This window comes from Lysinibacillus xylanilyticus (assembly GCF_001708185.1).
GTDB classification, from domain to species: domain Bacteria; phylum Bacillota; class Bacilli; order Bacillales_A; family Planococcaceae; genus Lysinibacillus; species Lysinibacillus xylanilyticus_A.
The window spans coordinates 1-57,671 of sequence record NZ_MDDN01000013.1; the positions used below are offsets into that span (position 1 = coordinate 1).

40 protein-coding genes, 1 rRNA gene, 1 pseudogene and 1 riboswitch (1 of these 43 running past the window's edge) are annotated in these 57,671 nt (G+C 37.6%); of the genes and pseudogenes, 14 read left to right on the forward strand and 28 right to left on the reverse strand.

Translation table 11 applies throughout. From position 1 onward, the window contains the following. The 10 genes from BFJ97_RS18215 to hutH all read right to left on the reverse strand — a co-directional run. Nucleotides 1-74: ribosomal RNA gene (locus BFJ97_RS18215) — 16S ribosomal RNA — on the reverse strand; the annotation flags it as partial. 660 nt (nt 75-734) lie between these two features. Beyond that, a complete protein-coding gene (locus BFJ97_RS18220) occupies nt 735-2,588 on the reverse strand; it encodes an SLC13 family permease (RefSeq protein WP_083227095.1) in 1,854 nt (617 codons plus the stop codon). Nucleotides 2,589-2,961: 373 nt separating this feature from the next. After that, entirely contained in the window at nt 2,962-3,576 is a 615-nt protein-coding gene (nadD, locus tag BFJ97_RS18225) for a nicotinate-nucleotide adenylyltransferase (protein WP_068986074.1), read from the reverse strand. Nucleotides 3,577-3,601: 25 nt separating this feature from the next. Next, the gene (locus tag BFJ97_RS18230; RefSeq protein WP_068986075.1) at nt 3,602-5,059 is read right to left on the reverse strand and encodes a nicotinate phosphoribosyltransferase; all 1,458 of its coding nucleotides are present in this window, start codon (nt 5,057-5,059) and stop codon (nt 3,602-3,604) included. Between the two features lie 23 nt (nt 5,060-5,082). Continuing rightward, nucleotides 5,083-5,634 carry a cysteine hydrolase family protein gene (locus BFJ97_RS18235; protein ID WP_068986076.1) on the reverse strand — a complete coding sequence of 184 codons (552 nt, stop codon included), beginning with the start codon at nt 5,632-5,634 and terminating at the stop codon, nt 5,083-5,085. Between the two features lie 133 nt (nt 5,635-5,767). Next, nucleotides 5,768-6,568: an NUDIX domain-containing protein gene (locus BFJ97_RS18240; RefSeq protein WP_068986077.1), complete on the reverse strand. Its 801-nt coding sequence runs from the start codon at nt 6,566-6,568 to the stop codon at nt 5,768-5,770. A 312-nt stretch (nt 6,569-6,880) separates the two neighbouring features. Further along, complete coding sequence (gene hutI, locus BFJ97_RS18245) at nt 6,881-8,167, reverse strand: imidazolonepropionase (protein WP_068986078.1); 1,287 nt, start codon at nt 8,165-8,167, stop codon at nt 6,881-6,883. Next, nucleotides 8,164-9,834 (reverse strand): urocanate hydratase, encoded by a 1,671-nt coding sequence (gene hutU / locus BFJ97_RS18250; RefSeq protein ID WP_068986079.1) that lies wholly within the window; start codon nt 9,832-9,834, stop codon nt 8,164-8,166. The genes hutI and hutU overlap by 4 nt, the downstream gene beginning before the upstream one ends. 15 nt (nt 9,835-9,849) lie before the next feature. After that, on the reverse strand, nt 9,850-11,178 hold the full coding sequence (locus BFJ97_RS18255) for a YjiH family protein (protein ID WP_068986080.1): 1,329 nt from the start codon (nt 11,176-11,178) through the stop codon (nt 9,850-9,852). A gap of 112 nt (nt 11,179-11,290) precedes the next feature. Further along, nucleotides 11,291-12,805 (reverse strand): histidine ammonia-lyase, encoded by a 1,515-nt coding sequence (hutH, locus tag BFJ97_RS18260; RefSeq protein ID WP_068986081.1) that lies wholly within the window; start codon nt 12,803-12,805, stop codon nt 11,291-11,293. A 204-nt stretch (nt 12,806-13,009) separates the two neighbouring features. Here hutH and BFJ97_RS18265 point away from each other — a divergent pair, with 204 nt between their 5' ends. Beyond that, the gene (locus BFJ97_RS18265; RefSeq protein ID WP_068986082.1) at nt 13,010-14,464 is read left to right on the forward strand and encodes a response regulator transcription factor; all 1,455 of its coding nucleotides are present in this window, start codon (nt 13,010-13,012) and stop codon (nt 14,462-14,464) included. Nucleotides 14,465-14,793: 329 nt separating this feature from the next. After that, nucleotides 14,794-16,299 (forward strand): catalase, encoded by a 1,506-nt coding sequence (locus BFJ97_RS18270; protein ID WP_068986083.1) that lies wholly within the window; start codon nt 14,794-14,796, stop codon nt 16,297-16,299. Between the two features lie 162 nt (nt 16,300-16,461). On the opposite strand, the gene thiC is transcribed toward BFJ97_RS18270, so the two are convergent. From thiC to BFJ97_RS18290, 4 genes are all read right to left on the reverse strand, one after another. Continuing rightward, a complete protein-coding gene (gene thiC, locus BFJ97_RS18275; protein ID WP_068986084.1) occupies nt 16,462-18,240 on the reverse strand; it encodes a phosphomethylpyrimidine synthase ThiC in 1,779 nt (592 codons plus the stop codon). Between the two features lie 142 nt (nt 18,241-18,382). After that, nucleotides 18,383-18,497, reverse strand: a riboswitch (TPP riboswitch). A 122-nt stretch (nt 18,498-18,619) separates the two neighbouring features. After that, nucleotides 18,620-18,910 carry a hypothetical protein gene (locus BFJ97_RS18280; protein WP_068986085.1) on the reverse strand — a complete coding sequence of 97 codons (291 nt, stop codon included), beginning with the start codon at nt 18,908-18,910 and terminating at the stop codon, nt 18,620-18,622. A gap of 134 nt (nt 18,911-19,044) precedes the next feature. Next, complete coding sequence (locus BFJ97_RS18285) at nt 19,045-19,974, reverse strand: AEC family transporter (protein WP_068986086.1); 930 nt, start codon at nt 19,972-19,974, stop codon at nt 19,045-19,047. Between the two features lie 200 nt (nt 19,975-20,174). Further along, a complete protein-coding gene (locus tag BFJ97_RS18290; protein ID WP_068986087.1) occupies nt 20,175-22,277 on the reverse strand; it encodes a methyl-accepting chemotaxis protein in 2,103 nt (700 codons plus the stop codon). 242 nt (nt 22,278-22,519) lie between these two features. Here BFJ97_RS18290 and BFJ97_RS18295 point away from each other — a divergent pair, with 242 nt between their 5' ends. Further along, nucleotides 22,520-24,694, forward strand: coding sequence for a hypothetical protein (locus BFJ97_RS18295; RefSeq protein ID WP_068986088.1), 2,175 nt, complete (start codon nt 22,520-22,522; stop codon nt 24,692-24,694). 55 nt (nt 24,695-24,749) lie between these two features. Here BFJ97_RS18295 and BFJ97_RS18300 read toward each other — a convergent pair whose 3' ends face one another. After that, nucleotides 24,750-25,898: a response regulator gene (locus BFJ97_RS18300; protein ID WP_068986089.1), complete on the reverse strand. Its 1,149-nt coding sequence runs from the start codon at nt 25,896-25,898 to the stop codon at nt 24,750-24,752. A gap of 210 nt (nt 25,899-26,108) precedes the next feature. Here BFJ97_RS18300 and BFJ97_RS18305 point away from each other — a divergent pair, with 210 nt between their 5' ends. Further along, nucleotides 26,109-29,090, forward strand: a complete 2,982-nt coding sequence (locus BFJ97_RS18305; protein WP_175401805.1) for a hybrid sensor histidine kinase/response regulator — start codon at nt 26,109-26,111, stop codon at nt 29,088-29,090. A 148-nt stretch (nt 29,091-29,238) separates the two neighbouring features. Here BFJ97_RS18305 and hepT read toward each other — a convergent pair. Both hepT and mntA read right to left on the reverse strand, forming a co-directional pair. Then, nucleotides 29,239-29,519: pseudogene (gene hepT / locus BFJ97_RS18310) on the reverse strand (type VII toxin-antitoxin system HepT family RNase toxin). A 104-nt stretch (nt 29,520-29,623) separates the two neighbouring features. Then, entirely contained in the window at nt 29,624-29,908 is a 285-nt protein-coding gene (gene mntA, locus BFJ97_RS18315; RefSeq protein WP_254660202.1) for a type VII toxin-antitoxin system MntA family adenylyltransferase antitoxin, read from the reverse strand. A 429-nt stretch (nt 29,909-30,337) separates the two neighbouring features. Here mntA and BFJ97_RS18320 point away from each other — a divergent pair, with 429 nt between their 5' ends. From BFJ97_RS18320 to BFJ97_RS18335, 4 genes are all read left to right on the forward strand, one after another. Continuing rightward, nucleotides 30,338-31,642, forward strand: coding sequence for a hypothetical protein (locus tag BFJ97_RS18320; RefSeq protein WP_068986091.1), 1,305 nt, complete (start codon nt 30,338-30,340; stop codon nt 31,640-31,642). Between the two features lie 407 nt (nt 31,643-32,049). Next, the gene (locus tag BFJ97_RS18325) at nt 32,050-32,304 is read left to right on the forward strand and encodes a FeoA family protein (protein ID WP_068986092.1); all 255 of its coding nucleotides are present in this window, start codon (nt 32,050-32,052) and stop codon (nt 32,302-32,304) included. After that, nucleotides 32,301-33,026, forward strand: coding sequence for a FeoB small GTPase domain-containing protein (locus tag BFJ97_RS18330; protein ID WP_068986093.1), 726 nt, complete (start codon nt 32,301-32,303; stop codon nt 33,024-33,026). Before BFJ97_RS18325 ends, BFJ97_RS18330 begins: the two co-directional genes overlap by 4 nt. After that, a complete protein-coding gene (locus BFJ97_RS18335; RefSeq protein ID WP_068986094.1) occupies nt 32,998-34,395 on the forward strand; it encodes a nucleoside recognition domain-containing protein in 1,398 nt (465 codons plus the stop codon). Before BFJ97_RS18330 ends, BFJ97_RS18335 begins: the two co-directional genes overlap by 29 nt. A 354-nt stretch (nt 34,396-34,749) precedes the next feature. On the opposite strand, the gene BFJ97_RS18340 is transcribed toward BFJ97_RS18335, so the two are convergent. Beyond that, a complete protein-coding gene (locus tag BFJ97_RS18340) occupies nt 34,750-39,063 on the reverse strand; it encodes an S-layer homology domain-containing protein (protein ID WP_068986095.1) in 4,314 nt (1,437 codons plus the stop codon). A 282-nt stretch (nt 39,064-39,345) separates the two neighbouring features. Here BFJ97_RS18340 and BFJ97_RS24325 point away from each other — a divergent pair, with 282 nt between their 5' ends. Continuing rightward, a complete protein-coding gene (locus BFJ97_RS24325; RefSeq protein ID WP_139114482.1) occupies nt 39,346-39,672 on the forward strand; it encodes a hypothetical protein in 327 nt (108 codons plus the stop codon). A 299-nt stretch (nt 39,673-39,971) separates the two neighbouring features. Here BFJ97_RS24325 and BFJ97_RS18350 read toward each other — a convergent pair whose 3' ends face one another. Further along, complete coding sequence (locus BFJ97_RS18350; RefSeq protein ID WP_068986097.1) at nt 39,972-41,540, reverse strand: sensor domain-containing diguanylate cyclase; 1,569 nt, start codon at nt 41,538-41,540, stop codon at nt 39,972-39,974. 541 nt (nt 41,541-42,081) lie between these two features. Here BFJ97_RS18350 and BFJ97_RS18355 point away from each other — a divergent pair. Both BFJ97_RS18355 and BFJ97_RS18360 read left to right on the forward strand, forming a co-directional pair. Beyond that, entirely contained in the window at nt 42,082-42,984 is a 903-nt protein-coding gene (locus BFJ97_RS18355; RefSeq protein WP_068986098.1) for a CAP-associated domain-containing protein, read from the forward strand. Between the two features lie 379 nt (nt 42,985-43,363). Further along, nucleotides 43,364-44,548, forward strand: a complete 1,185-nt coding sequence (locus tag BFJ97_RS18360; RefSeq protein WP_068986099.1) for a CaiB/BaiF CoA transferase family protein — start codon at nt 43,364-43,366, stop codon at nt 44,546-44,548. A 249-nt stretch (nt 44,549-44,797) separates the two neighbouring features. On the opposite strand, the gene BFJ97_RS18365 is transcribed toward BFJ97_RS18360, so the two are convergent. The 3 genes from BFJ97_RS18365 to BFJ97_RS18375 form a co-directional block, all read right to left on the reverse strand. After that, nucleotides 44,798-46,273: a hypothetical protein gene (locus tag BFJ97_RS18365; RefSeq protein WP_068986100.1), complete on the reverse strand. Its 1,476-nt coding sequence runs from the start codon at nt 46,271-46,273 to the stop codon at nt 44,798-44,800. Between the two features lie 669 nt (nt 46,274-46,942). After that, a complete protein-coding gene (locus BFJ97_RS18370; RefSeq protein ID WP_068986101.1) occupies nt 46,943-48,301 on the reverse strand; it encodes an acetamidase/formamidase family protein in 1,359 nt (452 codons plus the stop codon). A 291-nt stretch (nt 48,302-48,592) separates the two neighbouring features. Then, nucleotides 48,593-48,820: a hypothetical protein gene (locus BFJ97_RS18375; RefSeq protein ID WP_068986102.1), complete on the reverse strand. Its 228-nt coding sequence runs from the start codon at nt 48,818-48,820 to the stop codon at nt 48,593-48,595. Nucleotides 48,821-49,004: 184 nt separating this feature from the next. Here BFJ97_RS18375 and lepB point away from each other — a divergent pair, with 184 nt between their 5' ends. Then, the gene (gene lepB, locus BFJ97_RS18380; protein WP_068986103.1) at nt 49,005-49,547 is read left to right on the forward strand and encodes a signal peptidase I; all 543 of its coding nucleotides are present in this window, start codon (nt 49,005-49,007) and stop codon (nt 49,545-49,547) included. A 446-nt stretch (nt 49,548-49,993) separates the two neighbouring features. Here lepB and BFJ97_RS18385 read toward each other — a convergent pair whose 3' ends face one another. The 3 genes from BFJ97_RS18385 to BFJ97_RS18395 form a co-directional block, all read right to left on the reverse strand. Next, on the reverse strand, nt 49,994-50,608 hold the full coding sequence (locus tag BFJ97_RS18385) for a PH domain-containing protein (protein ID WP_068986104.1): 615 nt from the start codon (nt 50,606-50,608) through the stop codon (nt 49,994-49,996). A gap of 256 nt (nt 50,609-50,864) precedes the next feature. After that, nucleotides 50,865-51,899 (reverse strand): DUF4179 domain-containing protein, encoded by a 1,035-nt coding sequence (locus BFJ97_RS18390; protein WP_068986105.1) that lies wholly within the window; start codon nt 51,897-51,899, stop codon nt 50,865-50,867. Next, nucleotides 51,896-52,462 carry a sigma-70 family RNA polymerase sigma factor gene (locus tag BFJ97_RS18395; RefSeq protein WP_254660203.1) on the reverse strand — a complete coding sequence of 189 codons (567 nt, stop codon included), beginning with the start codon at nt 52,460-52,462 and terminating at the stop codon, nt 51,896-51,898. The genes BFJ97_RS18390 and BFJ97_RS18395 overlap by 4 nt, the downstream gene beginning before the upstream one ends. A gap of 245 nt (nt 52,463-52,707) precedes the next feature. Here BFJ97_RS18395 and BFJ97_RS18400 point away from each other — a divergent pair, with 245 nt between their 5' ends. After that, nucleotides 52,708-53,430 carry a response regulator transcription factor gene (locus BFJ97_RS18400; RefSeq protein WP_068986107.1) on the forward strand — a complete coding sequence of 241 codons (723 nt, stop codon included), beginning with the start codon at nt 52,708-52,710 and terminating at the stop codon, nt 53,428-53,430. After that, nucleotides 53,427-54,815: a sensor histidine kinase gene (locus BFJ97_RS18405; RefSeq protein WP_068986108.1), complete on the forward strand. Its 1,389-nt coding sequence runs from the start codon at nt 53,427-53,429 to the stop codon at nt 54,813-54,815. Before BFJ97_RS18400 ends, BFJ97_RS18405 begins: the two co-directional genes overlap by 4 nt. Before the next feature lie 24 nt (nt 54,816-54,839). Here the strand turns inward: BFJ97_RS18405 and BFJ97_RS18410 are convergent, their stop codons facing one another. The 3 genes in view from BFJ97_RS18410 to BFJ97_RS18420 are tightly spaced (at most 1 nt apart) and all read right to left on the reverse strand, a layout consistent with a single transcriptional unit that may run on beyond the window. Further along, nucleotides 54,840-55,202, reverse strand: a complete 363-nt coding sequence (locus tag BFJ97_RS18410; RefSeq protein ID WP_068986109.1) for a YxeA family protein — start codon at nt 55,200-55,202, stop codon at nt 54,840-54,842. Between the two features lies 1 nt (nt 55,203). Further along, nucleotides 55,204-57,072 (reverse strand): ABC transporter permease, encoded by a 1,869-nt coding sequence (locus tag BFJ97_RS18415; RefSeq protein ID WP_068986110.1) that lies wholly within the window; start codon nt 57,070-57,072, stop codon nt 55,204-55,206. Continuing rightward, a protein-coding gene (locus BFJ97_RS18420; protein ID WP_068986111.1) for an ABC transporter ATP-binding protein crosses the window boundary here: on the reverse strand, nt 57,059-57,671 show its 3' portion. Its footprint extends 155 nt past the window's final position; 613 of the gene's 768 nt are visible here — the last part of the coding sequence; its start codon lies beyond the right edge, outside the window; it ends in the stop codon at nt 57,059-57,061. Before BFJ97_RS18420 ends, BFJ97_RS18415 begins: the two co-directional genes overlap by 14 nt.

A 57,671-nucleotide genomic window follows, 5' to 3' on the forward strand; every position in this document is an offset into this window, starting at 1 on the left:
TCTGTCCGCTCGACTTGCATGTATTAGGCACGCCGCCAGCGTTCGTCCTGAGCCAGGATCAAACTCTCCATAAAAAAGAAATTTGATTAGCTCAAATTGTTTTGCTGGCATCATGTTTGATGTCCAAAATTTTGTTTCGTTCACTAACTCAAGGTTAGCTACTAAAAACTTTATTGATTACGTTTTGCTTGTTCAGTTTTCAAGGTTCATTTCGTCACCATTTCGCAACAGCAACTCTTATATAATATCACGTTATCAACTAGATGTCAACAACTAATTTATTTAATTTAATTGTTTTTCAGTAGTTGTCTTAACGACTTGTATAATACTACACTCTTATTTTAAAAAGGTCAACACCTTTTCTAAAAAAACTTTATACTTTTTCACTTCATCGAAAAACTTCCTATATAATGCTCGCAAAAAAATATAGTAATCAATTATGCCTCGGCATAATTGCGTCGGAAGCTTTAACTTCTTTCAGCGGATGTTTGGACACCCGCTGAAAAGTGACTTAAAATTGCATTCATCTCACCACCTATAGAGGTGGGAGACTTCTGTATCTGACTCTTTGCTTTCGCTACAAACGACATTTGCTGAAAGAAGTTAAACTCTTCATCTCAAGCAAATTCAATTTTAAATTCCTGTCTAAACTAGAATTCTATCATAACCTTAATAAAAAAAATAATAGATATTAAAAAAATTGAACAAAAAAACTCGGTATAGAAACCGAGTTTTTAAAACGGAAAGAAAAATGGAATTGCTATCATCATGACAATAAACATGACAATTTGCAATGGTATTCCGATCTTTACAAAATCCATAAATTTATAACCACCAGCTGTCATCACAAGTGCATTCGTTGGGGAAGCAATCGGTGTGACAAACGCCATACTCGCGGCCACAGCAACAGCAATCATAAATGTCGTCGGACTAACTTCCATTGCAATCGCTGCATTCATAGCGATTGGTGCAAATAATACAGCAGTGGCCGTATTACTAATGAACTGCCCAAAGATAACTGTTAAAATATAAACACCAATTAATACCCCATAAGGTCCGTAGTCACCAAGCGCATTGATAATACCATCAGATAAGATAGCCATTCCACCTGTTTTTTCTAATGCTGTCGCCATAGGGAGCATTGCTGCTACAAGTACAATACTTTCAAAATTCATATTGCTGTATGCATCCTCCATGTTACGTAAACACCCTGTCAATATCATAAGTACAGCACCAATCATAACGGATATAACTGCAGGGAAAATTTCAAAAGCCATTAACAAAATCATCAAAAGCATAATGGCACCAGCAATACCGGCTTTACCAGTGGCTGCTGCAACACTCGCATGCTCCTTCGGCTGACCAACTACAACGACATCCTGCGTCTCCCTTGCTAGTAATAGAATTTCATCCCATGCTCCCTGCACTAAAATGGCATCTCCGAATTTCAACTTATGTGTAATCATATCTTGAAGCTTATAGCCACCTCTGCGATTAATGCCGATAATGTTTAGATTATATTTTTCTCGGAATCCAAGAGAGCTAACGGTTTCATTAATAAAGCTAGAATTTGGTGTTAATAATACTTCTGCAATGCCAAGATGCTTCGATACCAATTCATCAGCCTCTCCTTCAGCTAACTCCTGCATCTGTAGATGATAATCTGTAGTAAAGCGACGAACATTCTCTTCCTCACCTTGGATATATAGTTCGTCCTTGCCATGTATGACACTTGTCGGTCCTGCCATTTCTTGATATGTCATAGGCAATAAATTGATGCCCTCCTGTGCTTTCCGATGAATTTTCATCATACAGAGCGCATATGTGGCTGGAAGTTTTAACTCTGCCAATGTCGTGTCAACAATTGGGGAATCCTCCGGTACAAATATTTTGAACAAACGATTGTTCAAATCATATTGCTTAATAATTTTCTTTGGCGAAAGTTTATAACCAGCATTAGTTTGTGTACGGTTTTTATCATTTGGTAATAGTATATTTCGTACGAGTACTAGATAGGTAATACCAGTAATCATCCCTACAATACCAATAGGTGTCACTTCGAAAAAGCCTAGTTTATTGTAGCCGCGATCGACCAATAGCTGACTAACAATTAAATTTGTCGGAGAAGCAATAAGTGTCATAAGCCCAGAAAGACTTGCAACGTATGAGAGTGGGAGTAAAAATTTTGACGGGCTTACCTTCATACTAATCGCGATACTAACGACTATTGGCATCATCAAAGCTACCGTACCCGTATTACTCATAAATGCGCCGACAGAGCCTACAATAATGAGTAGTAATACAAATAATTTCAGCTCACTATTGCCTGACCATTTCAGTAATAATTGACCGGCCATCCCGGCAAGCCCTGTGCGTAAAATCCCTGCACCCACGACAAATAACCCCGCGATCATTAATACTACAGAGTTTGAAAAACCAGCTAGTGCCTCCGTGGGTGTTAAAATATCCGTAATAACAAATGCTAGGAGTGACACAATCGCAACGAGATCTGCTCGTACTTTATTGGTCACAAACGCAAAAATTGTCGCTCCTAAAATAAGAAATGTTAATGTAAGCTGCACATCCAAGAATTCCTTTCTAACATTAATCATTATGCTTTACTGAAGGTGATATACAAAATCAAACCTTTTGTACTTGCAATATCTTGCTTGTTTGCTATATCACTTATTTTTATTATATCTTACCAAGTGCTACATATGAGAAAGTTCACCGTCTTTTCGAAATAAAAGACTTATCACATAACGAGGGGGTGATTTCCGTTCCGACCGGGCGCTTTCCTAGGGGCGTCCGCTGAGCCGCTTCAATCAACCTATATACATGGCATACGTTTTAAGAAATGTCATCCAGCACTTTTGGTGACGAACCAAATAAAAATAAGTGTGGTAATTAACCCACACTCTAAATGGTATCTATTGTCATGAATTGAATTGAATCATATGATTATTTTTGATAAAGGTCATGCTCTTTAATGTAGTCATAACAAGCGCTAGGCAATAGATATTTCGGCTCGCCGCCCATTGCGAATTCTTCTCGAATATAGGTAGAGCTAATTTCCATTGCTAAGCCTTTGTCGATTAAATGAAATCTTCCATCATCATTATTCCTCAAAATAGGGGAACGACTGATCGTTGATAACATATCAATGCCATGCCTCGCCATTACAATAAACTTATTTTCAGCTACTAACGATTCTCCCTGTTTCCACAACCCTGCCCCAATATCAACTAATAAATCCGCTCCCATAATAAAATGAATTTCATCATTGGGGTGCTGTTCTCTAAAATATTTCATCGTGTCATATGTGTAAATATTCCAACCTTCTTGCTCCATCTCATATGAATCTGCAACAAAACGCTGATCCTTAGCAATAGCCAGCTGCAGCATATTCCACCGATGAGTATCCTTTGTTTTTATCTCTTTATCCTTACGTTTATTGGAGCAAGGTAAAAAAATGACCTTATCTAATTTGCAACGGTGTGCTACTGTGCTTGCCGTCCAAAGATGAACATTTGTAATTGGATCAAAAGATGAACCATAAATACCTATTCTCGCCATTACATAACCCTCCCCTTAACTTCTCTCATACAGACTTTGTGATTTTTTCTTTAATTTCCTTAATGCTTTTCATTTTGTTATCCCAGCATGCTTGACTTAAATCTACAGGATACTCTTCTGGATTCATCGTCCGTTTGTACTCACTCCATAGTAGATGTAAATTTTCTTCTACATATGCTTGAATTTCCATAAGCGTCGGTTCCTTGTAAAGGATAGAGCCATCCACTACAATGTCTTCATGTAATTCTTTAGCTGCAAAATTCGTAACAAATTTGCTGATATAAGTATGAACAGGGTGAAACATTTTCAAGCGTTCTTCTTGTTGGGGATTTTCATCGTCTAACGCTATATAATCTCCTTCAGCATGACCATTCCCTTTGTTAATGATTCGATAGACACGTTTGCGTCCTGGCGTTGTTACTTTTTCGGGATTTGCAGAAATTTTAATAGTATCTACCATTTCACCGTTTTCATTTTCAATCGATACTAATTTGTATACCCCACCAAGTGCAGCTTGATCGTAAGCAGTAATGAGCTTTGTGCCAATTCCCCAAGCATCAATTTCAGCTCCTTGAGACTTCAAGTTCATAATGGTATATTCATCCAAATCATTAGATGCTATAATTTTTGCCTTCGTGAAGCCGGCTTCATCTAGCATTTCCCTTGCCTTTTTTGAGAGATACGCTAAGTCTCCACTGTCCAAACGGATTCCTACAAAATTGATTTTATCTCCAAATTCCTTTGCTACACGAATAGCGGTAGGAACACCCGAACGCAACGTATCATACGTATCTACTAAGAAAACACAATCTTTATGTGTACTTGCATACTTTGTAAATGCTGTATATTCATCACGGTAAGCCTGTATCATCGCATGTGCATGAGTACCTGACACAGGGATGCCAAATAACTTCCCAGCTCTTACATTACTTGTAGCAGAAAATCCACCAATATAAGCAGCACGGGTTCCCCAAATAGCTGCATCAAATTCATGAGCACGACGTGTACCAAATTCCATCGCCGTATCCTTTCCAATCACTTGTTTAATACGTGAAGCCTTCGTTGCAATAAGGGTTTGGTAATTCACGATATTTAGTATAGGTGTTTCAATTAATTGAGCTTCCGCTAATGATGCCTCAATTCGTAAAATGGGCTCATTCGCAAATACCAATTCACCTTCCTTCATAGCAGAAATGGTACCCGTAAATTTGAGGTTTTGAAGATATTTAAGAAATTCCTCTGAGTATTTTCCTTCCTCACGTAAATATTGAATATCACTATCCGAAAACCCAAAGCTTTTAATAAACTCCATGATCTTTTGTAAGCCTGCGAATATCGCATAGCCATTACCGAACGGAAGCTTCCGAAAATACAGTTCAAACACCGCTGTGCGATTTTGGATACCATCTCGCCAGTACGTTTCGACCATATTAATTTGATATAAATCAGTGTGTAACATGAAGCTATCGTCTGTATATTTCATTCCCTTTTCCCCCATTCATAACATCAAATAATAGTGGCTCCGAGTGAATGTTTGAAATGTCCTAACGCCCATTCATGTCCAGCTTGGTTAAAAGACGCAACAGCATTTTCATGAATAACAATGTTAAATCCTTTGTTATAAGCATCCACAGCTGTATGAAGAACACAAATGTCTGTACATACACCTATTAAATGCAATTCAGTAATTCCTCTTTCACGCAATTTAATCTCTAAATCCGTCCCAGTAAAAGCAGAATATCTTGTTTTATCCAAATAGTAGACATGATTTAAATGTTTATTTTCTTCATACAATTCTTTTAAGGAGCCATATAGTTCCCTCCCCTCTGTGCCTCTAATATTGTGAGGAGGAAAAAGCTTTGTTTCTGGGTGATAGCAATCATCTTTTTCGTGAACATCAATGGCAAAAACCACAAAATCGTCTTTTGAGATAAATTCCTTTGTTAATTGTGTATTTACCTCTTCCAATAGTTGCCCCGGTTTTCCGCAAGTTAGAGCTCCATCTGGTGCTACAAAATCCACTGTATAATCAATATTAATCAATGCACGTTTCGGCATATTCCAACACTCCACTTCTTTAATTAGTAATTAATAAATTACAAATTGCCTTTATGTCAATTATGCCTCGGCATAATTGCGTTCGCCACCTACTGAAAGAAGTTAAAAATTATCAGGAAAGACAGGTGCTTTCCTAATGATAAATTGACTCTACAATTTCAAAGTTATTAAAAGTATATAATTGTGACGGTCTATATGAATTTCTTTTCGTTTTCTTTGGTTTTCCTTCTTCATCTAATACTTTATCAATAAAAGGCAATTTAGGTGCTTTTGTGAAGAACACAGAATCATTTGAAATGCGCGGATCATCTCCCACTGTCAACAAAACTCTTTGTAATTCAGATAAAGTAAATTCTTCTGGCAAGAAATTTTTAGCAACCGTTGTTTGAATCATATCTTTCTTAATAAAATCTAACGCATCAGTAATAATCTTTCGATGATCAAAAGCTAACTCGAGTTTAAACACTTCATTTAAATCGAACAGCTCTACCTCCGCCGCATCATCATTTGCTTGGCGTTGATCGATATATACTTCCGGAACAATAGCATAAAAGGCGTTTGAAATCATCCAACCACGAGGATCGCGATCTATTTCATCGTAGACACCAAAGTGTTTAACATGCAACCCTTCTACATTGGTTTCTTCTTTTAACTCTCTTTTAGCAGCGAAATACGCAGTTTCCTTTCGAGTTGCATCTACAAATCCTCCTGGAAGCGCCCATTTTCCTCCTTCGATATTAGGGTTCCCCTCACTATCTTTATCTGCTCGTTTAATCAACATGATTTTAAGCGTCATCATCGGCGGTGCTTTTTCTTCTACTTTTTCAGATGTTATTGTAAAAATCGCAATATCTGACGTATAGCCATCAGGTGTTAGATATTTAGAAGAATCATAATTCGCAAGAACTTCTTCTTGTGAACGATATTTTGTCATTGAATGTAACTCCTTTGAAACAATATTTTGCAAAATTAATGATCAAGATGCATATGAAGCATAATGACTCTCCGGGAACGCGCGGGTATTTGCTTCGCTTCCGCGGATATTCTCCCGGCGCGCGTCTCATCTATCCTTGCATTAATTTAAATCATTTAAGTAATTTGTAATTCTATGATTACTATTTATTAGTATAATAACTGTTCCTTCCAATCATTTCAACTCTTTTAATAAAAAATTTTTGAGAAATGTAATTGAATTAAAAAAAGCATAAATAAAAGCATTTACTGCCTTATTTATGCCTTTGATTATTTAATTTACTAGTTGATTTTTCAAGAGAATACCATCTTGTACAACAACTCGCCCATCTTTAATAACTGTATTCGTATGGTTCATGCCATAGAAATATTGTAGCTGCTTGTAATTGGCAACATCCAATATAATGATGTCAGCTTGTTTGCCCGTTTCAAGTGAGCCAATTTTATGGCCTCGGTTTAGTGCGTATGCTGCATTAATGGTTGTTGCAGTTAACACTTCTTCTAGCGTCATACCCATATGCATACAAGCTAAATTCATGATAAAGGGCAGACTCATCGTTGGAGATGAGCCAGGATTAAAGTCAGTTGAAATAGCTACAGGTACCCCTTCATCAATCATTAGACGCCCCCTTGCAAATGGAGCTCGTAAGAAGAATGCTGTTCCAGGTAACAACACGGCAATCGTGCCAGCTCCCGCCATTTTCTGTATGCCTTCATCAGAAGCAACTAGCAAATGCTCAGCTGAAATCGCCCCTACTTCCGCAGCAAGCTCCGCTCCCTTATAGGGCTCAATTTCATCAGCATGAATTTTCGCTGTTAATCCATGCGCTTTTCCAGCCTCTAAAATTCGTTGCGACTGTTCTGGAGTAAATACACCTTTTTCACAAAAAACATCATTAAATTCTGCAAGCTCTAACTTGGCCACTTGCGGCAGCATGTCATGAATCACTACATCTACAAACTCATCTTCACGTCCTTTATAGTCACAGGGCACTGCATGGGCCCCCATAAAGGTACTAACGACATCAATGTCATGTGTAGCTTGCAATTTTTTTGCTACCTCGAGCTGTTTCTTTTCTGTTTCCCAATCCAAGCCGTAACCTGATTTTGCTTCGACTGTTGTGACACCATGCTTTAAAAACACGTCTAAGTGATGCATCGTTTTTTCATATAGATCCTCAAAGCTAGTTTCTCGTGTTCGCTTTGTCGTGGCATGAATCCCACCACCTGCATTCATGATTTCCATATATGTGGAACCATTGAGCCGCATATTAAATTCTTGCTCACGTGTACCTCCATGAACTAAATGCGTATGACAATCTACGAGACCTGGCATAACAATTTTACCGGAAGCATCAATAACCTCTGCTACCCTAACTAAATCAGGGAAATCCGCTTCAAGCTGTTCATAAGCCCCAACTGCTACAATGCGATTTCCTTCTATTAATACGCTGCCTTTTTCCACTACTGCAATTTGACGCATTTGTTCTTTTATACGAGGACCTTGTACAGTACTTTTTAGCGTAACCACTTCATTGGCATTTTTAATTAAAATCGTCACTTAGCATCATCCTTTAGCATTGGTACATGCACACCTTTATTCTTGGCTGTATTAATGGCAATTTCATAGCCAGCGTCTGCGTGACGTGCAACACCCATTCCTGGATCCGAAACTAACACTCGTGCAATTTTCTCAGCAGCAAGCTTTGATCCATCCGCTACTAACACTTGACCTGCATGCTGAGAGTAACCCATACCTACACCACCACCGTGATGAACACTTACCCAACTTGCACCACTCGCTGTATTGACAAGTGCATTTAGAATCGGCCAGTCTGATACTGCATCAGAGCCATCAAGCATCCCCTCCGTTTCACGGTTTGGTGATGCAACAGAGCCAGAATCTAAATGATCTCGCCCAAAAACAATCGGTGCTGATAGCTCACCATTAGCAACCATCTCGTTAACCTTCAGTGCAAAACGATGACGGTCACCATAACCTAACCAGCATATACGAGCCGGTAAACCTTGCCATTTCACCATCTTTTGCGCCATATCAATCCAATTTACTAGACCTTCATCATGGGCAAACATTTCTTTTGCAAGAGCATCTGTTTTATAAATGTCCTCAGGGTCACCGGAAAGTGCAGCCCAGCGGAATGGCCCTTTCCCCTCACAGAATAACGGACGAATATACGCTGGAACAAAGCCTGGGAAGTCAAAGGCATTTGTTACACCCATCTCTTTGGCATAAGCGCGAATATTATTTCCGTAATCAAATACTTCTGCGCCTGCTTGTTGGAATTCAAGCATTGTCCGAACATGTTCAGCCATTGTTTCTTTTGCTCTTTGCTCATACGTTTTTACATCTTTTTTACGAAGTTCTAGCGCTTCTTCAAACGTCATGCCATTCGGTACATAGCCATTTATCGGATCATGAGCAGATGTTTGATCTGTTACAAAATCAGGAATAATACCTCGGTTCAATAGCTCACGATTAACATCCGCACAGTTGCCAACAAGACCGATGGATGCAGGCTCTTTTTTGTCACGGAGTTTATTGATTAATTCAATCGCTTCATCTACTGTCTCTACAATATAATCACAGTAGCCCTCTTTTATTTTTCGTTCAATTCGAGCACGCTCCACTTCGACTACTAAAATGACAGCACCAGCCATTTTCCCAGCTAAAGGCTGTGCACCGCTCATACCACCCATACCACCTGTAAGGATGAATTTGCCACGTAAGTCAGCTGTGCCAAATACTTTTTTTCCTGCCTCTACGAATGATAGATACGTTCCTTGTAAAATTCCCTGTGCGCCAATATAAATCCAACTACCAGCCGTCATTTGACCGTACATCATTAAATCGCGTTCCTCTAGCTCATAAAAATGCTCCCAATTTGCCCACCCCGGCACTAAATTAGAATTCGCGATTAATACACGTGGTGCATGTTCATGTGTACGGAATACAGCAACTGGCTTTCCTGATTGAATTAAAAGTGTTTCATCATTCTCTAATTCTTTTAATGACTTAATAATTTGCTCGTAGCTCTCCCAATTACGCGCCGCTTTACCGATTCCACCATAGACGATTAGCTCATCTGGATTTTCTGCTACTTCAGGATCTAGATTGTTCATTAACATACGCATTGCAGCTTCCTGTGTCCAACCCTTACATGTTAATTCATTCCCTCGTGGTGCACGAATATTTGTTTTAACTACCATTAAAAACACGCTCCTTTAAAATAGTAAAAATGCTATTGGTGTTACGATGATTAAAGTTAATACGACACGTTCAAACCAAATGATTATAATTTGACGCAATGTCAATGGAATTTCAGATGATAAAATAAGTGGAATAACTGCTGAAAAGAATAAAATTGCCGATATTGATACGACTGCCACAATAAATTTCGTCACAAGTGTTGCTTGCGTGACAACAAGTGCTGGTAAAAATACTTCTGCTAGCGATAATGACAACGCTTTCGCTGTTAAAAATGGTTCTGGAACTTGTAATACGTATGTGAATGGTACAAAAATATACGCAAGCCAATCAAAAATTGGTGTATATGTTGCAAGTACAAGCCCTAGTAGACCAATTGACAAAATTGACGGAATAACACCCATCGCCATGATGAAGCCATCTTTTAAATTCGTCCATAAAATTTTAGATAAAGGTGGATTTTGCTCAACTGCCTCCATCGCCTGACGCCACGCTTCTTTAAAACGCCCCTTCCTAACAATTTTTTCTGGCATTGGCGTTGCGCCCTCGTAGTATTCATCCTTCATTGAACGAAGTGGATACATACGCGCTGTTAATGCAGTAACCACAAATGTTACAACGAGCGACACCCAGAAAAATGCATTCCAATGCTCCATCATATCCAGCGTACTTGCAACGACAACCATAAACGTTGCAGATACCGTCGAGAAGCCTGTTGCAATAATCGCAGCTTCCTTCGCTGTATAGCGACCCTCCATATAAACACGGTTCGTTAAAAGTAAGCCAACCGAATAACTGCCGACAAATGAGGCTACTGCATCCACTGCCGAACGTCCTGATGTTTTAAAAACAGGCTTCATAAACGGCTGTGCTAAAACACCGATGTATTCAAGCAACCCATAGCTAACTAGAAGTGCCAAAAACAAAGACCCGATTGGAATTAATACCCCCACTGGCTTAACAAGCTTCTCCAGCAAATACGGACCAATACTTTCATCCGCTAACCACGCGGGTGCTATATTGAAAATTAACAATATCCCTGCAACCATACCGCCCACTTTAAAGATTGACATTACAATATTGACTGTTGATTTATTCCATTTACTAGTAATAAATGGATGGATTGCTCCGCCTACAAGCATTATGAGTACATATGCAGTTACAAGTAGTGGTGCTTCAGCGCGAATAAAGTTCACTATATGGTCGATTAAAATTGTATTTTTATTTTGCCATTCAAACGATACAAAAAAACTAAATATTCCGACTAAGCTACATACAATCATCTTCATAGCAGAGGAAACTCTAAATTGCGAGCCTTGCTCCAACTCTTGTTGTTGAAATTCCATCCCAAACCTCCTAGATGTTAATAGTAAGAGCTCTTTCCGATAGAAACTCCATGTAATCAGGACAAGTTGAAGAATTTGTTGGTTTTTCTATCGGAAGTTATCGCCTTAAGGCTTACATAAACTCATTTAACAGAACATCACTCGTTAATAAATACTCTGAAAGCGCTTCAATTTCATCGCCGATTGGTTGATCCATTAACAATGGCGGACAAAATTCACGTACTTTTTCTAAATACTTTCGCGTTGTTGGAGATAACTGCTCTTCTGCCTTATCTAGATGAATAGCCTGCGATGCACAAATCATCTCTATCGCTATGACACGAGCAGCATTGTGGACGATTTGACGCACTTGTCGAGCAGATGTCGTACCCATGCTTACATGATCCTCTTGGTTACCTGACGTCGGTATGGAATCCACACTAGAAGGATGTGCCAACACTTTATTTTCAGAAACAATAGATGCCGCTGTATATTGTGCAATCATTAGTCCACATTCAATACCAGGATTTGTCGCTAAAAATGGCGGCAAACCTTCATTAAGATACGGATTAACCATACGCTCTGTACGTCGCTCTGAAATATTAGCCCACTCACTTACACCAACTTTTAAGAAGTCCATCGCTAATGCAATTGGTTGACCATGGAAATGCCCTCCTGATAACACTTCTCCATTTTCTAAAACAATCGGATTATCTGTCGTTGCATTCATCTCAGTTTGCACGCGGTCCTGAGCATAGAAAAACGATTGCCAGGAGGCACCATGCACTTGCGGGATACAACGTAATGAATAAGCATCCTGCATCCGTATCTCACCTTGCTTCGTCACACGTTTACTTCCCTCAAGCCACTTACGAATTCGCCCGCCTACAAGCTCTAATTCCGGATGTGGTCTTACTGCTAAAAGTGCTGGGTCAAACGCTGATGTAATCCCTTTTAGTGCCTCAAGTGTTAAACTCGCTGCCATATCTGCCGCAAGCCCAATACGCTCTGCTTCGTTCACTGTTAAAACACCAATCCCTGTCATTGCTTGTGTACCGTTAACAAGCGCTAGCCCTTCCTTAGCCTGAAGTCGAACCGGCGTTAGCCCTGCTTGCTCTAAAGCCTCACTACCGCTCATAATCTCTCCGTTAAACTCAGCCTTACCTTCACCTACTAGCACTAAAGCCAAATGTGATAACGGTGCTAAATCCCCACTTGCTCCAACCGAGCCTTGAGATGGTACAATCGGGTGCACTCCCTTATTTATCAAATCCACGAGTAGTTGCACTGTTTCCTGACGAATCCCTGAAAAACCACGCGCTAAAGCATTGGCACGTAAAACCATCATTGCACGCACAACATCTGTTGGAAATGGAGCACCAACACCTGTTGCATCTGAGCGCAATAAGTTTAGTTGTAAAAGCTCAATGTCTTCCTCTTCAATTTTTATATTACTTAATTTTCCAAACCCTGTATTCACACCATAAATTGTTTGCCCTTCAGCTAAACGCTTTTCAATTCGTTCTCTACTTAAGCGAATACGCTCCACACTTTCTGTAGATAGTGCAACCGTAGCATGACCTTTTACAATTTCTTCGATTTGCTGTCTCGTTAATGTATTGCCATCCAGCTCGATGATAGACTTCATATGATATCCCCCTATTCCTTCTGTGCTATGTAAAAAATGCTTTTTATAATAGCGATTACTCTATTTACATTGTACTAACTACATTTTTCAGAAAATAGAGAATTTTAAAAGAAAAAACATGATTTATTTCAGATTTTTTGTTATTTTTAATAATATAATCGTATTTTTTTACGAAACTAGATTGTTTTAAGGAGATTAATTGTCATGAAGGTGTTATTAATTGATCGAGATCCTACTGAACTTACAGGTATTCGTTGGTTTTTACATACGTATTTTCCTGGAGATGTAACGATTGAAATGTGTACAGCTATAAATGAGGCGCCTCAAAGTATCCAGCAATTCGAGCCTGAGGTAATACTACTGAACATCGACCTAATTTCAAATAATCGTTTAACTGCACTTTATCGTGTTTTGCAAAAACAATCGGGAACTATTCTAGCTATGACGACGGAGCCCTTATTTAAAAATGCATTGAGGGCAATTGATTTACAGGTCGCACATCTTTTTGTTAAACCAATTGATTTAGAAATATTAAAGCAAAAACTCACTGCTATTTCTCTTCGTACACCAAAGCCAAAGGTAGCTTATCAAGAAACTTCTGATGAATCTTTTTACTATCGATTATTTTTAGATAGTAAGACAAGTTCAATAGAAACAAATATACATTTCACCATGATCGAGCCTGAGCATTCAGAAATGTTTAATAAGCTGTTCAACTGGCTCCAGCAAACACCTATTTTTTATCATATGAAGATTTATCCTTTATCAGATAGAATCGTCTGCTTATTTCAAACGGATGATTTAAAGATTGTTGAAAAGGATGTTCGGACACTAATGAAGGAATGGTGGCTGTCACACAATAGCTCTTTAAATATCGGGATTTATGATGGAGAACCTACAACGATAAAGAATATGTATACATTAACAGAGCGTGCCCTTCATCAAAGTTTTTACGAAGGCTTTGGACACATTTTCTATGCGAGTAAACAGTTTGAAGCACAGCCTCTCGATCCTTTGTTAACACCAGAGGAGCAACAATTACTGATAAGTAGTTTAGAGGACGGAAATCTTGAAGCCGTCAAAGCATTTTTATATAGACTTTCTAATGAAGGAATTTATTATGAGCAAGATGACTTACGTATTCATCTAACGAGTGTATTAGCACAAATTCGCCGCTTTATGCTGAAATATAAATTACATGAGAAAGCCGCAATTGAGCAAAATTATCGCCAGCTTTTTCATTTAATCATCGAGCATCCGATATTTTATACCATTCTAAATAGCATTATTTCGTTTACTCAAAGACTTATTGAATTAGCTCGTGAGGCACGATTAGAAAAACGAGCCGACTATGTAGAACTGGCAATAGAAATTATCGATCAACAATTTCAGGATAGCGGGTTATCTTTACCTTTCGTTGCTCATAAGTTAGGGATTAGTCCCAATTATTTAAGTACGATTTTTTCAAAGAAGCGAGGACTGCCATTTAAACGCTACCTACAGCAAGTCCGAATTCATAATGCTACAAAAATGCTTGTAGAAACAGATTTTGCTATTAGTGAAATTGCCTATTTAAATGGCTTTGATGATCCGAATTATTTCATTAAAATTTTTAAACAGCAAATTGGTATTACTCCTAATCGTTATCGTAAAGCTTGAAAAGAAGTACGCTAGAATTTTTCAATTAGCATAAATTTTTTCAATTTGAAAGGATTTAACACAAGGATTCTCTTTATTTCTATTTACCTTTAGTCGGGAAAATATAGAAGCATTTATCTTCTTATTTCTTTATAACGTTTTAGAAAAGCTTAAATACCACAAAAATCTATGCATATATTAATAATTCCACACATATATTTAAAGTTTATATCTTAATGTAAAAATTCTTTAACAATAATCATTATAATTTACTAGCAATTCTATTTTATATTTGTTATAGTAATTCATGAAGAGTTCAACTCTCATCTTTTTTCAGGAGGTAAACTAATATGACAAACGCAAATGATCGTAGCCGCCGCTTCACAACAGCAGGTGGTGCACCCGTAGTAAGCAACCATGACTCAATGTCAGCAGGTCCTCGTGGTCCTCTATTACTTCAAGATGTATGGTTAGTTGAAAAATTAGCAAACTTCAACCGTGAAGTGATTCCTGAACGTCGTATGCACGCTAAAGGCTCAGGTGCATTCGGTACTTTCACTGTAACTCATGATATTACTAAATATACAAAAGCTAAAATCTTCTCAGAGATTGGGAAAAAAACAGAAATGTTCGCACGCTTCTCAACTGTTGCGGGTGAGCGCGGTGCAGCAGATGCTGAGCGTGACATCCGTGGGTTCGCGCTTAAATTCTATACAGAAGAGGGTAACTGGGATTTAGTTGGTAATAATACACCTGTCTTCTTCTTCCGTGATCCATTACACTTTACTGATTTAAACCACGTGGTAAAACGTGATCCACGTACAAATATGAAAAACGCAAATTCAAACTGGGACTTCTGGACTTTATTACCAGAGGCACTTCACCAAGTAACAATAGTTATGTCTGACCGTGGTATCCCAGCTGGCTACCGCCATATGCATGGTTTCGGCTCTCACACTTATAGCTTCATTAATGCTGAAAACGAGCGCGTATGGGTTAAATTCCACTTCCGTACAGAGCAAAGTATTCAAAACTTAACTGGTGATGAGGCAGCGGAATTGATCGGTAAAGACCGTGAATCTTCACAACGCGATCTATATGAGTCAATCGAAAAAGGCGACTTCCCTAAATGGAAAATGTACATTCAAGTAATGACAGAAGAACAAGCTCGTGAATTACCATATAACCCATTTGACTTAACAAAAGTATGGTATAAAAAAGACTTCCCACTAATTCCTGTTGGTGAATTCGAGTTAAACAAAAATCCAGACAATTACTTTGCAGAGGTTGAACAAGCAGCGTTCGCACCATCTAACATTGTTCCTGGTATTAGCTTCTCTCCAGACAAAATGTTACAAGGTCGTATCTTTGCATATGCTGATGCACATCGCTACCGCTTAGGTGTAAACCACCACTCGCTTCCTGTAAACGCACCAAAATGCCCATTCCGTTCATTCCACCGCGATGGTGCTATGCGTTTCGATGGAAACCTTGGTTCAACTTTGGGCTATGAACCAAATAGCTACGGCGAATGGGAGCATAATTTAGACCATAAAGAACCTGACTTACGTATTGACGGTCATGCTGGTATCCACGACTTCCGTGAAGATGACAACAATTACTTCGAGCAGCCAGGTAAATTATTCCGTCTAATGTCGGCAGAAGAGCAACAACGCCTATTCGAAACTACAGCTAACGATATGGCACCAGTTGAGGAGTTCATCAAACGTCGTCACATCCTTCATTGCTATTTAGCTGATCCTGCATATGGTGAAGGTGTAGCAAAAGCGATGGGTCTTTCATTAGAAGGTATGGATCTTTCAAACCCATACGTAAAACAACCAACTAACGTTTAATTTATTTCAGCCTAGGCTTAATTGATATTTTCCACTTATTATTGATATCCAAATCCAACTTTTTACTCCATGCGAAGAGCAACTTCACATGGAGTTTTTTTACGTTTTAATGATTAAGAAAAGCTTGTGCCTAAAAAATAGACACAAGCCTTACGCTTTGCATTATTGATAAATCTGACTGCCCGCCTTTTTAAATTCCTCTGCCTTTTCCTGCATACCTTTATGAATAGCTTCCGTAGTATTCATATCTTTATCCTTTGCATAATTACGAATATCCTGCGAGATTCTCATACTACAAAACTTAGGTCCACACATCGAACAGAAGTGCGCTGTTTTCGCCCCTTCTGCAGGTAATGTTTCATCATGATATTCTACCGCTCGCTCTGGATCTAGCGCTAAGTTGAATTGATCGCGCCAGCGGAATTCGAAGCGTGCTTTAGATAATGCATCGTCACGCTGCTGTGCTCCCGGATGCCCTTTCGCTAAATCAGCTGCGTGTGCAGCAATTTTATACGTAATAACCCCTACTCGAACATCCTCCCGATTTGGTAATCCTAAATGTTCTTTAGGTGTTACATAGCACAGCATTGCCGTACCAAACCAGCCTATCATTGCAGCACCAATAGCTGATGTAATATGGTCATAGCCAGGAGCGATATCTGTTGTCAACGGCCCTAAAGTATAGAAAGGAGCTTCCTTACACACCTCTAACTGCTTGTCCATGTTTTCTTTAATAAGATGCATTGGTACATGCCCTGGTCCTTCTACCATCACCTGTACATCATGCTTCCAGGCAATTTGCGTTAATTCCCCTAGCGTTTCTAGCTCCGCAAACTGCGCCTCATCATTAGCATCTGCGATAGAACCTGGACGTAAACCGTCACCTAAGGAGAAGGCAACATCATATGTTTTCATAATTTCGCAGATTTCTTCAAAATGCGTATATAAGAAGCTCTCTTGGTGATGATATAAACACCATTGTGCCATAATCGAACCGCCACGGGACACTATACCCGTTACACGATTCGCCGTTAATGGTACATAGCGCAGCAATACCCCTGCGTGAATTGTGAAATAATCAACACCTTGCTCAGCCTGCTCAATCAACGTATCACGATACACTTCCCACGTTAAATCCTCTGCCACACCATTTACTTTTTCTAGCGCTTGATAAATCGGTACTGTCCCTACTGGCACTGCGGCATTACGGATAATCCATTCACGCGTCGTATGAATATGCTTACCAGTCGATAAATCCATAATGTTATCAGCGCCCCAACGGGTAGCCCACGTCATTTTTTCTACCTCTTCCGCAATAGAGGATGACACCGCTGAATTTCCAATATTGGCGTTAATTTTTACATGAAAATTACGTCCAATAATCATTGGCTCGGCCTCAGGGTGGTTAATATTAGAAGGTAAAATAGCTCGACCCGCCGCAATCTCTGAGCGCACAAATTCAGGATCTATGTTTTCGCGAATCGCTACAAACTCCATTTCTGGTGTAATAATTCCTTTTCGCGCATAGTGAAGCTGAGTTATATTTCCACCTTTCTTAGCACGTAGAGGTTTTCTAGATAAATCCGGAAAAACATTTTCTTGAATACGAGGATCATCCGCATTACGGAAACCGTTATCCTCTGGCTTGATTGTACGACCTTCGTATTCCTCGACGTCACCTCGTTCTCTGATCCATGCACTACGTAAAGTTGGCAATCCTTTCGTAATATCTACCTTATATGCAGGATCCGTATACGGACCACTCGTATCATAGACACGAACTGGCGCATTTTCCTCTTCACCGAAGCTACCTGTCGTTGGACTTAAAGCAATCTCACGCATTGGCACTAAAATATCTGGTCGTGATCCTTCCACATACACTTTTTTGCTTCCATCAAAATTTGACATAATCGTAATATTCTTTTCGCTAACTGTTGTCATGAACTATTTCGCTCCCGTTTTTACGTATTTTTATACAAGGACCAAATCTAGCTCACCCCTCAAAAAAACAAAAGCCGAATCCAAAATTTTTTTTGGATCCGGCTAAGAATGTAAAGGTATAGTTATCGCAAAGAGCTTATATTGCAATAAAGGTTAACTTTCCCACGCTGGTATGAGCCAGATCAGGTCCAAAGGGTCAAGAAACCTCTATGCGTTTCCCTCTCAGCCCGACTCATCAGACTCCCCTAGTTAATGCTATTAAGTTTGATGCTAGTGTAGCAGATATTGCTAAGAGATGGAAGCTTCATTTGATAATTTTTGGCTTATCACCCAAACGTGAGGTTGATTTCCGTTCCGACTGGGCGCTTTGTAGCTGTCGCTACAGAAAACATTTGTTGCTGACGCTTCGCTTTCGCACAGATAAAACATTTGTTGCTGACGCTTCGCTTTCGCACAGATAAAACATTTGCCGCTGACGCTTCGCTTTCGCGCAGAGCAGAGCTTCCTGGGGGGCGTCCGATGAGCCGCTTCGCTTCGCTACAGGGTCTCGGGCCAATAGATGTTTTTTGTGCGAAAGCGCAGCGACAGCAGCAGCACCGATGTTGGTCACGAAGGCGTTATCACAGGACGTGATGTTTTTAGCCTTCGTTCCTCTATTGCTAATCCCCAAGGAGTCGCCCAGTCTCCACTCCAATCAACTATATATACGGCGTACGTTTTAACAAAATATTTTTATAAATCGGTAGTAAAGCCTCACACTCCAGAACGGCTGTCACTCTATCTTAGTCCGAAAACAACTAGCCGTTAGGTAAACAACAGTTCCGCTACATAAATCACAATTGTCACGGTAATACAGCTTACAATCGTTGAGAATAAAACAGTTTGTGCGGCAGTTGCCGATTCCACATCGTATTCTAATGCTAGACTAGAGCTATTACGTGATGTCGGGAAAGAACTAGCTATAAAAAGAGATTGTGCCACGACACCGTCTAAGCCAAGTGTAAAAATAATAAGTAAAGCTACAGCTGGCCCTATGATTAGTCGTGTAAAACAACTAATAAATACCGTCTTATTGAACATCGATTTGATTTCAAGCTGTGATAGCTGTGCCCCTAACGTTATTAACGCTACAGCGATAAAGCCATCTGCCACATGGTCTATCGGAATTTTTATAAACTGTGGAATAGTGATATCAAAATAGTTCATCGCTACACCAATAATAAGGGCATGAATAATAGGCATTTTGAGGAAATCTTTCACAATAGACATGCCTGATTTTGTTGAAGAAATTAAATTGTACAAGCCGTATGTATAAGTCGTCATATTTTGAAAGATTACGAGAATGACCTGAATCGCTACTCCAATCGGCTGCGTCACAAAAATCATTTGTGCAACTGGAATACCATAGTTGCCCGAATTAATAAGGACTACACTATTTTTAAACACTGCAGCCTCTGTTTTTACTAAACCAAGTCCCTTTGCTATAAAGTGACTAAGCACCATTTGGCTGCCGATAAAGAGTACAATAAATAATGCAACTTCTACAAGAACTGGCAGCTCTATACGCGTTTCGTATAAATTCACAAAAACAGCTGCTGGCATAAAGCAATATGTAATAAGCTGAGATAATGCCTTTAAATTAAAGTGAAATTTCTTTTGTAAAACTGCGCCAAGTACTAGAAGCACCAAAATAGGAGCGACAATCTGGAAGAAAATCATACCGAGATACATCATAGTGATGTCCCCCTTTCCTTTCCTATAGTAGTGCTGTTTTTTCGCTCGGTCAATGCACCTCAATGTTATCTCATCATTCATGAAAGGTATTTTCTTCTGAAATGTACAATACTAATCCAGTGTTTTTTATCGGGAAAAATGCAAAAAAGAAAGACTGCCTCCGAAATCAGGCAGTCCTTCTTAAAATTCATCCTTTAACATTAAGCAAGCTTAAATCGATTAACGACCGCTTGTAATTCATTGGAAATCTCTTTCATATTATTAATGGAATCTGCAACCTTTTGTAGCTCTGCTTGCTGATCAATAGCAGACGCACTTACCTGTTCCGCAGATGCAGCAGTCTCCTCTGAAATAGCTGAAATACTTTGGATTGCCATAATCGCTTGATTTTTATGCTCTAACATATGAGAAAGCTGAGTCATTAATTCATTAATTGAAGTTGCGATAGAACTAGAAAGCTCACTATTATCTTTAAACGCAAGCTCCGTGCCTTGTACTGATTCATTTTGAGCTTCTATTAAGCCCGCGTTTGAAGCAATGACAGCAACTGTTTGCTGAGAATTTACAAGAATACTATCTACTGTTCGCTTTATGACCTCTGTTTCATTTTTTGATTGCTCTGCTAGCTTTCGCACTTCCTCGGCAACAACTGCAAAACCTTTACCATGTTCACCAGCTCGAGCAGCCTCTATGCTTGCATTTAAAGCTAGTAAATTTGTTTGCTCTGTAATACCTTGAATAGACGAGATCACTTGATTAATATTGGCAATATTGGACGCCAAAGACTCGACTTGCTGTTGAATACGTCCATTCATTGTATTTGTTTCTGCATTACGTTCACGTAAGCTTTCGACTTCTTTCATACCTTTATCTGTAGTTGCTTTCGTTTTATTCGATAGCTCATCCATTTCATTCGAAAGCGATGTAATGGCATCAATCTGATCGGATAGATCAATCATTCGATAGTTTGTTTCTTCTGTATCCTCAGATTGTTTTGATGCCCCTTGTGCAATTTCATTAATAGCTACAGAAACCTCTTGACTTGAAGCTACTATTTCATTAAATGCTTCATGAACATGATTGGATGATTGATTAAGCAATGTCGTCGAATTCAGAACCGTTTGAATGGCACTATTCGTTTGATCTAGCATATTATTATAAGCTAGTGCAACCATACCAATCTCATCAGTCTTAATATATTGTTCATCTACTTTTTGAGTTAAATCTCCTTCTGCCGCCGTTTCAATAGAAGTACGTAAAAACTTTAATGGCTTCAATAGTTTATAGATAAACAAGGCACTAGCAACGGTCATTAAAACGACTATAATAATTGAGGCTATAATTGTAAAAATAAGTACATGATTATAAGTTTCTAATATTTTGGATTTAGGTAGCACTATTTGTACAGTCCATGTCTCATCAATTCCATCTAAAATCATCGGAGCAAAAACATTAAATGCATTTTCCTTAAGTTCTGCCGAATCCATATACATACTTTTTAGCTCGCCATTATCCATAGTTTGCTTAATGCTTGTCCAATCCATATGATCTTGCATATTTAATCCCTTTAAAGCCTCACCAAAGCTATTTGCTGTTAAAATCCCATTATTAGTAATAATTGCTGCATAGCCACCATCTGGCTTTACGGACTCTGTCAATTCAGTTAAATAATCAATAGCCAAATCTGCCGTCAATATGCCGAAAAATGATCCTGAAGCATCGACTAATGGAACAGAAATCGTTGTCATTAGTACTGTTTTTCCATTCACATTATAATCATAAGGCTCCGTTAAAATTGCTCGTCCTTCTTCTTTCGGTATCCAATACCACTCAGAAACACTCTTATCTTCCAGGCCTTCAAGAGAAGCAGTTGTTATTTTATTCTCATCTTTACTTAAGTAAGGGACAAAGCGATTTTTTGAATCCACTAAAGTAGCATGAATTGTCGGATCGATCTTTGTGGAGTTCTGTTCAAAAACAGCGCCTACACCAAGTAAATCTTCATTATTAACTAAATTACTTTCCATCATATCTATGACGCCTTTAGCGGAAAGCTCGCCATTTTTCTCCATACTTTCAATTATCCGCTTCGTTGTCAGTAATGTATTATTTGCTTTCTCAAAACGTTCACCCATCTTTGCTGCTGAATATTCTGCAGTTTCAAGCGTCGCACTTTCCGCATCATCAACACTTTGAGTCTTTAAAATATTACCTGTAATCGTTATATAAGTAATAAATAATACTAAAAATAACCCTATTATTAGGGAAGATAGTTTTAAAGAAATACTCTTAGATTTTTTCATCACAACACCCCTTTTTTATAACATAATAATGGATGGAATGTTGTACCACAATAAAAGATTTAGCGAATAAAGTAGAATTTTATAAATTTATCGAAGGATTTCAGAAAAGTATTAAATATTACGAAAAAAAGGACTATTGTTTTACTTCATTATGATAAATAACAAAACATAACCCCTTTTATACTAAATTAAAGTAATCTATGATATATTATCCATTAAATACAATGATCGGAGTGACTAAAATGAAGAATAAAGCGTTCACTACTTTTATGGCAACTGCTATTACAGCAACGTTAGTGTTGCCAGCGTCAACTGCAAACGCTGCTTCTAATGATTCACCTCACTCAATTCAAATTGATGAGCAGATAGTTGCAGCCAAAACAAAGGTTCCATCAGGTCAAAGCGTTACCATTACCAATATCACTAAAGATAAAGTAATTACATCCAATGGCCAATTTAAAATTAGTCAGTCGCTGAAGCCCCTCTTTAATACATCGAATAAAACTGCATTAACGAATGCCGAAGCCACAGTCGTAGTGAAAAACGGTGAAATTACAAGCGTTACAGCACTAACATTAAATAAAGCTGGTACAAACAAAAAAGCAGTGTATTTTGATGGCGGTGATGCACAGATAGCAGGAAATCTAACTGTAAATGCGGATTATGTTAAAGTGCAAAATATTGATATTGACGGTGAACTTATCATAACGAACCGAGTAAAGAAAGCAATTACTATCGATGGAGTAGACGTTGAGGAGACGATCACATTCAAGCCTCTACTGACGAGAAAAGTAAATTGGTTATATGTCTCTTTAAAAGATATTAAATACTCAAAGATTAATGTGGAACGCTCTAAAATAAATGTGACTTCTGACCAACCTATTTCTAAAGTCGATGTGGTAGGTAAAGTAAATTCATTTGAAGTTAAGGCTAATGTTGATAAACTTATAATCGATGTTGAAAATGATTTTAGCCTTTATGGAGAGGGTAAAATTGAGCAAGTGATTGTCAAACATGGAGCGAAGGTAGCTTTAGATTCAGGACATCAAATTAACAAAGTGCAGGTGGATGATAAAAAGGCCTCTGTAATTTTACCAGTCGTGAATAAATCAGAGCTAAGTAAATTAGTGTCTTCACCTCCGTATGTTGCAGTTTCTTATAATGGAAATGACATTTTAACAACTGAAAAATGGACAACACAGGCTGACCGTTCTGCTTTCGAATCCGTAGTAGCAAGTGCAGGAGCAGTAGCTAATAATCCCAACGCCTCACGGGAACAAGTGAGCAATGCGATTACACACTATAAAAACGCATTAGTAGCTTATCAAGCCGCACAAAAGAATGGAACAAAATATACTTATGGCGATAAATCTTCACTTCAATCGCTTATCAATTCTGTTCAGTATGTTACAGTCTCTTGGAATAATGGTAATGATGTAGCTTCATATGTACCTTGGACGACTCAAAGTGAGAAGGATGCTTTAGCTTCTGCCGTTTCATCTGCTCAGTATGTTGTAAATAATAGTTATTCAACTCAGTCTGATATCACAAATTCTATTAGCAATTTAAACTACGCGATCACGGTTTATAAAAATGCACAAAAATATGGTACTTACCAAACTAATAGCGATCGATCTGCCCTTGTATCGCTTATTAACTCTGTTCAGTATGTTGCAGTTTCTTGGAATAACGGTAATGATGTAGCATCATATACACCTTGGACAACTCAAAGTGAGAAGGATGCTTTAGTCAATGCCGTTTCATCCGCACAGTCTGTTGCAAATAATAGCTATTCAACTCAGTCTGATATCTCAAATTCTATTAGCAATTTAAACTACGCGATTACTGTTTATAAAAATGCACAAAAATATGGTACTTACCAAACTAATGCCGATCGATCTGCCCTTTCATCACTTATTAACTCTGTTCAATATGTGACCGTTTCTGTCAATGGATCTGAATTATCTTCTAATGTCATTTGGACGACACAAAGCGAAAAAGACACTTTAGTCAATGCGGTTTCATACGCTCAAAGTGTTGCCAATAATGGCTACTCGTCTCAGTCAGATATTTCGTCTGCCTATAATTATTTATATAATGCTATTTCAACGTATAGAAGTACTCATAAATCCGGTGTAAATTATCGGAATTATGTTGATAAATCTTGGCTAACGTCACTCATTAGTTCTGTTCAGTATGTAAAGACTTCTGCTAACGGAGATGGAACTGACGTACCCTATTATGAAAAGTGGACAACAGAAAGAGCAAAACGTGACTTAGAAAGAGCAGTGCAAAACGCTCAATCAGTTGTCAGTAACTCCTATGCATCTTCGTACGAAGTGACAGATGCTATTAACAGTTTAGACAAGGCAATCAGCATTTATAAAGAAGCGCAAAGTTACGGTAATCAAAAATAGAAAATAAAAAGGACTCTACACCGAGAGAGTCCTTTTCTCTCATATAGAGCCAGTCTTAGACCAAAACATCTGTATATTCTCTTTCCCAATTTTTATACCATTTCTCAATTCCTTCACTAGGCTCCACCGCTAATTGCTCCTGCAACATTTTCTTTAACAGCCAATATTGTTCCCCCACAGCAGCGGCATTGTTTAGTAAATGATAGAGCTTCATCAAGGTGAAATAGCTATCTTCCTCATTAGGTGAAAATGATTGAACTTTTTCTTGCACTTTCACCGCAGCAAGATATTTTTCATGTAAAGTATAAAACTCACATAATTGCTGTGCATGATGTGTCCACAAACGTCTTAGTCGCTCTCTTTCACTTTCTGACCATATGTAATCACTATCGCCCAAATAATCCCCTGTATAGACTTGGAATACACGCTCATGCTCTTCTACTGTACTCTGTTGTAGCGGAGGTAAAGATTTTAATTGAGCCAGCCATTGCTCTACATCAATTACTACATCTTCCAACAATAATTTATAGCCTGAATTCAACAACGGACTTGCGATTTGAACACCGTCAAGTCCATAATTTTTCAAAGTTTGTCGGATTGTATAAATAGCTGTATAAAGCTGCTTACATGCCTTATCTATATCAGATTCTGGCCAAAACAATTCCAAAATGGTGTCTCGATAAATCATTTCATTGCGATGACTAAGCATATAAGCAAACAATTCTTTTGCTTTCGACGTACGCCACTTCATTAAGTGTGCATTACCATCAGGCGACGCTACCTTCAGACCCCCTAACAGCTTAATCATTTTTTGTTTAGCTGTGATTGGCTGATTCTTTTCGATCATCTGTTGAAGCCGTTCCAATGATTTATGTAAACGAAGCTTTTGTACAGGCTTTAAGAGATAATCTATAGCATGCAAATTGAAAGCATCTATAGCGTATTGGTCATAGCCTGTGGTAAAGACAATTTCCACGTGCGGCGATATTTCTTGAATTTTCCCACCTAGCTCAAGTCCATTCATACCAGGCATTACAATATCTAAAAATACAACATCAGGTTGTAAACTATGTATTTGAGCAATCGCTTCTAGAGAATCTGTATATTCTCCAACTATGTCAATTTCTGAGATACTACTTTTTTCAAGTAAGGTTTTTAATCTCGTTAATGGTAGATGTTCATCATCAACTATCACAATTCTCATAACATCCCCTCCTTAAACACTTGTCATACTATTAATATCGTTCTATTTCTTTCAAACCTGATAGAAAATCATTACTTTTGAAGGATTTTTTAAGGAATCTGTCGAAAATTAACTTCTATGATAAAAAAGCAAATTATCTCCAAAAATTTAAAGATTGTTCTGATTGTTAGCTTATTCTTTAGCTTGCTTACATTACTTCGATTTACCTGGATGAATATCATTGATGTCCCAGAAGGAGCAGTTGCAAAACAAGGTACTATCGATTTAAGAGGTGTTGAAACAAGCAAAGACTTTAAAAGAAAGCTACATGGCGAATGGGAGTTTTACCCCAACACCCTACTCGTTTCAGAAAATCCAAAACCATATAAACAGAATGGTCATAAAATTTATTCCACTTTACCAGAATCATGGGATAAATACTTTAACAACGAAACAAATATTCATTATGGTTCTTATCGCTTAACTATTTTGAAAGATGACAAAAAGCCTCAACTGTATGGCATTACCATACCTGAAGGACTGTCACCTTATGAGCTTTATGTTGATGGAAAGCTTATCGGAAGTCTAGGAGACATTACATCAGATAATGAAAAAACTGCCCCCGCCAGTAGACCTATTACACATTATTTTACGCTAGATTCCAGTGAAAGCGAGATCATCATACAAGGTGTCCAAACAAATCGATTTGCACAGGGCGGTTTTACAAAAGATATTATTTTTGGCGATTTACACTCCATGGAACGAACAAAGTTCTTTTCAATTGCAACGCAAATGGCAGTTTGCCTAGTCTTTATATTTTACTTACTTTTCACTGCTTTACTTTTTGCGATAGGTATTCGAAGCAAATCACTTATTTACTTTGCAATGATCATTATTTCTACTTGTATAACCGTGCTTGTTTCGAGCAATAAAATTTTATATATTTACATGCCCATTAACTGGATTTGGGCATACAAAATCTATTACTTTTCTTATATTAATAACATGTTGTTTTTTATTTTATTTCTACGCGATTTAGTCAAGGAATATTCAAAGCCCAAAATATTAACCGTTGTTCCAATGCTATGTGCTGTGTACCTACTATTTATTGTACTAGCTCCTATCGAGTATATTATTAGCACTAAATTTATTTTCACAATACTCATTAGTGTTTCTCCTATTATTATAACTATTTTTATGCTGATTATAGTCATTAAAGGAAAAAAAGGGGTTGTATTTTTATTATTAACGGGCACTGCTGTCGTAACTAATTCGCTATATTTCTCATTAAGGCAGAATGCTACATTGCCTTATAGTCATTACCCCTTCGATCTATTGATTGCCATTACTGCTATATCAGCATTTTGGTTTACGCAATATTTTCAAACAACGCTGCAAACTGAAAAACTTACAGTAAAGCTGCAAAAAGAGATTAACACGAAGGATGATTTTCTTGCGAATACCTCTCATGAGCTTCGCAACCCACTGCACGGCATGATGAGTATTGCACAAACACTGTTAGTTAAGCAGGATCATCAGTTCGCTGAAAAAAACAATGATGATTTAAAACTTCTACTGACAATCGGTAATCATATGTCCTATATGCTAGATGATTTACTAGATTTAGTAAAACTAAAGGAAAAAACTATTCGTCTTCAGCCAAAGCCGATTAATGTTTATAATTTAACAAGCGGTGTAAGCAACATTTTTCTTTTTATGTTAAAAGGAAAACCAGTAGAGCTAATAATAAACATCCCTAAAGATTTACCACCTGTATTAGCAGATGAGACTCGGCTTATTCAAATTTTTACGAACTTATTTCATAATGCCATTAAATTTACAGAAAAAGGTTCTATTATATGTGATGCTGAGGTGGTTGGTAAAAAACTATATATTTCTATTACAGATACGGGAATTGGTATTGAAAAGGACATGCAAGAAAGTATATTTGAACCATATGAGCAAGTTGATTCGAGTATGACATCTATAGGTGGTGGACTTGGACTCGGCTTAAGCATATGTCAGGAACTCGTTATCTTACACGGAGGCACAATATCGCTATCATCAACTGTTGGAAAAGGCTCTACGTTTACTTTCTCGTTACCGATAGCTAAAAATCTAGCTGTAGATGAAGCCGATTTAAACGCTGAAAACGATGCTTCTCTTTCAAAATACGTTTCATTACTAAACAATCTTTCCAAATTTGAAGGTGAAATTACTGCAGCTACCGAAAAAGGATCTCTTGTGACAAGTCATTCACGCGTTTTAATTGTTGATGATGACGCTGTAAACTTGCAGGTGCTTACCAACGTGCTGTCTACAGAGCCTTATGAAATTGAAACTGCATTAAGTGGTGCTGAGGCTCTAGAAAAGCTGCAGGAAGGTAGCTTTGATCTGATAATTTCGGACATTATGATGCCACATATGTCAGGTTATGAGTTAGCTCAACGAATTCGTGAGCGATTCTCTATTTCCGAACTGCCAATACTTTTCTTAACAGCTCGTCAGCAAAGAGAGGATATACAGCTTGCCTTTTTAAGTGGTGCAAATGATTATGTTAAGAAGCCAATGGAATATGTAGAACTTAAATCTAGGGCCAATGCACTTGTTCGCGTCAAGCAAACAAGTGAAGAACGTCTACGGATTGAGGCAGCATGGCTACAAGCACAAATTCAGCCTCACTTTTTCTTTAATACACTCAACTCAATTATATCCCTACACGGGGTAGATGATGAGCAAATGGAAGAATTACTGCTAGCTTTCAGTGATTATCTACAGATGAGCTTTGATTTCCAAAATGCCGACTTAGTTGTGCCTATCAGCTACGAATTAAAGCTCGTTCACTCCTATATAGCAATCGAGCAAATACGCTTCGGTAATAGAGTTCAAGTAATATGGGACATCCCTGAAAATATAGAGCTATCAGTCCCACCACTGTCGATTCAAACACTAGTTGAAAACGCCATCCAGCATGGCATTTTACCTCGCATACAAGGAGGAACCGTCACAATTCGCATTGCAGAAGCCGAGGAGCACTTTGCAATATCCATCTCCGATAATGGTGTTGGCTTCGATAACACTGGCCCTAAAAAACAAACAAGCGTTGGTCTCGTTAACACCGAACAACGCCTAAAGCAATTATTTGGCGTGGAGTTAACAATAGAAAGTGTAATTGGACAAGGCACGACCATCTCGTTCCCAATTCCTAAATAGGAGTAAGGCGATATCGGCTTTATATTATCGAAGTTTTGTTGATCTAACCATCAGTTCGAAGGGTGTATCCGTCACTATGAAGGTTCTATCCGTTTTATAATTCAAAAACAACAGGCGCTAGAGGAATCTCTATAGCCTGTTGTTTCTTTTATGCAAGCAATATTGCCTCTGTATAGGTCTTAAAATCACTTAAATGATTCTCGATAATTGCTTGGAGTATATTTAATTCAATAGATTGATAATCATGCATAGCAATATTTTGGAACCCAACCATATTTATTAATGTTTTTGCTAATCCATGGTCAATAATGTTATTCTCCTCAAGTAATTTGAATGCTTCTCTACTCGTTTTCCATACACTTCGTTGACACGCTTCACACAGCGCTCAATTGTAGCAATTTTATTTAGAACAACATCATTAGTTACCATAGACACTACCCCTCTCTTCAATTGATCTCAAAATCTCCGCACGTTGTTCATTTAACGTTACATACATTGATAGGGCCTTCATTCGTTCTTTAACAAAGGTGTTTTCATCTATCAATGACCATACCACTTGAAAAAATTTGTGCTGCAAACACTGTATCAACCGTCTTCATATCGACTAAATCAATATCAACATTACAAGCCTGTGCAATTTCTCCGGCTAATAGAAAACGTTCGTAACTTGAGAGAGGCTTATCTGCAAAATACGCTATATCTAAATCACTATCTTCACGTGCCGAACCCCGCGCATAATAACCAAAAACAATAACAAAGGCGGGTTTAACAGCCGTAGCTAACTTTTCAACAACTACCTTCTGCCAGTTTCGTTGCAAATAAAACACCCCCGCTCCTTCTTAGAATCATTATAATAAAACTCTACCCTTAATTATGAGTGTTCTTTCCGTCAGTTCCAGGAATCTATCCGTTCGTTTGTTTGATCGTTCTATCCGTCTCGATTGAAACAAGCAGACTACGGACTTATCTGCTTGTTTACATTTCGTATTCTCATAAGTACATAAGACACAAAATCTTAAAAAAAATACAAAACCTATCTACCTATTCCCCAAAAAAATACATAAAAAAATCCTAAGCTATGATAAAATTGGTTTATCAACATATATTAGGATAATTCCGTCTAGACAGGACCCTTTTCAGCTAGTAAATAATCAATCGTTTCTTAAGGCAGTTAAAGGATTTACCTAGGATAAAAACCCTATGATTTACCATTACACTTATCAAAACAACAGGAGGTTTCCCATATCATGAAAAACAAAAGAAAACTAGCTTTACTCGCCCTAGTTGCTGTCCCTTCACTGATCTATACTGCACCAACTACGTCAGCATCGGCTGCTGATGTTTCTGGACATGCAAAAACGGCTTACATATACAATAATAATTATTACTACAACTCAAACGTTACAAATGTTGTACAACTTATTTCGAACATTAACGATACTTATTACTCATTCCAAGCAAACCTTGAGGCAGCCCTCAAAGCCTACAACGAGTTAACTGAAACAGAAAAACAATACGTCACGAATTATTCAACACTATCAAATCATCAACAAACGAGAGTAGCGTATCGTAAGCTTGCTGCACAAATTGATGAGAAATTAGCCTCCGTGGAGTCAACTTCTGTTAATTACTATCAAAATGTCATGGAAACGAAAGATTGGTACAATACGTTAAATGCAGCGCAAAAAACCTTTGTGAGTGCTGAATCACAAAGAATACTGAATTCCTATATCACGCCAAATACATCTATCGATAAAGTGGTCAATAAAATCCAATTGTTAAACTCTTCTCGTATTAGCTTCCATCAGGATGTAGCTGATGCGAGAGCCGAGCTTAATGCACTACGCAAACATACAAACGTCTCATTACCTGCTGGCGTCGAAAAGATTTTATTAGATGCTGAACAGCTTGTTGTGAAGGATAAGGCAGCAGCTAAGGAAGTAGAAAATGCTATTGCAGCTTTATCACCTAAAACGTCCACTGCTCAAGATGTACAGGCAGTCAAAACAGCTTTCGAAGCTTTAACACCCGTGCAGCAGCAGCTTGTGCCAAATGTCTGGACATTAGCAGACTATGTAAATGGTAAATATGATCTGCCGGCTAAAGGAAATGCGAAAAAAACACCGACTTTTTCTGACAAAGCTGCCTTACCTGGTAAAACCACAGCTATGACTAGAAACAAAAATACCTATACAGCAAAAATTAATGTTGCTGACTCAGAAAATAGTACAGAGCGCTTTGTTTTAACAACGAAATCCAATATGACTGTTATTATTCCACCGCTAGGAACTCTTCTTAATGAGGATACTGGCGTAATGGAAATTCAAATTACACGAAATTTGAATCGTATCACATTCCAAGCAACATTAAATAATAAACCAGTTGAATTTGAGGCAGATATGGAAATCATTCTCGAGAATTTACCACCGAATGCCTCCATCGTTCGTACCTATGACTTTAACGAGCAGATGCCAGCTGATTACACTGTAGAAGGAAATCAACATTTTATTCAAACATCTACACCAGGTACATTCCAGATCGTTAGAAATTAATCTCCTTCATGATCTCCAGTAAAGATTAAAAAAATCATAACCCTCTGCCGATACTTTGTTATTAGCAGAGGGTTTAACATTATCAAAACCCTCTTGAAAATTTTATTAGGCACATGTAACAAAATCTTATTAACACACCATAAAAAGGACTATGTCTTAGCAGTACAGCAACGGCTTTATCCTTCCGCATTTTCCCAAACACAATCCCCTTTTCCACTTTCCTTAGTTCAGCCTATTATGTCATGTCACATCCTTTATTCAATTAGTGCTTTTATCGCACTTTTCAAAAAAAAATTTGAAAATCATTGACATCTGTCATAAATCCGGCATATTCTTTAATAAAGTTTCCTTAGAGAAACAATATAAAGCACGGGAAAGATTATTAAGGAAAGGAATAAAAAAGGCGTATGACAAAAACATTGAGACCACTTTCAGAATGCTCTTTTGGAGATTATTTTTTAATAAAAGAAATAAATATTGAAGGTCCTTTAAGAAGAAGATTATTAGATTTAGGCTTTGTGAAAGGAGCAGAAATCTCTGTTCTTCGTAAAAGTCCTTTAGGAGACCCTGTTGCTTATCGTGTAAGCAATACAACAATTGCATTACGTAATGATGAAAGCTCTAGAATTCTAGGAGAAATCGTTAGGGGGGCTATAAAGTGAGAGTAAATAAAATAGCTTTAGCAGGTAATCCAAATACGGGTAAAAGCACATTGTTTAATACATTAACAGGATTGAAGCAACATACCGGAAACTGGCCGGGAAAAACAGTTGTCCATGCAGAAGGATCCTTTGAACATAACGGTGAACAATATGTACTCGTGGATTTACCCGGTACCTATTCTTTATTTTCAAATTCAGCAGATGAGGAAGTCGCAAGAGATTATATTATTTTTGATCAACCAGATGCAACGATTGTTGTGCTGGATGCAACATCATTAGAAAGAAATTTAAATCTCGCACTCCAAGTATTGGAAATGACTAATAAAGTCATCATTTGTATCAACTTAATTGATGAAGCTGAGAAAAAGGGTATCCGAATTGATGACAAGAAATTGGCTCGTGAACTGGGAGTCCCAGTCGTAAAAATATCAGCCAGAAATAAAAAAGGAATTGATCAATTATTAGATACATTAAATCAACTAGTGCACGGGCAAATTGTTACGACTCCTTATCGTATGACATATTCGCAAGAAATAGAGGAAGCCATTTTAAAGGTAGAGTCGAAAATAAAAGGCTATTTTGATGGTAAATATCCATCGAGATGGATTGCCCTTCGTTTACTTGATGGAGATGAGGAATTGATCTTAAGACTACAAAATCATAAAAATAATAGACAAGGAGAGGTGATAACAAATGGAGCCCCAGTCAGTGTTAAATCATAGCTTACTAAAAAACATATTGGCTGAAGTGAAAGAAGTCTCGAATGAGGATATTCGAGATGAAATCGTTAGTGATATTTATGCTAAAAGCAAATCTTTATGTAAAAAAGTAGTGTCGGAGCAACAGCCAGGACTATATAGATCCGATAAATTAGATGAAATTTTCACATCTCGCATTTGGGGATTCCCTATTATGCTTATTCTGCTTGGGACTGTCTTTTACATTACGATTGCTGGCGCAAACGTACCATCAAGCATGTTAGCTGATTTATTTGGCTATCTAGAGGGTAAGCTAACAATAATTTTTGAAGCAATGCACGCACCAGAATGGCTACATGGTATTTTAGTGCTTGGGCTATTTAGAGGAACCGGTTGGGTTATTAGCGTTATGCTACCGCCAATGGCTATCTTCTTCCCTATCTTCGCCTTACTAGAAAACTACGGTTACCTACCACGCGTAGCATTTAACATGGACCGTTTATTTAAACGAGCTGGAGGACACGGGAAGCAATCATTAACAATGGCAATGGGCTTTGGCTGTAATGCTGCCGCTATTCTATCTACGAGAATAATAGAATCTCCTCGTGAACGAATGCTGGCCATTTTAACGAACAATTTTGTTCCTTGTAACGGAAGATGGCCAACACTTATTTTATTAGCATCATTATTTATGACAATGGGTTTTACGGGGGCAACAGGTACATTTATGACAGCAGCAATTTTAATGGGATTTGTCCTGTTAGGTGTTGTTGTAACATTAACTGTATCCTGGGTTCTTTCTAAAACGGCTTTAAAGGGTGTACCCACTCATTACACATTAGAGCTTCCACCATTCCGTAGACCAAAGATCTGGAATACGATTGTAAGAGCAAGTATTGATAAAGCATGGAATGTACTAAAAAGAGCGGTTATCGTTGCAGCGCCTGCCTCTATTTTGACTTGGATATTCGCTAATATTTACATTGGTGATACAAGTATTTTAATGCATTTTGTTAACTTTTTAGATCCGTTTGGTCATGCTCTTGGTATGGATGGCTTTATTTTGGCCGCCTTTATTCTTGGGTTACCAGCTAACGAAATTGTGGTCCCTATCCTAATTATGGCGTATTTATCTCAAGGAGCGATGCTTGAGATTGAAGATTTATCGAAGCTAAAGCAAGTGTTTATCGACCAAGGCTGGACGTGGCTGACAGCTTTAAATATGATGTTATTCTCACTTCTACACTTCCCTTGCGGAACGACTTTAGTCAATATTTATAAAGAAACAAAAAGTGCAAAGTGGACATTTATGTCATTCATGATTCCAACTGTCATTGCCATTGGCGTGACATGGCTAACGGCGACAATTGCTCGAGCATTTGGTTGGGTGTGATGGAGGGGCTGTCTATAAGCCCCTCTTTTTTATTCTTCGAAATTTGAGTTTCAACTAGGTATTCAATAAAGTGTGAAACTTTAATCAGCGGGAGTTTTCTTCATCCCCATTTATTTTTTACGAGCAATTATTCTCCCACCTAACTTTTTACTTTCGCTGAATTTGGAGGTAGGAATCTTGTACCTGACGCTTCGCTTTCGGTACAATTTAATTACTGCCCGTTAATGCGGAATAAATTAGCTGGACATCAAGCTCTTTCTGAAAGAGAAATAACCAAGTGGAACATCATCCACTTGGTTATTTTTTGGTTGTTATCGATTTAAAAGCCTTATTTCTATTATCTATACATATTTATTACTTTGAAATCTTATCTTGAACAAGATATTTATTTCCATATTTATCAACTATAACAATTACAATATAATCTCCCTCAATGAATGGGAACGTATTATTTGTAATAGGTTGCACTGTTCGTCCGTTTTTAAGCGGCGTTTTGCCATTGCCCTGGCTAAGACTTGTTAATGCACCCGAAGAATTTGGATCAATAACCTCAATTGGTTTAACATTATCAATTTCTGTTTGTGTATATGTTTTACTATATACTTTGTAATAGTAGTTGACTTCTTCTCCAGGTTCCACTGAAGGATCTGAGAAGGTAAAGTCGAATGTTGCATTAATCTTATTACTTCTATCAACAGTAATAGGCTCCTGAAGCTTAGCACTTTCAATATTAGTTGTAAGAGTTCTATACATATAAGATGCTGTAGGTTTACCATTTGCAAACGGTATTTGTGTATTGGCAATAATCGCACTGCCTTTATCTGTAATATCGGCATTTACCGTTAATGCAAAGCTTTGATTTACCGGATTATTAAACGTAATAATCATTTTTCTAGGTTTCCATGTCTCCCTTAAAGCTGCACCATCTTCCCAAGCCCATGTATAACTTGGTAAAGTCGCTGTTGTACCATCTAAGTTTGTAAAATTAAAGAATGATTGACCATTTTTAATAATACTTCCTGGATTAGCTGGGTCACCGACTGCTTCTGAGAATGTAACCTCAAATGTTTTTCCATCAATTCGTTTAAAGATAGGGTCTTCCACTCGTGGAGCTGTACCATCAGAATAGAAATCTTGCTTCATCCAACCAGCATTTGATTCATCATGATTTTCCCCAGCATCATTGGCTTTATAAACGCTAATATTACCATACGTATCCTCTGCTCCTAGATATACAACATACTCTGTATGTGGATTTAAAGTTACACCCTGTGCTTCAGTTAAAGGGAAGGCCCCTTTTCCACTTTTCTTAACACTCGGACTACCTTTTAATTTGTCCTCTAAGAATTTACGCTCTGCAGGTGTATCAATCTTTAAATTAGCTGAATCATTCGTTGTCCCATCAGCATTTTTCTTCGGTACAAACCAATAATGCAGTATAGTTGTCTCATCAGTATTGAAGCTGATCATTGCTTTTGTATCATCTTTTTCCTTAGGCTTTACAACTAAGTCTTTAATTAACGGTGCTTTCGTGTCACCAATAATTTCTTTTGATGTCATTTTCGAAATTTCCCCACCACGATCCTTTAAGACCATGTAAACAGAATAGCTTGAGAATGGATTAAGTTCGTCTTTAGAAATAGCAATAGGGAATTTTTTTGTATCTGTCTCTAAATCAGCCGGACCAGAGCCAATTTCGATATAAATATCTTTTCCACCTATTTGGAAGTAGCCCGATTTTAATGATGAATCCTTCGCAAATTCATTGACAAAGTCTCGCTCTGTAATACCTTTGTCGGCTAAATATTGCTTAAATGTCTTTGTTTCACCATTGTCTACGATCGTATCAGGTAAAACCATATAATAATACGAACCAGCCTTATTTGGCTTGAATTCAACTTCTACTCGTTTGGAATTATCAGATTCGTCTGGTTTATTAATGACATTTTCAATAGAAATAGTTGGTGGTACAAATTTCTCATGCACATATTCAGCATAGTTTCGAGCATTTTTACCAGGTCCAACAGTATTGGCATTTTCAAATTCATTGCCTGCTAAGTCCTTAACACCAGGTAATACTGTTACACGTAATGTATCACCATAGACAAAACCTGTTTGAGATGGAATTGTTAATAATACTTTTTTATCGCCTTCTTTATACTCTACAGCAGAAGGTTTAATTTTTTGCTGCCCTGTCGTATTGACGATAACTGTTCCTGATAAATCGTAGTTATTTACATTACGAGCGCTTTCAGGATCTAAGGCTTCATTTAGATATACATAAAACTGGTTTTCTTGACCTGCTGGTTCTAGCTTCATCTTTTCTACAAATGGATAGATGTTATCAAGTGCACTTGTTGTAAACTCTTTCATGACAGCTGGATCTTTCGAGTTATTACCCGAATCATCCTTCATCACTACATAAAGTTGATACTCTGTTTCAGCGTCTAAACCTGTTACAATTTCAGTAATTCCAAGTTTACCCGCAACTGCCTTACCCTTACCTATTGGCTTAGCAATAATGTCTGCAGTTGTTGGATCTGCGGCAGTCGTCTTTTTACGTACATAGTAGTAATAATCCCCTGGTTCACTCGCTGTGAATTTTAACTCTGCACGTTTTCCGCCTTGTAGTGGCGTTACTGTAAGTGACTTTACGACTGGCGGTGAGCCATCCTTCATTTGAAATGCTTGTGATTTAATATCCGAAGCATTTTTCGCTCCATCAACCACCATTACATAAACGACATATTCTTTTTTCTCACCTAGATTAGTGACTTTAACCGTGTTTGTGCCTTTTACAGCCGCACCTGTTCCACTTGCTACATTTTCAGTAGAAATACGATCTACCATTTCTCGTTTTGTTGGTGCATCAGCGCCCTTTTCACGAACTATATAATAGTAAGTTCCGACTTCATCTGAGGTAAAATCTACCTGAGCTTGGCTACCATTTAATGGTGTTACCTTTGTAACATCGACCATTGGTTTCGTTTTATCGGTCGGTTTTTGATTATCATAATCATCCTTATCAATCGGTTTACCGTCTGGATCTGTAATAATGCCGATATTATCTTTATCCTCTAGGAAATCATCGAAGATATTATTCGGTGACTCACCCTTCGGTATAATAACTTTGTCAATATACGTGTAATCTCCAACATCAACCCAACCATATACATTATCAACGTACAGAGTACCTACGCGACCGTCCATATATAGCTCTAAATCTGTAAAGCTATTGTAGTTAATCCAGTCGATATTGCCATCTCCGTAAATTGTTAGCTTTGTTTCTGTATCAAGGTTTAGTGTCCCAATATTTCCTTGAATCTCAAATTCACGGACATTCCTGATGATGTCTACGCGTGGTAACTTCATATTTGTTTCGATTTTTGTACCGCTTTGTGATACGACTAAGCGTGATACAGTGCTGTTATAAAATTCAATATGTTTTTCAACATTTTTCATCGTCACTTTATCTTTAGACCAATTCTCAAACGGCTTGTTTTTATCAGGATTTTTGTCTGAATTCTGATCTGTCCAATTTTCAAAATCCGTTGTCGGACCGTTTTTGGACGGGGGTGGGTTTTCACCATTTGGATTTTCGGGATTAGTCCAGTCGATAAATGAAAAATTGTTGCTTGCTATACGGCCAATCGATAATGGATTATAGTCAGAAACACTCATATGTAAAGGTGGACGTACCGTTTCGTTCACATACATTGTGCCAGTCAATGTAACATTTGAAAATTCAATATAGTTCCCATTAACAACGATTGTCGCACCGAAGGACTCATGATCACCATCAAACTCTAGAAATCTTGAGCTTGTCCCGCTCGCATTCAATGTTAACTTCGAGACAGAGCGAATGGTTTTGCCTGAAAGATCCCCTTCAATAAACGCACCTTTTAATACAGGTGCATTATATTCATTAAAAATATGCGCAAGACTTTCTGGTACTGAATATGGTTCACCGTTTATGTAGACAACATCGTCTTCAACACCTGTAATTTTGAAAGTTGTAGCATTGCCTTTTTTCTCTTGTGAACGCACAATAAAGGATGCAATTTGTCCACGAGTTACTGCATCAAATGGTGAGAATGTGGCAGGCGTTGTTCCTTCTGTAATATTTAAATCCACTAAAGTTTGAATATAGATGGCGTTGCTCGTTTGGCTTGTTACATCTTTGAAGCTATGGTTGTAATTAGATGCTACCTCAAATTTAAAGCCTAGCACTAAAATTTTCGCTAATTGCCCACGTGTAATTACTTCATTAGGCATAAATGTTCCGTTTGAATACCCAGACATGATTCCTGCATTTTGTAATGCGGCTACATACTTATAATATTCACTGCTCTGTGGAACGTCTTTAAAGTATGGATCTTCCACATTTTTCAAATCTAAATTTAAAACAGTCGCCAGCATTTTTGCTGCCTGACCACGTGTTACATTTTGATTTGGTCGGAAAGTTTTATCTGCATACCCACTAATCGCACCTTGAGCGTATAATTTCATAATATTGTCATAATGACTTGAATATTGGTCAATATCTGTAAATGGTGAAGTAGCCGCCGCTGCCTTTTGTGGTGTTGGCACTACAACAGCAATCCCGCTAGTAGCGAAAACAGTTGCTATCAGTGCTTTGTTCACTTTTTGGATTTTTGTTTTATCCATCCCACTCTTCCTTTCATTTATGTATTTTGATACGTACAAAATATCATTTTCATCATACCCTTTATATCGACAGGTAGACAGTGAACCTTCATAGCAATTTCTAAAATAATGGAAGAAAATCGTTAATAAAGGCTAGCGGTAAACACAAAAAAACAGTTTAGTCACTGTACATTCTCAGGACTAAACCACTTATTTTTAACTATTACTTAAAGTCGGTGAGGCATTTGTTATAAATATTACGAAATGTATATTAGTTGATTGGAGTGGAGACTGGGCGACTCCTTGGGGATCAGCAATAGAGGAACGAAGGCTAAAACCATCACGTCCTGTGATAACGCCTTCGTGACCAACATCGTGTTGGCCCGAGACCCTGGAGCGAGCAACGCGAGTGAAGTGGCTCATCGGACGCCCCCAGGAAGCTTTGCTCTGTGCGAAAGCGAAGCGTCAGCAATGTTTTATCTGTGCGAAAGTGCAACGACAGCAACAACAAATGTTTTATCTGCGCGAAAGCGAAGCGTCAGCGGCAAATGTTTAATCTGTAGCGAAAGCAAAGCGACAGCTACAAAGCGCCCAGTCGGAACGGAAATCAACCCTACGTTATTGCGATGAGCCTCGTTTTTCCTGAAATCCCTTTAATATTACACATAAAAAAGCCAAGGAGCATCGGTGCTCACTTGGCTTTAACGATATATAGGCATACATCTGTCGTACTTGTGATGTCATAAGGGAAAGGGGGATAACCTTACATCTTGTCAAGTCGATCAAGAGATGTGTCCCGAGTTTACGAATCATTTGAACATGCTTTAGAAGTCATATGGGGAATGACTTAAAAGTAGCTTGCCCAAATGATTGTCGTATTAATCGTTTACCCAAAAAACAAAAGATATAAGCCTATTTCAATACATTTTTTATTTATTTTCTTGTTCAGCGACCATAACTTGATTTCGTCCAGCTTGTTTTGCAAGATACAGCGCACCATCCGCAGCTTCAATTAGCTTTTCCGCAGTGTCAGCCATTTGTGGATACACAGCAACTCCAGCAGATAATGTCACTATGCGACCACAAGGACTTATAGTATGTGCCAAATTGTGGCGCAGTCGCTCTGCCACTTGTCCCGCTTCCTCAGCCGTAGTATTTGGCAGTAACAAAACAAATTCCTCTCCACCGTAGCGACAGCAAACATCTCCATCACGAGCGACTGCTTTCATATTTTGAGCTAAAAATTGTAATACTTTGTCGCCGACCGCATGACCATATGTATCATTAACACTTTTAAAATGATCTAAATCAAGTAAAATGAGGGCATGCGGTAACTTGTTGTCAAGCCATTCAGCTAGCATTGCATCCATCGTGCGCCGATTCGTTACACCTGTTAATGGATCTGTTGTAGATTGATCCTTAAAATAGGACACCTGTCCCTGTAAAAATGTTAAACTCCGAATAAGTGCACTCTTTAAATAATACACTTCAAAATACCAACCACGTACAGAATTTAACCCTTCCACATTTTTCGTTTCCAAACTCTCCTCTGTTAATGTAGCTAATTGCTGTAAAGGATTTGCAATACGCGCTGCCGCCCAAAGTACAATAATAATTGAAATTAGCATAAGAGGAATAGATTTTATAATTACATCCTGTACACGATCAAATGAAGGTTCTAATGCTACATCTAACGGTCTCTGAGCAACAACTCCCCACCCCGTTAAAGGAACGGCACTATAACCAGCAAGCATTTCTATTCCTCTAGTATTCACTACTTGCTGTGCTCCATTTTCTCCAGAAACTACCGCTTGAACAACCTTATTACCCATAGCAATATCATCGACACGACTTGGGTCCTGATGATAAATAACGCGTCCGTCTGAATCAACTACATAAACATACGAACCATCATGATAATAATGTTCCCCTAGTAGCGCATTAAAAATATTTCGTTCCTTCAAATAAATTGTTCCAGCTACCATTCCTAAATATTCATTTGTCTCTGAAAATATAGGAGACGATATAAAAATAAGGAGACGCCCTGTAACCCCTTCATAAGGTTTTGAGACAAAAGGCTCCTTTTTTGATAACGCTTCTTCTGTTTCAACTGCTGCCAATACTTGACCTTGTACCTCCTCAGCTGGTGGTGTAACAGATAGTACAAGACCTTCTGCATTTGTGATAAAAACCGAGTTAAACATTTTATCTTGCATTTTCAAACGCTCTGTTTCACTATTCAATGCATTCTTATCATCCATTTTCGACTCTAGAAGGTTGGCGCTATATCCTAAAATCTGAAAAGCTTCCTCTAAATATAAACTTGCAGTGGTTGCTAATTTTTGCGCATATACTCGATTTGTTTCAAGCGTATTTTCTTTAATGGAGGCAACATTCATTCGGTAACCGCTCCAAATGCTACCAATGCTCGTTAAGAAAAAGGCAGCCAACGCAACTCCCATGATTAAATGCTTTAACTTTAAATGTTTTGATTTCATTCTCTACCCTTTACCTCTAGTTAATTTCTTTGCAATAACCTTTTCAACTACTGCCTTTTGACATTTTCTCTATTAGTCTATTAAATCACAAAAAAATTCCTTATTAAGAATAATTTCGTATATTAAGAAAAAAGTATTTGTAAAATAGTGCTTCTTAAGACTTTTTTATAACAAAAGTAATATAGAATGCTCATCTTCAAAAGTTTGGGATAACATTTGTAAAACGTATGCCATGTGTATAAGTTGATTGGATTTTATCTGTGTGAAAGCGAAGCGTCAGCAACAAATGTTTGATCTGTGCGAAAGCGAAGCGTCAGCAACAAATGTTTGATCTGTGCGAAAGCTAAGCGTCAGCAACAAAGCGCTCGGTAGGAACGGAAATCAACCCCACTTTATGATAATAGCCATATAGTAGGGATAGTGCCAGAAATTTAGCATCGTTAACGGAATAAAAATATAGTATTTTATATCTATAAATCTCCTATATTTTTGATAGATTTCGATAGATTTTTATTATAAATTCACAGAAGAGGGTTTAACTATGTTGTTACGTAAAGCAGCTCCAATTATATTTGGTTTCAGTATGGCATTATGGGCCAATACTTCTCTTAATCAAAAAAAGACAGTCCATTTAAATACACAAAAAGCGTTGTCACTATCCAGCTTTCAAAGTGAATACAAAATGAAATGGCATCGAGTAAATACAGACTACGCCCAATTCTCACTCGTAGGAAAACATAATTCTACTAAGGTTGGAGGATATGAAACACGCATTGGATATAGCGTATTTGGTATTCACATAGGTGCCAATCAAACAGATGTGCATAGGAAATATGGTCTTCCACTCAGTGCCATACACTATCAAAATACAAGTTACTTGCTCGTTTATAATGATTGTACAGGTAGCACTACACATGGGACCTATTTGATTGATCATCACTATGTTACTTTTTTCTATGATTTACACAAAAATAATATGGTTCGTTCTATCATTTGGATTAATGCCAAAACGGAATTAAGTAAATGTGGTTATTATGGTAAGCCTTCCAATGAACTACGAACAGGGCTTGAAGATTTAATGGTTGAACTGATTAACCATGAGCGAGTTATAGAAGGATTACAGCCACTTATTTATGATAAGAAATGTAATAACATTGCTCGACAGCATAGCAGTAATATGATTGCACATCAATTTTTTAGCCATAAGGATCACATAGGTAATCATTCCAATGACCGTCTCACTGTTAGTGGCGTTCATTACTTCTGGTATGGCGAAAATCTAGCTCATGGACAGCACAATAGTATATTTGCCCATGAGGCACTGATGAATTCGGCAGGGCATCGTACAAATATTTTAAGAAAAGAATTCACACATATTTTTGTTGGTGTCTGTTTTAATGATAACAGTGCACCATATTATACGATTAACTTCTATTCAAAGTAATTTGACTGGCGACAATAATCATTAGCACAAAAAAATCTCTATACGCAATCTATTGCATAGAGATTTTTTGTACCTTTGATGCGACAGAATTTTCGGATAAACGAAGATTATTATCTGAAATTTGACAGATAATCTTTATTCAAATTTTTTTTACTTTTATTGTTATTCCGACATATAATTTTCTGACTAATTAATTTATAATTGAAATTAACATAGTCAAGCCATCAATTCTTCTGTTATAATACTGATAAATTTACCGTTATTCTGTATTAATACAGATATGGTACACGCTTTTCACAAAATGGGGATAATGAGAAAAGCGCTACAATACCTTCTTAAAAGATGGCATTGTAGCCTACACAAAAAGGGGTTGGGAGATTTGGGTATTTTAAAGGGGTTAAAAATTCTCGATTTTTCTGCATTACTACCAGGTCCAATGGCGACAATGATATTTGCTGATTTAGGCGCAGAGGTTATTCACGTTGAATCATCAAAACGTGTAGATTTAACGCGTATTATGCCACCTTATGATGATGATCATGAGGCATATATTCATCAACATTTGAATCGCTCTAAAAAATCATTAACATTAAATTTAAAGTCGCCTGAAGCTGTAGAAATTGTGAAGTCACTCGTTAAAGAATACGACGTCATTATCGAAGGATTTCGACCAGGCGTCATGCAACGTCTTGGCATTGGCTATGAAGCACTAAAAGAAGTAAATCCAAAGGTTATTTATTGTGCTATTACAGGTTATGGACAAACTGGACCATATAGCAATCGACCAGGACATGACAATAACTATTTATCATTAGCTGGCTTACTTGATTACTCACGCCATCAAGATAAAAAACCTGTTTCAATGGGTATTCAGCTAGCTGATATTGCAGGGGGTTCAATGCACGCTGCAATTGGAGTTCTCGCAGCAGCTTTACATCGTGAAAAAACAGGTGAAGGACAATTTATTGATATAAGTATGACGGATGCTGTCTTCTCACTCAATGCTATGTATGGGTCTGCCTATATTGGCGGTGGTCGTGTGCCTCAGCCTGAGCAGGAAATTTTAAATGGTGGAAGCTACTATGACTTTTACAAAACAAAGGATGGCCGATTTTTCTCAGTAGGAAGTCTTGAGCCTCAATTCCGCAAATTGCTTTGTGAAGCACTTGATATTCCTGAGCTTATTGATAATACTTTCAATGATTCATACTATACACAAATTCGTTTTAAAGAGGCCGTCCATGATGCGTTCTTATCAAAGACTTACAATGAATGGCTTGAAGTGTTTAACGAGAATTTCGAGGGATGTGTCGAACCAGTTTTAACTTTTCCAGAAGCATGTGAGCATCCACAGCTTACGGCTCGTAACATGATTGTGGATATTCCCAAAAGCGATGGTACAATACAAAAACAAATTGCATCTGCTTTTAAGTTTGACGGTGCCAATCCCGCGTACAAGCATGTCGGTGCCAAGCTTGGAGAGCATAATGTAGAAGTTCTATCTTCACTTGGCTATAGTGCCGAGCAAATTGCTGACTTACAGGACAAAGGGGTTTTAGATTAGCACCCTTACGCCAACAACACGAAATAAATAACAAGAGTGTCTAATGCAAACATATTAGACACTCTTGTTTGTACTTCTAATCAATTATGCCTCGGCATAATTGCGTCCAGAGGCTTTAGCCTAACAAATGTTTTTTATGCGAAAGCGCAGTGCTAACGCAGCGACAGCAACATGATGTTTTTTGTGCGAAAGCGCTAGCGACAGCAACTGATGTTTTTTGTGCGAAAGCGCTAGCGACAGCAACAGAAGTTAAACATACGCACTTACAAACACTCGTAGCTTTTCGAAATGATCGTCAATGAGTAGATATTTTTTATAAATCTCCATTAATTTTTCAAAAACCTCATACTGCTCCGTCACAAATAAAACTTTTAAAATATTTAGCATATGCAAGGATGCGCTCTGTGCTACCAAATAATAAGACGTATCTGGATGATGGTAACGTTGGCGCCATTCTTCCACTGACAAACCTATATGCTGTAATGAATTATTAACATGGAGAGCAATATCTTGCTGAACTGACGCCTCAATCGCGATAAATTGCTCATTACTATAGTTTTTCTGGACTAAAGTGGCATGTATTTTTTTATTGGATGCTAGTACATGTTCTTTTAAAAGCAGGAGCCCTTCTTGATAACGCTCCATTCTTACATAATGATCAAGCAATACAGCATATAAATTTTCTAAAAAATTAAGGTCATAATTTTTAATTATGGCCGGTGGTGTTGGCTTACGATTAGGCAATAACTCCTTATATTCCAACAAAATCTCTATCGCGTAATTATTAAGCCGTTCATCCGCTAACAAATACTCACCGTATTGAATAACACTTTCATCATTCTGCTCCTGATGCGCTATATGAAAAAGAAGATATGCAATCAGAACCTTTTCTTTCTCCGTTAATGCATACATCGAATAACGCCAATCCGCTTCAAAGGAAGTAATTAATGCTTTAACACATCGATAATCCCCTTCTGCTAAACGATAGTGCGTGACAATCTGGTAAAGATGTAGCTGTTTTTTTGCTAAACAAGTAGAATTACGGTTATCCACATAAGTTATACACTTATCCAGAGTTTTTTTGTAATTATTCACAAAGTTATTCACATGTGCATAAGTTTTTCGTGTAGATCGTTCAATATGACCCATCATTTCATGGATAAATGTGAATTGTTCTAAAGGTTTGTGGATAAACAGTGAATAAACCTTTTTTATGAAAAGCCAATGCCAAAATTGTGCATCTTCTTTATAAATCATATGCACCAAATATACATTTTCAAATTTATATAAAAATATAGTTTGTAGCTCGTTAACTGGCATTGTAATTTGCATTCGCTTCCCAAAAATTAGCCAGATTAATCGTTCTAAGTCCATTGTATGCTGTGCAAAAAGCTGCTCAAAAAAAGTTTCCTTGCCTTTTTGCGTATAAAAAAAAGCATCGAGACGGTCATTTACAAATTTAGTATCCAAACCATGCTTGTTAAAAAACGTTTGCATATCTCCCGTTACGCGCCCCCAATATTTTCGTGCAGTTGAAAACGCAATATTCATCGCCGTTTCTTCATTCACTAAAAATAAATTTGGTGAAAGTGCAGTACCTAGTATTTTCGGGTCTACTTGAGAGTCCGTCTCTGCTTCCAACCATTTCGAAAGTAACTTTTCAGCACCCTTTTCACCACTATGTTTAAATGTCATGAATAACTGCTCATCACAATCCAACAGCATGCAACTGAAGCCCCCTATCAAATTCTACCAACAAAGATCTTCCCCTATCATGTAAAATACGTGCCGTAAACACTCTTTCTTCAATATAACAAATCTTATCCAACATATGCTAAAAAAATCGTAATATGCATTAAGAAGTTACAACAAAAGTATTTGTGCAAATTCAACATTTTGGCTACAACAGCATAAAAAAAGCCATCTATAAAGGTACAAATACCTTCTAGATGGGTTAAAAGATTAAGCTTGCTGCTATGAAATATCCAAAAAAAGAACGGCAAATGAGCATTGGACAATCACTCATAAGTTGGTAGCCCATTTGTATTGTCACAAATAGCTCATTGCCTACGCTAGACAAAGCTAGCGCCATAAAACGCACAACTAATAAAAACTATGCACCATTCACCAATATAATTGAGAAAAAGTATTCTCACAACAGTAGACGAGCGACCATCTAAATAGTTACAAAAAAATACGTCAAAGTTTTGACGTATTTTTTCTGCATCGAAAGCGTAGCGGCAGATGCAAAAATGTTTTCACATCCGTCAAATTTTTTGAGGGATGTTTTTCTGCCCCGAAAGCGCAGCGGCAGATTCCCTCCCTACAACAAAAAAAAAAGCAAACTATAAAATACTTCTAGTTTGCTTCCTTTTCGGGTCTCTCTTTATGCATTTAATCATATTGTTTTTTCACTGGCTTATAAATTCGTGCTTTTTTCAGTACTGTTTTAGGTACTTGGAAGGTTGCTGTGACGACTCCTGGATGACGACCAATTTCAATCGAGCCTGTAATTGTCGCTCGATTCATAACCTCTGGCTCACTCATCTCAAAGAGCCTTGCAGCACGGCTTATAGCATTCGTTGTTGCCTCATTTAATGACGTTCCAGAGCCAACCACCGATACAGGGAATGCCTCCTCCACATGTTTAACTCCAAATTCCTCAGCAAGCTCACGTGCACGACGTTTTTCTTCCTTTGTAAAAGGTTTCGCTGTATACGGTAAATCTTCTGTATTTGGCAACAAAATAGGACCGTCCAAATCTACTTTTTTCAATACACTTACCTGTAGTTGAACAATACCAGCAACATCCGTTGTATGTCCTGCAATTTCGCCGTCCCCTTGCATTGCGTGCATATCACCAATGTACACACCGCCGCCTGGGACCTTTACAGGACAAATAATTGTTGCTCCCTCTCGAACACGGCTTATATCCATATGCCCATCCGTGCGATGTGTATCTAATTCAGTCTGCGTAAATGCATATTCATGTGGTGCTCCGATTAAAAACGAACCGAAATCACCAGCGTTATGAGAGTCTGGCATCGCCTTTGAAGGCGTCGTTCCAAGCTGCCCTAAAAAAGGACGCATTCTTGCCATAACACCTATCAAATCACTCGGTGCTAATGCTACTACAGGATTTTGCACAGAATTTTCAGGTGTGCGCATATAATTTTTCGCATCAAGAGCAATACGGCGAGCCCCTTCTCGGCCAACAGTCACACCAATATTACCTTTATGATCTAATGCCATTGTATAACCATTTGTCATGTTAAAAGGTGATGTTTCTGTATCACATGTCGAACAACGAATGGACTGCCGACCTATCCCTTTGACAACTGTACTTGGATGCAGCTTACCACAGCCTGGGCATTTTACTGATACGAATGGATCCCCAATAGATCGATCCGGAATTGCCTCATCATGTCCAGATGCTGTTGCTAATGATGTCACCTGTATGGATTTAATTTTGATGACAATGGCATCTCCTACCTCTGCCCCTTCTACAAATACAGGCTTTGTCACTTCATGCCCACCACGAATCTTTGGTGTTAGCATCGGACCCCAGCATCCTGGCGTTGTATTAGCAATAATTGTCCCACCATCTTTTACAGGACCAAGCATTTTTTGCTGAGGATCTAAAATACCATCTATGAACTCATTTACGAATAATGTTTCGACGGCTTGCGGCTGCTGTACAAGGTCATCACTTTCCTTTTCTTCTTTTTCAAGCACATGCAATTCGTTTATCATTTTTCGTCACGCTCCTAGTTCTGATTTTATGTATATAGATTTTTGTTAAAAACTTAAAGTGTCTAAAAAATTCTCCTATATAAAGTTAAATTTCGACATTAAGATCGATATCCCCTTCCATTTCGAGGAAAATGTCACTACACATATGCATTGATAATTCGAAATTGTATAGAAATCACTTCTTTATCAGTGTATTTCTACTATTTTAAAGCTACTATCTATACATAAAAAAGTGCAGACTCGTACAAATGTATTGTAAAAGTCTGCACTTTATTTTGACCAGAATTATCTTCATTTCTTATTATATGTCGGTAGTTTCAGTACTATGAAAATGAGTGTAGTGGTTAGCAAGAGAGCTAAAACAATATTGAATGTATTAGGTGGACCAAGAACTCTATAAAGTAATTTATCAAAAGTTGGTACCCCTAACCACTTTATACCTAAAAATATCAATACCCCAGATACGAATCCTAAAATCATATGGATCCAATGGACAATTAGAGAAATTTGATTTTTCATAAAATGCCTCCTATAAATTTAATAATTTCTAAATTAATTGTATAATATAAATATATTATTTTTTGAAAATTTTAATTTATTTAAATTTTTAGGAGCTATGACAAATCTTTAAAACAAATGAGCCAAAAAAATTATTCAGTAACTCAAATATGTTTGCACCATTGATAAGGGGGAATTGATATTAATGAAGTATAGTAGAACTTTCAAATACTATATAATTAGTTCTATCATTTGTATTTTTCTTGTATGCGTCATCTCGCTATATTTCTATAAACCAATTCTATCAATTGGTGAGTCAATGAAACCGACACTAGGTGAATGGAGTATTTTACTAGTAAAGAAACATATAAAACAATATGAACGTTTCGATGTTGTAAATTTTAAATTAAACGATAATGGCTATGTGAAAAGAATCATCGCATTGCCCGGTGAACATATTGCATTTAAAAATGACGCTCTTTTTATTAATGGGGACAAGATAGATGAACCACATTTAGCAGCTTATAAAGAAAATGTGTATAATTTTGTACAATTAACATTGGATTTTACTTTAGAAGATATTTCAGGCGAAATAGTCATACCAGAAGGGTATTATTTTGTAATGGGAGATAACCGTCGCTATAGTACAGATAGCCGTGATCAAACAATAGGATTTATTCTAGAAGAAAATATTGTCGGTCGTGTTGACATTTTATTATTGCCCTTGAGTGATTTAAACGTATTTTAAATATTTCAAGATGTAATATCAAATGAATGCTATTTATGAAGTCTCTATTTGATAGAAGTGGTTCTAAAGTTCATAGAAAGGCCACCGCAATTGTTATGATTGAAAGTACGACTTGGATAAAAATCACTTTTAAGAATTTATTTTCCTAAAAAGAAAATCCCATTTTTCCAAAAGGTTCTGCTTCCTTCATTGTAAATTGCTAATAATACTAAAATCGAGGTAGTAAATATCTATTTCGGACAATAGAACTTTATCGGATAGCTGCTTTTAATAACGACTGAATATATAAGTACGTCGTGTATTAGGCCATACCAATATATTTAAACTGTACACAATCATCGCTATTTACATTTGATTGTGTACAGCCTATTTGCTCTGTCCATATATTGTGCATGGAAGAATATCTTCAAGCATACTAGTTTTCTTTTTAGTAGCCCTACATTTCCTTAGTTATTCATGTATAAATCAAAAATATGTGAGAAATCTTCCTTCTTGTATTTGTCCTTATGGTCAATCATCCAATTATTTGCAAAACGTGTAATTTCCTCGAATGATGCAGACGGTGTGACATTGTCATTACCGATACGGCCAATTGATGAAGAAGCAATGGATAAACTCTTTTCTGCCACCTCTAGCTTGTATGCATTTTGCTTTTGCTCATAGCTGATAGCATTCAACGCTTTATATAAATCTTTAATGTCATCTATAAAACGTTTATGAATGTCAATTGATAATGGCGTATTGTCGATTGTAAATTTAATTTCGACATCAAGGTCAATAGTTCCTGCTGTTTCGAGGAAAACATCACTAATATTGTGCATTGCGTAGTCGTAACGACGCAGTAAACGCTTTTTGCTCATCGCGCTTTCACCGTCTACATGAATAATTGCACGATTTGTAAAGCAATACTCATCTGATTTCGTCTTAATTAAAAAATATATTTTCTCATCAATTTCATGCAGGATAAAATCATCTGCATCCGTCTTATCATAATCCTCACGAGTAACAACTACACCAATATCTGAAAGTCCAAGCGCGTCTGCTGCTATTTTTTTAAACATCATTTTTCCTCCTAAATGGTTGATACTATTATTACGCTTCTCATCTGTAAAAAGTTTCAAAAAGACATTGGTATTCCTAAAAACACTAAGACTACAATGGTTAAAAAAGATCCAATAGTCTATTCATAAAAATTCTTATGACGATTTACAACAATAAAGGGTCTCTGTGCTTTTTGATTGCACAAAAACCCTTTCGTTCATCTTTCATAGATTATTATATTTCAATTGTGGATATGCACACTTTCCATGGGTAATCTTAATTTAATGGAATTGTCACAGAATCCATCTCTTTTATTTCCACTCCTTGCCCTGAGCCCAAGGAGAAATAGATAACAGGAACAAATGTAATGGATGTAGCCGCTGGTTCAATGGCCTGTACAGTAGCGCTTGATTTATAGGAAATGCCATTGTCCTCACTTTTAGCACCATTTCCGTTTACTACATAGATATTGCCAAGATTGTCTTGCAGTTGATCAAATTGAACTGTAACTTCTGGCCACTTTTTTAGTATCTCTGGAACAACTTCATATTCATAATGAATAACAGTGGACATATCATTTTTTCCAAGGGCTGTAAATCGTGCAGTGACATCATAGTTTGTAACGGTTTCATTGACTAGCTGTAGCTCACCTGCTAACTTAGGAACCTTAAAATTAAAGGCCCAATCACCCTCCACTTTTGTATCGTTATTCATGTTGAGAAAAGCTTCTGGCTTCCACGTTACTTCTATTTCATCTGGTACTTCTTTATCGAAATGAGGTGTCACATTTGCTAAGCCGACATATTTAGTATCACTTATTTTTTCAAGTCGACAACTCCCTCCCATCCCTCCAGCACCTTTAACATCCATAAAAAGACCTTGTAAAAATGGATGTGATCCCAAATCTATCTCGCTTTCAAGCGCAAAAGATATGGTTAATGAAGTGCCGTCGTACACAGCATTTTCTATCATCATCGATACACCGTTACTAACTTGCACCTGACCAACTTCTTTTGCGTAACTATCAAAATTCTCGAACATCGTGTTATTATGATCAAAATAGCTAGCAATATTTTTCATAAACGGAATTTGTGATGCAAGGGTTGGAAAGGCGAAATTAATAGTTGTCACTGCACTTATGCCGATAATTGCAGCCGCTGCTATATGACGCACCCATTTTGGCATACGTTTTCTCGGTGTTTGCTTCTTTAAAATCTTTTGTTTAAGCTTCATTTTTTGCTGTGCAGATAGTTCGATTGGTTCAATTTGTTCCACATCCAGGTCCAGCCACTCTTTATAACTTTTCGTCATATGAATGCCTCCTTTAGCTGTATTGTTGATGCTAGTTTCTTCTTTCCTCGATAAAGTCGGTTTTCAACGGCCGCTTTTGATAAATGCAGCGCTTCTGCTATCTCTGTATTGGTTAATTGCAAATAATACTTCATCATAAAAATATCTCGATCAATATTTTCTAAGTGACTAATTGCTACTAATAGATCGTTTCGTTGCTCCTTTTTCAAAAGCTCCTGCTGTGTATCTTTTAGATCTGGCTTTTGCAAGAGCTCCTCGTCTCCCTTCTCTCGTGCTTGTTGTTTTTCAAGCTTACGGAATAAATCTATGGCTTTATATTTTGTCAGCATCCCTATCCATTTTTTGAAATCCTCAGGTTCGCCTTTAAATTGCTTTGCATTTTGCCAAATGGCTAGGAAAACATCATTAACACAATCATCAATAGAGTCCTTATTTATGCCGGAAAGGATTTTATAAGCTATCGCATTTACGAAGCCTGAATATTGCTCAATGACATACTCAAGCGCATCTTCTTTTTGGTTTTGTAAACGGCTAATGAAATTTTTAGCTGAACATCTCATCATTTCGCCTCCTTTATGCTTATTGAAAAAGCTTCTTCACTACTATATCGAAGCTCACTTACTAAAACTCTCAACTTTTTTAAGCGTATAGCTATCCCAATAGCAGGCAATGACATCATTTCGTCTTTCGAGTAGGTTTCATTTATAATAAGAAAAAGTCCTTCAAGCCACTTTCAAAAGTAATAACAATGCGTTATTGTTAAAAAACTATTAGAGATTACATAAAAAGAGGAAGGACGTGTTTAATTATGCAAGAACCGACTATTTTAGTGGTGGATGATGAAGCTGATTTAGCCAATCTACTAAAAGTCAGTCTACAAAAAGAGGGCTATCAGCAAATTCGTACAGCTGGCTCCATTCAAGAAGCATGGGCAAGCTTTCAACAGACACAACCCGATATTGTACTTCTCGATGTGATGCTTCCAGATGGTGAGGGCTACGATTTATGCCGACGTATTCGAGAGGTGTCGCATGTACCAGTCCTTTTTATGTCGGCGAAAAATGAGGAAATTGATAAACTTTTAGGACTTGCCATTGGTGGAGACGATTATATTACGAAACCTTTTAGTCCTAAAGAAGTCGCCTATCGAGTAAAGGCACAGCTTCGTAGAGCCGGCTATCAAATGCAGGAAACTGCACCAGTTGCCCCCGTGAAGACCATACAAGTTGGACCATTCCTGTTAAATGGAGATGAAACGGAGGTACATAAGGACGGCGTTTTATTGGAGCTAACGGCGAAGGAGATTGGCTTGATGGCTTGCTTTATGCACAATCCAAATCGAATATTAAGTAAAGAGACGCTGTTCGAGCGTGTTTGGGGAGAGGACTTTTTCGGCTCAGACAATACCGTTATGGTGCATATTCGACGACTGCGCGAAAAGATTGAAAAAGATGCTTCCAAACCTGTGTATATTACAACTATAAAAGGGCTTGGCTATAAATTTGTCATCCCAAAAGAGGCGCAGGGATGAAGTGGAAACTAACTACCCGCTTTCTACTTTCTGTGCTTTCCATCGTCATCATTGTTATTTTTGTGAATACGGCAATTTTAATTGGTTTTTTTATTTTCCAACAGTTCAGTAATTATTATGACTCTGCGTATTCAGAGGAAAGATACGTTCGTGATTTTCAGCAATATATCGATATAAATAACGGAACACCTTCTGTAAGTAAAGAAGGGCTTCAACAGTTGCATCAGCGAAATGCTTGGATTCAATTGCTTGATGACAAGGGACAAGTCGTTGATGCCCACTTCGCACCAGAGAAAGCTCTTTCACACTATGCACCAATTGACCTCATTCAAGTTTATAAATATAAAGAATTCGATGGTGATACAACCGTTTATGTGGGAAGTAAAGACAGTATAAGTTATCTGATTGGCATCAAGGGAAGTGGTATTTCTAGATATGTATTTCATATTTCTGGCTCATCGGCATTACAATTTATCGGCAAGTTTGGACTTCTCATTGTAATTGCTGATTTATTAGTAGCCACACTCGTTGGCTGGCTCTTCGGGCGAACATTAACAAAGCCACTTTATGCAATGATTGAACGTATTCGTCATTTAAAGAATCATGAGCATGTGACTAATAAAGTACTCGGTGGTGTGTACAAGCCAGTTTTTGAGAATTTAAATGAAGTATCAAGAGAGCTTACTGCACATGAGCAGGAACGTAAAAGGTTAGAGATCATGCGCGAGGAATGGATCAGTAATGTCTCACACGATATGAAAACGCCTCTTGCCTCGATTCGTGGTTATGCGGAGCTACTGAATGATGGAAAATCGACTCCTTATGAACAAACAGAATATGCTCAGATTATCGAAAAACAATCATTGCATATGCAGGATTTATTGGATGATTTAAATTTAACTATGCGATTAAGACATCAACAGCTTCCGCTCAGCTTAACCGAGGTAAATATGGTGCAATTTATTCGCGAAATTGTTATTGATACACTCAATACACCACAATATGAGCAGGCCAATATTGAATTTAATGCTTCGAAAGAGGATATTAAGCATCACATTGACGAGCACTTTATGCGACGAGCCGTGATGAATTTTTTACACAATGCATTACTTCATAATCCTTTTGATGTTGCAGTCAATATTCATGTTGATGATCATTCTATTACGATTTCTGATAATGGTAGCGGCATTTCTGCTGAAGACCTTGAACATATTTTTGAACGCTATTACCGAGGTACAAATACTGAGCAAACACTTGGCACTGGTTTAGGTACTGCTATTGCTAGAGATATCATTGAAGCACACGGAGGAATTGTAACGATTACCTCTGAAGAACAACAAGGTACAACTGTCAGTATTCAATTACCTGTAGAAAAAAAGGAGTAGCCCTATGCGGACTACTCCTTCTTCTTATTTCTCCATAAGCTCCTGTACTTTTGTAGGTAGCTCATGGAATTTTACTTCATCATATGATGTAACTTCCGTTTCTTTTTTTACGTAAAGCTTCATGTATGCATCATGGCGTAAATTTTTCTGAGCTGAAAATTTTAATGTGTGCTCTTTACCGTTTTCGTCATAAGCAGGTAGCTCGTACCAATACATTTTCATAATTTCCCCACTATCTAGCTTATATTCCTCTATTTCACCATCAGTAGTGATTTGAACATAGTATGCTTCTTTATTTAAACGGTTAAAATCCACGTTCATTAGGACAACAAGACCTACTACAAACAATAAGAACAATGCTCCTATACCTAAGAAAACCTTTTTCATATTAATTCCCCTGTCTAACAATTTTATAAAATGAACGAACTGTAAAGATATAATATATGCCGTAAATTGCGGAATAAGCAATCATCCACAGTACGACTGGTTTAGTTATATCCAAACTAAATAGCTGTGAAAAGGCTAGCAGCGCAAATGCACTATGTGCGATACCAACAACGAGTGGTGCACTAAAGATAACGGCAACCTGACCTGCAACTGCTTTTAATATTTGTTTTTTGTTAACACCAATTTTATTTAAAATTGCATATTTAGACTGATCTTCCTCTGCCTCTGTTAAAACTTTGAAGTAAATAATACTTCCTGTCGCAGCTAAAAATACTAATCCTAAAAAGCTACCTACAAACAATAGCGATCCTACAGTAGCTAAACTAGCTTCATAACTTTGCGGAACACTTGAAAACCCTTCCTGCTGTTCAGATGATAATTGATTGTAAATCTCCTGTGAAATGACTTGTTGCTTCAAGTCATTATCCATACCAACTACCTGCATTTTAACAGCTTCTGCATTTGTTGCAGCGAACACTTTATCATTAACGACGAGTACTGTACCAGCTGGCAAAAAGTTTAATACACTCTCTGTATACATTTTAGCAACATGGAATGATTCCCCGTTCTCCAATTTAAACTCTTCGCCGGTAAAATCATGTGAAAAACGTTCATCGAAGCTTGCATCAAGTAAAACTGTTGAACCATCCGCAATGTGCAGTTCTTCATCTTTTCCCTGTAATTTTGCTAAACGATTATAATCGGATTCTTGTAATAATGTATATTCAAAAAATGAAAATTCATTATCGACACGTAAATTTTTCACGGCAAGCGATTCATTGTACAAGACGTCTTCTTGAGGAAATTTCACCGTATCGCCCTTCCACATAAATGTGTTAGGTAACATTTGGCGTACCGTGGCCTCCGCATTGTAATACATTCCGAAAACGCCGCCACCTGCCGTGATCGTTGTCGCACTTAAAATAGCGATGATCGAAAGCGATTTAGCATTTGCTCGAATACGGTACAATAATTGTGATACACCAATTAAATTCAAGCCTTTCCACGACCAAGAAGTTGCTTTTTTCAACGCCGTTAACACAAATACGCTAACACTATGGAATAACAGATATGTCCCTGCAATTGTCACACCTATCACCATTAGTGGAGTACCTAATGCTGTGAAGAATCTCCAAATCTTACTCGTGAAAATATCTAAGGACGCTGTATAATACCCAAATGTAATTAGCGCCGTCCCAAGTATAGCTACTAAAAGTGAAGCACGTGGAATTTGCTCCCCCTGCTTCTCAGCATGAAACAGGTCAATCAGTTTAAATTGATAAATGACACGATAGCCCTGTAAAGATGTGAATAAAAATAGTAAAGTAAAAATCCCTGTTGTATTTACTAGTGCCTCCGAGGAAAATGTTAAACTACCTACAACCTCATAGCCCATCAGACGCACTAAAATCATTAATAAACCTTGTGACATAAAGAATCCAAGAATAATACCAAGTACTAAAGAGACAAGCCCTATTACTAAGTTCTCGAAAAAAAGCATTAAGCCGATTTTCTGTTTACGCACACCTAGTAGTGAGTATAGAGCTACTTCCTTTTTACGTTTCTTCATAAAAAACGAGTTGGAGTACGCCATAAAGATGACGATAAAGAATAATAGCACAACAGAAGATGCACTCATCAAACCTTTAATTTGCTGTGACGATTGCTTTAAGGCTGAAAGATCGTCATTATATTTCAATGTGACAAACGTAAAGTAGATAACGATACTGAATACCATCGAGGCGATATATAAAAAGTAATTCGACAAATTGCGTTGAATATTTTTACGCGCTAAACTAAATAACGTCATTTACCCCACCTCCGATGCCAGCAAGCACCTGTAAAATCTCTTGGAAGAACTGCTTTCTTGTTTGAGTACCACGATGAATTTCCTTAGAAAGCTGTCCGTCCTGAATGAATAGTATGCGCTGACAGAAGCTTGCTGCAAATGCATCATGCGTAACCATCATAATAGTGGCAGCTTGAGAATGATTCAGATTACTTAAACTTTCAAGCAAGTCTGTTGCTGATTTTGAATCAAGGGCACCCGTCGGCTCATCCGCAAAAATTAACTTTGGCTCTGTTACTAATGCACGTGATGATGCGGTACGTTGCTTTTGCCCACCTGAAATTTGATATGGATATTTATCGAGTAACTCTTTTATACCAAACAATGCGGCTATGCGTTCTACTCTTGCATTAATGGCCTTTGTTGGCACTTTTGCAATTGCAAGCGGCAGTACGATATTTTCACGCACTGTTAATGAATCAAGTAAGTTATAGTCTTGGAAGATAAAGCCTAGATTGTCGCGACGAAAATCTGCTAACTCTGCATCCTTCATGCGCGCTAAGTTTGCATCGCCAATAACGATTTCACCAGTCGTTGGCGTATCAATCGTGGCTAATACA

Bases quoted from the DNA above. Each gene is read 5' to 3' on its own strand.
- nadD (WP_068986074.1), bottom strand. From the start codon at position 3,576: ATGGCGAGAATAGGTATTTATGGTTCATCTTTTGATCCAATTACAAAT.
- BFJ97_RS18230 (WP_068986075.1), bottom strand. From the start codon at position 5,059: ATGAAATATACAGACGATAGCTTCATGTTACACACTGATTTATATCAA.
- BFJ97_RS18235 (WP_068986076.1), bottom strand. From the start codon at position 5,634: ATGCCGAAACGTGCATTGATTAATATTGATTATACAGTGGATTTTGTA.
- BFJ97_RS18240 (WP_068986077.1), bottom strand. From the start codon at position 6,568: ATGACAAAATATCGTTCACAAGAAGAAGTTCTTGCGAATTATGATTCT.
- hutU (WP_068986079.1), bottom strand. From the start codon at position 9,834: ATGGTAGTTAAAACAAATATTCGTGCACCACGAGGGAATGAATTAACA.
- BFJ97_RS18255 (WP_068986080.1), bottom strand. From the start codon at position 11,178: ATGGAATTTCAACAACAAGAGTTGGAGCAAGGCTCGCAATTTAGAGTT.
- hutH (WP_068986081.1), bottom strand. From the start codon at position 12,805: ATGAAGTCTATCATCGAGCTGGATGGCAATACATTAACGAGACAGCAA.
- BFJ97_RS18265 (WP_068986082.1), top strand. From the start codon at position 13,010: ATGAAGGTGTTATTAATTGATCGAGATCCTACTGAACTTACAGGTATT.
- BFJ97_RS18270 (WP_068986083.1), top strand. From the start codon at position 14,794: ATGACAAACGCAAATGATCGTAGCCGCCGCTTCACAACAGCAGGTGGT.
- thiC (WP_068986084.1), bottom strand. From the start codon at position 18,240: ATGACAACAGTTAGCGAAAAGAATATTACGATTATGTCAAATTTTGAT.
- BFJ97_RS18285 (WP_068986086.1), bottom strand. From the start codon at position 19,974: ATGATGTATCTCGGTATGATTTTCTTCCAGATTGTCGCTCCTATTTTG.
- BFJ97_RS18290 (WP_068986087.1), bottom strand. From the start codon at position 22,277: ATGAAAAAATCTAAGAGTATTTCTTTAAAACTATCTTCCCTAATAATA.
- BFJ97_RS18295 (WP_068986088.1), top strand. From the start codon at position 22,520: ATGAAGAATAAAGCGTTCACTACTTTTATGGCAACTGCTATTACAGCA.
- BFJ97_RS18300 (WP_068986089.1), bottom strand. From the start codon at position 25,898: ATGAGAATTGTGATAGTTGATGATGAACATCTACCATTAACGAGATTA.
- BFJ97_RS18305 (WP_175401805.1), top strand. From the start codon at position 26,109: ATGAATATCATTGATGTCCCAGAAGGAGCAGTTGCAAAACAAGGTACT.
- BFJ97_RS18320 (WP_068986091.1), top strand. From the start codon at position 30,338: ATGAAAAACAAAAGAAAACTAGCTTTACTCGCCCTAGTTGCTGTCCCT.
- BFJ97_RS18325 (WP_068986092.1), top strand. From the start codon at position 32,050: ATGACAAAAACATTGAGACCACTTTCAGAATGCTCTTTTGGAGATTAT.
- BFJ97_RS18335 (WP_068986094.1), top strand. From the start codon at position 32,998: ATGGAGCCCCAGTCAGTGTTAAATCATAGCTTACTAAAAAACATATTG.
- BFJ97_RS18340 (WP_068986095.1), bottom strand. From the start codon at position 39,063: ATGGATAAAACAAAAATCCAAAAAGTGAACAAAGCACTGATAGCAACT.
- BFJ97_RS18350 (WP_068986097.1), bottom strand. From the start codon at position 41,540: ATGAAATCAAAACATTTAAAGTTAAAGCATTTAATCATGGGAGTTGCG.
- BFJ97_RS18355 (WP_068986098.1), top strand. From the start codon at position 42,082: ATGTTGTTACGTAAAGCAGCTCCAATTATATTTGGTTTCAGTATGGCA.
- BFJ97_RS18365 (WP_068986100.1), bottom strand. From the start codon at position 46,273: ATGCTGTTGGATTGTGATGAGCAGTTATTCATGACATTTAAACATAGT.
- BFJ97_RS18370 (WP_068986101.1), bottom strand. From the start codon at position 48,301: ATGATAAACGAATTGCATGTGCTTGAAAAAGAAGAAAAGGAAAGTGAT.
- BFJ97_RS18375 (WP_068986102.1), bottom strand. From the start codon at position 48,820: ATGAAAAATCAAATTTCTCTAATTGTCCATTGGATCCATATGATTTTA.
- lepB (WP_068986103.1), top strand. From the start codon at position 49,005: ATGAAGTATAGTAGAACTTTCAAATACTATATAATTAGTTCTATCATT.
- BFJ97_RS18385 (WP_068986104.1), bottom strand. From the start codon at position 50,608: ATGTTTAAAAAAATAGCAGCAGACGCGCTTGGACTTTCAGATATTGGT.
- BFJ97_RS18390 (WP_068986105.1), bottom strand. From the start codon at position 51,899: ATGACGAAAAGTTATAAAGAGTGGCTGGACCTGGATGTGGAACAAATT.
- BFJ97_RS18395 (WP_254660203.1), bottom strand. From the start codon at position 52,462: ATGATGAGATGTTCAGCTAAAAATTTCATTAGCCGTTTACAAAACCAA.
- BFJ97_RS18400 (WP_068986107.1), top strand. From the start codon at position 52,708: ATGCAAGAACCGACTATTTTAGTGGTGGATGATGAAGCTGATTTAGCC.
- BFJ97_RS18405 (WP_068986108.1), top strand. From the start codon at position 53,427: ATGAAGTGGAAACTAACTACCCGCTTTCTACTTTCTGTGCTTTCCATC.
- BFJ97_RS18410 (WP_068986109.1), bottom strand. From the start codon at position 55,202: ATGAAAAAGGTTTTCTTAGGTATAGGAGCATTGTTCTTATTGTTTGTA.
- BFJ97_RS18415 (WP_068986110.1), bottom strand. From the start codon at position 57,072: ATGACGTTATTTAGTTTAGCGCGTAAAAATATTCAACGCAATTTGTCG.